This window comes from Enterobacter vonholyi (genome assembly GCF_008364555.1).
Taxonomy (GTDB): Bacteria; Pseudomonadota; Gammaproteobacteria; order Enterobacterales; family Enterobacteriaceae; genus Enterobacter; species Enterobacter vonholyi.
In genome coordinates this window covers 1-40,466 of the sequence record NZ_VTUC01000017.1, presented here as the reverse complement: position 1 = coordinate 40,466, position 40,466 = coordinate 1, and the positions used below count along the sequence as shown (strand labels likewise).

The 40,466-nt window shown below is 50.3% G+C and carries 46 protein-coding genes and 3 pseudogenes; 14 read left to right on the top strand and 35 right to left on the bottom strand.

The genetic code is table 11. The features are described 5' to 3' along the window. Positions 1-229 precede the first annotated feature (229 nt). The 7 genes from F0319_RS18240 to F0319_RS18215 form a co-directional block, all read right to left on the bottom strand. A complete protein-coding gene (locus F0319_RS18240) occupies positions 230-1,543 on the bottom strand; it encodes a coiled-coil domain-containing protein (protein WP_240168118.1) in 1,314 nt (437 codons plus the stop codon). A 125-nt stretch (positions 1,544-1,668) separates the two neighbouring features. After that, positions 1,669-2,412, bottom strand: a complete 744-nt coding sequence (locus F0319_RS22435; protein ID WP_240168117.1) for a hypothetical protein — start codon at positions 2,410-2,412, stop codon at positions 1,669-1,671. Positions 2,413-2,659: 247 nt separating this feature from the next. After that, positions 2,660-4,357, bottom strand: a complete 1,698-nt coding sequence (locus F0319_RS22430) for a toprim domain-containing protein (RefSeq protein ID WP_240168116.1) — start codon at positions 4,355-4,357, stop codon at positions 2,660-2,662. After that, positions 4,354-4,590, bottom strand: a complete 237-nt coding sequence (locus F0319_RS22575; protein ID WP_149367506.1) for a ParE family toxin-like protein — start codon at positions 4,588-4,590, stop codon at positions 4,354-4,356. Before F0319_RS22575 ends, F0319_RS22430 begins: the two co-directional genes overlap by 4 nt. 17 nt (positions 4,591-4,607) lie before the next feature. Beyond that, positions 4,608-4,829 (bottom strand): hypothetical protein, encoded by a 222-nt coding sequence (locus F0319_RS18225; protein WP_149367505.1) that lies wholly within the window; start codon positions 4,827-4,829, stop codon positions 4,608-4,610. Beyond that, positions 4,823-5,065 (bottom strand): hypothetical protein, encoded by a 243-nt coding sequence (locus F0319_RS18220; RefSeq protein ID WP_149367504.1) that lies wholly within the window; start codon positions 5,063-5,065, stop codon positions 4,823-4,825. Before F0319_RS18220 ends, F0319_RS18225 begins: the two co-directional genes overlap by 7 nt. Before the next feature lie 298 nt (positions 5,066-5,363). Then, a complete protein-coding gene (locus tag F0319_RS18215; protein ID WP_149367503.1) occupies positions 5,364-5,633 on the bottom strand; it encodes a DNA-binding protein in 270 nt (89 codons plus the stop codon). Positions 5,634-5,754: 121 nt separating this feature from the next. On the opposite strand from F0319_RS18215, the gene F0319_RS18210 reads away from it, so the two are divergent. The 3 genes from F0319_RS18210 (at position 5,755) to F0319_RS18200 (ending at position 8,281) form a co-directional block, all read left to right on the top strand. Further along, positions 5,755-6,054, top strand: coding sequence for a helix-turn-helix domain-containing protein (locus F0319_RS18210; RefSeq protein ID WP_149367502.1), 300 nt, complete (start codon positions 5,755-5,757; stop codon positions 6,052-6,054). 173 nt (positions 6,055-6,227) lie between these two features. Beyond that, positions 6,228-7,205 carry a phage integrase gene (locus F0319_RS18205; protein ID WP_149367501.1) on the top strand — a complete coding sequence of 326 codons (978 nt, stop codon included), beginning with the start codon at positions 6,228-6,230 and terminating at the stop codon, positions 7,203-7,205. Between the two features lie 191 nt (positions 7,206-7,396). After that, positions 7,397-8,281 (top strand): D-hexose-6-phosphate mutarotase, encoded by an 885-nt coding sequence (locus F0319_RS18200; protein ID WP_115874792.1) that lies wholly within the window; start codon positions 7,397-7,399, stop codon positions 8,279-8,281. 78 nt (positions 8,282-8,359) lie between these two features. Here the strand turns inward: F0319_RS18200 and F0319_RS18195 are convergent, their stop codons facing one another. Next, positions 8,360-9,106, bottom strand: coding sequence for a MipA/OmpV family protein (locus tag F0319_RS18195; protein ID WP_115874791.1), 747 nt, complete (start codon positions 9,104-9,106; stop codon positions 8,360-8,362). 431 nt (positions 9,107-9,537) lie between these two features. On the opposite strand from F0319_RS18195, the gene yeaG reads away from it, so the two are divergent. The 3 genes from yeaG (at position 9,538) to F0319_RS18180 (ending at position 13,429) form a co-directional block, all read left to right on the top strand. Then, the gene (yeaG, locus tag F0319_RS18190) at positions 9,538-11,472 is read left to right on the top strand and encodes a protein kinase YeaG (RefSeq protein ID WP_008500713.1); all 1,935 of its coding nucleotides are present in this window, start codon (positions 9,538-9,540) and stop codon (positions 11,470-11,472) included. A 74-nt stretch (positions 11,473-11,546) separates the two neighbouring features. Further along, complete coding sequence (locus tag F0319_RS18185) at positions 11,547-12,830, top strand: YeaH/YhbH family protein (RefSeq protein ID WP_149367500.1); 1,284 nt, start codon at positions 11,547-11,549, stop codon at positions 12,828-12,830. 98 nt (positions 12,831-12,928) lie between these two features. Next, the gene (locus F0319_RS18180; protein WP_133294189.1) at positions 12,929-13,429 is read left to right on the top strand and encodes a YbaK/prolyl-tRNA synthetase associated domain-containing protein; all 501 of its coding nucleotides are present in this window, start codon (positions 12,929-12,931) and stop codon (positions 13,427-13,429) included. Between the two features lie 20 nt (positions 13,430-13,449). On the opposite strand, the gene yoaI is transcribed toward F0319_RS18180, so the two are convergent. Next, positions 13,450-13,554, bottom strand: coding sequence for a small membrane protein YoaI (gene yoaI / locus F0319_RS18175; protein WP_111965575.1), 105 nt, complete (start codon positions 13,552-13,554; stop codon positions 13,450-13,452). Positions 13,555-13,698: 144 nt separating this feature from the next. Here yoaI and F0319_RS18170 point away from each other — a divergent pair, with 144 nt between their 5' ends. After that, positions 13,699-14,145: a DUF441 domain-containing protein gene (locus F0319_RS18170; protein ID WP_024908579.1), complete on the top strand. Its 447-nt coding sequence runs from the start codon at positions 13,699-13,701 to the stop codon at positions 14,143-14,145. Here F0319_RS18170 and F0319_RS18165 read toward each other — a convergent pair. Beyond that, positions 14,129-14,920: an AraC family transcriptional regulator gene (locus tag F0319_RS18165; protein ID WP_149367499.1), complete on the bottom strand. Its 792-nt coding sequence runs from the start codon at positions 14,918-14,920 to the stop codon at positions 14,129-14,131. The two genes, F0319_RS18170 and F0319_RS18165, sit on opposite strands and share 17 nt — an antisense overlap. A 99-nt stretch (positions 14,921-15,019) precedes the next feature. Here F0319_RS18165 and F0319_RS18160 point away from each other — a divergent pair, with 99 nt between their 5' ends. Next, positions 15,020-16,207 carry a CynX/NimT family MFS transporter gene (locus F0319_RS18160; protein ID WP_115874788.1) on the top strand — a complete coding sequence of 396 codons (1,188 nt, stop codon included), beginning with the start codon at positions 15,020-15,022 and terminating at the stop codon, positions 16,205-16,207. 31 nt (positions 16,208-16,238) lie between these two features. Here F0319_RS18160 and F0319_RS18155 read toward each other — a convergent pair whose 3' ends face one another. Next, the gene (locus tag F0319_RS18155; protein ID WP_133294187.1) at positions 16,239-16,946 is read right to left on the bottom strand and encodes a CTP synthase C-terminal region-related (seleno)protein; all 708 of its coding nucleotides are present in this window, start codon (positions 16,944-16,946) and stop codon (positions 16,239-16,241) included. A 101-nt stretch (positions 16,947-17,047) separates the two neighbouring features. Here F0319_RS18155 and F0319_RS18150 point away from each other — a divergent pair, with 101 nt between their 5' ends. Next, positions 17,048-17,392 carry a DUF488 domain-containing protein gene (locus tag F0319_RS18150; protein WP_149367498.1) on the top strand — a complete coding sequence of 115 codons (345 nt, stop codon included), beginning with the start codon at positions 17,048-17,050 and terminating at the stop codon, positions 17,390-17,392. Here F0319_RS18150 and F0319_RS18145 read toward each other — a convergent pair whose 3' ends face one another. Together F0319_RS18145 and F0319_RS18140 are read right to left on the bottom strand one after the other, a co-directional pair. Further along, positions 17,393-17,698, bottom strand: a complete 306-nt coding sequence (locus tag F0319_RS18145) for a nuclear transport factor 2 family protein (protein WP_045401563.1) — start codon at positions 17,696-17,698, stop codon at positions 17,393-17,395. Positions 17,699-17,778: 80 nt separating this feature from the next. Continuing rightward, the gene (locus F0319_RS18140; protein WP_133294185.1) at positions 17,779-18,033 is read right to left on the bottom strand and encodes a putative hemolysin; all 255 of its coding nucleotides are present in this window, start codon (positions 18,031-18,033) and stop codon (positions 17,779-17,781) included. A 309-nt stretch (positions 18,034-18,342) separates the two neighbouring features. Here F0319_RS18140 and F0319_RS18135 point away from each other — a divergent pair, with 309 nt between their 5' ends. Both F0319_RS18135 and F0319_RS18130 read left to right on the top strand, forming a co-directional pair. Beyond that, the gene (locus F0319_RS18135; protein WP_149367497.1) at positions 18,343-19,371 is read left to right on the top strand and encodes a sensor domain-containing diguanylate cyclase; all 1,029 of its coding nucleotides are present in this window, start codon (positions 18,343-18,345) and stop codon (positions 19,369-19,371) included. Positions 19,372-19,416: 45 nt separating this feature from the next. After that, positions 19,417-19,515 (top strand): YoaK family small membrane protein, encoded by a 99-nt coding sequence (locus tag F0319_RS18130; RefSeq protein WP_029739841.1) that lies wholly within the window; start codon positions 19,417-19,419, stop codon positions 19,513-19,515. A 131-nt stretch (positions 19,516-19,646) separates the two neighbouring features. Here the strand turns inward: F0319_RS18130 and F0319_RS18125 are convergent, their stop codons facing one another. The 3 genes from F0319_RS18125 to F0319_RS18115 form a co-directional block, all read right to left on the bottom strand. Beyond that, positions 19,647-19,895, bottom strand: a complete 249-nt coding sequence (locus F0319_RS18125; protein WP_008500746.1) for a GlsB/YeaQ/YmgE family stress response membrane protein — start codon at positions 19,893-19,895, stop codon at positions 19,647-19,649. A 285-nt stretch (positions 19,896-20,180) separates the two neighbouring features. Beyond that, positions 20,181-21,665, bottom strand: coding sequence for a sensor domain-containing diguanylate cyclase (locus tag F0319_RS18120; RefSeq protein ID WP_420889909.1), 1,485 nt, complete (start codon positions 21,663-21,665; stop codon positions 20,181-20,183). A 113-nt stretch (positions 21,666-21,778) separates the two neighbouring features. Then, positions 21,779-23,275 (bottom strand): EAL domain-containing protein, encoded by a 1,497-nt coding sequence (locus tag F0319_RS18115; RefSeq protein ID WP_240168115.1) that lies wholly within the window; start codon positions 23,273-23,275, stop codon positions 21,779-21,781. Between the two features lie 259 nt (positions 23,276-23,534). On the opposite strand from F0319_RS18115, the gene F0319_RS18110 reads away from it, so the two are divergent. Continuing rightward, positions 23,535-25,034, top strand: a complete 1,500-nt coding sequence (locus F0319_RS18110) for an EAL domain-containing protein (protein WP_111965568.1) — start codon at positions 23,535-23,537, stop codon at positions 25,032-25,034. A 288-nt stretch (positions 25,035-25,322) separates the two neighbouring features. On the opposite strand, the gene F0319_RS18105 is transcribed toward F0319_RS18110, so the two are convergent. The 3 genes and pseudogenes from F0319_RS18105 to F0319_RS18095 all read right to left on the bottom strand — a co-directional run. Then, positions 25,323-25,568, bottom strand: a complete 246-nt coding sequence (locus F0319_RS18105; protein ID WP_149367495.1) for a DUF2543 family protein — start codon at positions 25,566-25,568, stop codon at positions 25,323-25,325. 74 nt (positions 25,569-25,642) lie between these two features. After that, complete coding sequence (locus F0319_RS18100) at positions 25,643-25,990, bottom strand: DUF1304 domain-containing protein (RefSeq protein WP_149367494.1); 348 nt, start codon at positions 25,988-25,990, stop codon at positions 25,643-25,645. Positions 25,991-26,067: 77 nt separating this feature from the next. Next, a pseudogene (locus tag F0319_RS18095) lies at positions 26,068-26,238 on the bottom strand (NADP-dependent isocitrate dehydrogenase); the annotation flags it as partial. 379 nt (positions 26,239-26,617) lie between these two features. On the opposite strand from F0319_RS18095, the gene F0319_RS18090 reads away from it, so the two are divergent. Next, positions 26,618-27,058: a hypothetical protein gene (locus tag F0319_RS18090; protein ID WP_065419809.1), complete on the top strand. Its 441-nt coding sequence runs from the start codon at positions 26,618-26,620 to the stop codon at positions 27,056-27,058. Between the two features lie 173 nt (positions 27,059-27,231). Here the strand turns inward: F0319_RS18090 and F0319_RS18085 are convergent, their stop codons facing one another. The 3 genes from F0319_RS18085 to F0319_RS22285 all read right to left on the bottom strand — a co-directional run bounded on the left by F0319_RS18085 (position 27,232) and on the right by F0319_RS22285 (position 28,450). Further along, a complete protein-coding gene (locus F0319_RS18085; protein WP_048979566.1) occupies positions 27,232-27,588 on the bottom strand; it encodes a hypothetical protein in 357 nt (118 codons plus the stop codon). A 79-nt stretch (positions 27,589-27,667) separates the two neighbouring features. After that, positions 27,668-28,225: a recombinase family protein gene (locus F0319_RS18080; RefSeq protein ID WP_149367508.1), complete on the bottom strand. Its 558-nt coding sequence runs from the start codon at positions 28,223-28,225 to the stop codon at positions 27,668-27,670. Between the two features lie 30 nt (positions 28,226-28,255). Then, positions 28,256-28,450, bottom strand: coding sequence for a hypothetical protein (locus F0319_RS22285; protein ID WP_188035111.1), 195 nt, complete (start codon positions 28,448-28,450; stop codon positions 28,256-28,258). Between the two features lie 58 nt (positions 28,451-28,508). Here F0319_RS22285 and F0319_RS18070 point away from each other — a divergent pair, with 58 nt between their 5' ends. Then, positions 28,509-29,012: a tail fiber domain-containing protein gene (locus tag F0319_RS18070; RefSeq protein ID WP_149367493.1), complete on the top strand. Its 504-nt coding sequence runs from the start codon at positions 28,509-28,511 to the stop codon at positions 29,010-29,012. Here F0319_RS18070 and F0319_RS18065 read toward each other — a convergent pair. The 13 genes and pseudogenes from F0319_RS18065 to F0319_RS18005 all read right to left on the bottom strand — a co-directional run bounded on the left by F0319_RS18065 (position 29,009) and on the right by F0319_RS18005 (position 39,433). Further along, positions 29,009-30,232: a tail fiber domain-containing protein gene (locus F0319_RS18065; protein WP_149367492.1), complete on the bottom strand. Its 1,224-nt coding sequence runs from the start codon at positions 30,230-30,232 to the stop codon at positions 29,009-29,011. The two genes, F0319_RS18070 and F0319_RS18065, sit on opposite strands and share 4 nt — an antisense overlap. A 57-nt stretch (positions 30,233-30,289) precedes the next feature. Next, positions 30,290-30,529, bottom strand: a complete 240-nt coding sequence (gene cor, locus F0319_RS22425; protein ID WP_072052383.1) for a phage exclusion lipoprotein Cor — start codon at positions 30,527-30,529, stop codon at positions 30,290-30,292. A gap of 108 nt (positions 30,530-30,637) precedes the next feature. Next, positions 30,638-31,315, bottom strand: coding sequence for a hypothetical protein (locus F0319_RS18055; protein ID WP_149367491.1), 678 nt, complete (start codon positions 31,313-31,315; stop codon positions 30,638-30,640). After that, positions 31,315-31,617, bottom strand: a complete 303-nt coding sequence (locus F0319_RS18050; RefSeq protein ID WP_149323862.1) for a hypothetical protein — start codon at positions 31,615-31,617, stop codon at positions 31,315-31,317. The genes F0319_RS18055 and F0319_RS18050 overlap by 1 nt, the downstream gene beginning before the upstream one ends. Beyond that, entirely contained in the window at positions 31,617-33,674 is a 2,058-nt protein-coding gene (locus tag F0319_RS18045; RefSeq protein WP_338070413.1) for a TipJ family phage tail tip protein, read from the bottom strand. Before F0319_RS18045 ends, F0319_RS18050 begins: the two co-directional genes overlap by 1 nt. Beyond that, positions 33,634-33,789 (bottom strand): hypothetical protein, encoded by a 156-nt coding sequence (locus tag F0319_RS22420; protein ID WP_240168114.1) that lies wholly within the window; start codon positions 33,787-33,789, stop codon positions 33,634-33,636. Before F0319_RS22420 ends, F0319_RS18045 begins: the two co-directional genes overlap by 41 nt. An 82-nt stretch (positions 33,790-33,871) precedes the next feature. Next, positions 33,872-35,563, bottom strand: a pseudogene (locus F0319_RS18035) (ClpP-like prohead protease/major capsid protein fusion protein); the annotation flags it as partial. Positions 35,564-35,789: 226 nt separating this feature from the next. After that, positions 35,790-36,794 (bottom strand): annotated as a pseudogene (locus tag F0319_RS18030) (phage terminase large subunit family protein); the annotation flags it as partial. Next, entirely contained in the window at positions 36,794-37,282 is a 489-nt protein-coding gene (locus tag F0319_RS18025; RefSeq protein WP_115876052.1) for a DUF1441 family protein, read from the bottom strand. The gene F0319_RS18025 and the pseudogene F0319_RS18030, both read right to left, overlap by 1 nt. A gap of 387 nt (positions 37,283-37,669) precedes the next feature. Then, a complete protein-coding gene (locus F0319_RS18020; protein ID WP_149367490.1) occupies positions 37,670-38,032 on the bottom strand; it encodes a hypothetical protein in 363 nt (120 codons plus the stop codon). Between the two features lie 113 nt (positions 38,033-38,145). Continuing rightward, positions 38,146-38,685 (bottom strand): hypothetical protein, encoded by a 540-nt coding sequence (locus F0319_RS18015; protein ID WP_149367489.1) that lies wholly within the window; start codon positions 38,683-38,685, stop codon positions 38,146-38,148. Continuing rightward, entirely contained in the window at positions 38,682-39,218 is a 537-nt protein-coding gene (locus F0319_RS18010; RefSeq protein WP_149367488.1) for a lysozyme, read from the bottom strand. The genes F0319_RS18015 and F0319_RS18010 overlap by 4 nt, the downstream gene beginning before the upstream one ends. Next, complete coding sequence (locus tag F0319_RS18005) at positions 39,218-39,433, bottom strand: class II holin family protein (protein ID WP_149367487.1); 216 nt, start codon at positions 39,431-39,433, stop codon at positions 39,218-39,220. The genes F0319_RS18010 and F0319_RS18005 overlap by 1 nt, the downstream gene beginning before the upstream one ends. Between the last annotated feature and the right edge of the window lie 1,033 nt (positions 39,434-40,466).

Sequence of the window (40,466 nt, the reverse complement as noted above, 5' to 3'; positions counted from 1 at the left end):
CGCTTACCGCTCATGGGCACCTCTCTTTAAGTCATCTTAAATGACTCTGAGGTGTCTGTTAAACCCGTGGCGATTCAATCTGACGTTCTCACACACCCTCAGCCCCAGCTCGATGGCAACGGACAGACTGGTAAAAGAGCTTGTTGGCCAACTAAGCCCTGAACAGCGACAATTTGCCCTCGACTTACTACTAACAACATAAAAAAATCCCCGCAGATGCGGGGATTAATTATGCGTCTACTTTTTCTTTTTCAAGAGGAATAAGATCGTCATTGCTAGCCAATGCTACAGGCTGGCTTTTTTTGCTTATAAGCCCTTTAACGAAATTGATATTATCTACTGATGCATCAAGAAATTTATGGAATGATTTAGAATTAAGCATTTCAGTCCATGGTGTTGTATAGTCATCATCTTTAACAAACCTCAGTGGAGCCTCTTCAAGACGACTCAATGCTGAATCAAAAAGACGCTTTTCAAATTCACCATCTGAAACTTTACATGCCTCATTTTTATATCCTTCATAAGCCTTTGCCACTGAGGATTTGTATGCATAGTCTTCTGCAAGTTTAAACCTTTGATTTATTTGCTTTGTAGACATCCAAGCAAACCAAAGAGGCGCTCCAATGCTAAATACTGATAATAATAATTGTGTGAAAATCACAACAGCATTGGGATTCTGATTATTTAACACCCCTGATAATACTTTCAATCTTTCATATCCAACAAATCCGCCAACGCCTAGTGCGGTAGCCAATCCCGCCACCCAGAGTTGAATACTTCGATTGAGTTTATCAGCTTTTATTTCAAATGCCCCAGCCAATCCTTTTGAAGTTGATGCTCTTATAGCTTCCTCACAAAGTGCCAAATATCTTTCAGCTTCATTATTTTTCTTCGTTAACTCATCCAGAATTTTTTGAGCCTTTTCTTCTTGAGCTTCCAGCCCAAAATGTACCTTGGTTATTTTTTCTTTTAAATCTGATGCCTCTCTGTTGTATTCACGAAGTTCATTTAAATCAACAGGGATATTTTCCGCAGCTACGTGCGCATCATTGATGGTTTTAATTTTATCTTCAAGTAAATTTATCTCAGGATCCAATTTATTGAATCTAGCCTCCATGCTTCTAATTTTTCTACTTAAATTTCTTGGAAGCAAATTGGCGTTATCAAGTCTTTGCCATGTGAGTGACTCATCTATAAAATGGTCAATATAAGTCAAGGTTAACATATAAGATGCGATAGCTTTTGCTGAGTCTGAGCCATCAAACTCTGGGACATGAACCTTTGCAAGCCCGTCTATCTTTTCCGGGAGTGATTCATATGCCTTGATTTCTTTTTCGGTTAAATCAATATCACCATATACCTTCAACTTATTAATAATGCAAACAATTTGGTCAACCAAATCGTCTGATTTAATGGCAGGCAATTCCACACCCTCAGAGTCGGACAGCAAGCCTTTCGTCATTGAAATATTGCTAACGACTTCCTGTAGCCGCAAAAGCGCCTCATAAGTTCCTTTAAAACCTGTGTGCATATTTTTATCCATAAATTAAGGTAAAGTTTCAGCAGGTAGCTACTTACCTGTTTCGGCTTGTGTGGGTATAGTTCCAACTTTACCCCTTAAGCAAACAAGATTCCACCATGCCCTTCATATCAAAATATACCATGTGATTAACTTCGCTTAAAAATCCAACAGTAAAAAAATTCAGGCTTGCGCATCTCTTTTGATTTGCCGGTGTTGTATCTGTCGCTCACCGAGCTGCGCACTGAGGCGGTGCGGATAAACTCACGTTCACGGCCACTTTTGAGCAGCTTTTTAATCTCTGACAAAGTGAACGGCAGCCGCTGCCGGTATGTGTTTGCGATCTCCTCAAAATGGTTGAAATTAACCGCTATCTCCTCAGCCTTGTCTACTGGCGCATGGTTAATGCCATGCTGTTCTTGTGCATCGAGATAGTCGAATAACTCCCAGAACTCCTGCACCAGTGGATGATCGAGGCTGAGTGCGCGCTGGCGCTCTGCGGCGAGCCTGAAAATAAAATTACGTGTCAGCTCTATTTGAGATGGGTGAACCGGTACTACGTGCGCCAGAGCCATCAGAAAGCCGATAATTTGCGAATGGGTTTTAATGACACGCCGGTGTCTTATGTCGCCATGTTTGGCCATATCGGCCATCGCTTTGCGGTAGTGGTGATCGTACTCCTGCAGGACTGCTACCTCTCTTTGCGTGGCCGCAATGAAAAAGCCCGAGACGTCGCTCATTGGGATCTGCTCGAGTCGCTCAGCAGCAGCCTGGGTTGCGTCGGTCTGATTTGATTTATCAGTAAACATGCTCACGATACGCGACAAGGTAGCCTCTGAGGCGTCAACAGCAGCATTCTGAGCCAGAAGTATTGCCCCCGAAAGGTGGCTCATAAGTCTCGTTATTGTTGGTTTTAATCCCCAAAGAGCGCGACGCACGGCCGTTATAGAGAGACTTAAGCTCGTCATAGTCAAAGGCGCGAAGTTTCGATGGCTTATCACTTGAATTAGTGCGATCGCCCTCAATCAGTACCACCGGCAAATTTGCAACCTGAGAAAAGTTACGGCCGCGAGCTGCAGGCGTGGAATTGCTCGGATCAAACCCTTCATATTCCTCACGGCCGCAGAGCTTCCAGAGAAACTAGATAAGCGTACTTTTACCGGTGCCTGGCTCGCCGTGTATCTCAAGGAACGGGAAAGATTTATGCATTTCACGCGTCTGCTCTGCGAACAGCGAGCCGAGCCAGAACGCCAGAGCGGTGTAACCTTTAACGCCGAACGCTGACCATATATCGTTGAGCCAGCTGGTCGTAAACTGGCTCAGGTCGGTATTGATAACGAGTGAAGGGGTTAAGCTCAGGCTTTTGACGCTGGCCTTTTGGATCTCGAAATAGTCCTCATCATTGAGGTGAAAAACCCGGCCGCCGCTAACAGCTGCGCCATTCATAATCCACGCGCGAAACTCTTTGTTGTAACCGATGAAATTCTGCGTTTTAACTTCTTTTATCATCTGCAGTGAGCGCAGCAGGGTGTCCAGCTGCTTGGTGCTGCCGGTATAAGTGCCGCCCTTAGCAATATGCAGGAGGCGTTTTTTAAACTCGGCAGAGCTGGCCAGCTGGTTGGCAGTGAAAGTGCCTTTAATGGCTGGCGCGTGGGGCATGTTGACGCGCAGATAATACCAGGATTCATCCGTGGGCTCTGATCGCTGGAAATAAAGCGGCGTAAATTCGCAGTTTGATATCTCCTCGATCATGCCGGTTTCTTTGATGGCCTTGCGCTTGGCATCCTCCTCACTTGTGCACTCTCGATCAAAGTCGAGTATGCGGTCAAAGGCGCTCATGTACTTATTGAAATCAAGCTGAAACCAGTACGTACGGAACCCATAATTGAAATGAAACGATGTGCGCTCGGTATGCTCATAAATCAAAAGCGCCTTTGCACTTGGTGAGTCAGCCAGTAACAAGCGGCCATGATGCCGGTATTGCTTCCAGTCTTTTGGTGTCAGCTTGTCGCGCTGCAGTAAGTCATTCCAGTCAAGGTGGCCGCCGTTCTCCGTATGCAGCGCCGCGCTAACTTCCCAGCCATCTTCTGCAGCTCGCTTTGCAAACTTAACGATATGACTGCGGCCAGCCCGGTCGTCGTCAAAAGCCCAGATAAGCCGAGGGCGCTTTTTTGAGTCCGGGATTGCTTCGGCCAGCATGCTGAGCAGCATTGACGGGTAATTATTGCTGCTGAGCGTCGCGACGGCATAGAGCCCGGCTTGCACCAGGCTCATGGCATTAAAAATGCCCTCAGTGATAAATATCTTGTCAGCCTTACGCAGATCCATTCCTGGCGACTCCCACCAGTAGCCAGCATAAGACCCGATGAAATTGGCTTTCTGCTCAAATCGCTCAGGCTCATCAATGATGCGCTCCCATTTTTTGCCATTGGCCAGCGTAAACCTCACCGTGGCGCTGCCCATGCCATCACGCGCGAATGATTCCTGGGTGTAACAGCCTTTAAAGCGGGTAATGTCCAGGCCTCTGGCATCGCGTAGATAAGCATCTGCAGCTGCGTGGGGGTTTTGTGGGGTTGACTCGAAACGGCGCGACCAGTTTTCAAAGAGATCGGGGTAAAGGCTGCGCACGGTTATCTCTTTGCCGCACTTATTTTCACGGCCGCACTTAATTAGATAAGGGCGCTCCGTGCTTATGTACATTTCACGCTTATTGCAGTAAGGGCATAAGCCCTGCTGCAGATACTTCTCGCGTTCTTTAAAGTCAAAATCCTGCACCAGACGCCGCAGAGCCTCAGCTCTAACTTGCTCATTCATTGGTGCTAACGGGTTGCCGGTCATAATTTTGACTCCTTGTTATATGTTTCATGCGTCATTAGCTGCCAGTGGCGGCCATTGTCCTTGCTCAGAATGCGCCAGCGCCTGCCTAAGCGAATAACGAGATAATGGTGCGGTTTAATTCTTGAGTGGTTTTTGCGACCACGTATAAACGCGCTGAGCTCAATGCTGGCGCTTTTCCATATGCGGGCTGGCGCCGTGCAACCTGAAAGTGTGGGTAAACTAAAATCAGACATAAACCGCCCTTATTTATTTACAAAACCAGATTCCAGAAATAAAGCGCTGAATAGTAAGACCAGCCAGCAGCGAGAATAAAAGCATCAACCAACACCACAAAAACCACTGCAGAATATCCAGAGCATATGATTGAATCCTTAAGCGCCCCGCCATATCTGAAACGATGATAAATAAACAACGTAATAAATAAGCCGGCGAATAAGGCAAAATTTAATGATGTGATTTGTACGATTAACATGCGCACTCCGTCAGGTCGATGGGTAGCGGCACCTCTCCATCTATCACCTGCATAAGTATTGGCTTGAGTGCTGCCGTGGCCTCATCATCACCTGAGCAGAACGCCGTGCCATAGACGTGATGAATGCCATTTTGCAAGACATTGAAAGAAAGCGAGCGGCTACTGCTTTCAAACTCATTATTAAAATAAAAGTCCTCAAGCAGTTTATTAACCTGCTCGGCGTAAATCCTTTTCATGGCTTAATCTCTATTGCAATATTGAGTCAGGTTTAATTCCAGTTTGCTTCCAGTAATCAGCAGCAGACTTTATTACTTCTGCCTCTTTTTCATGTCCTGCGTAGGCCGCAGCACCTGAAATGCTATAAAGTTGATGGCAGCACCATTCAATTTCTGCCATTGAGTGATGGTTGATTTTTTTTCTCTGCTACCTTTTGGCGCAATGAATACATACTTAAAACTTCATTGGCTGAGTTAACAAATGGGATTAAATGATTAATCATAACTATCTCCAGAGTATTAAATGACAGTATGAAAATTAATTCATCATTTCCGTATAGCGCTCGCCCTTGTAACGCGCATTCATATAGATAGCGTAGAGATTTACCTCGCGTTTTTTACCTGGCCCAGGCTGAATGATTGGTATCGTTCCGCGATCAGCGCGATTGCGCATCGCCCCAACTGATACACCCATACGCTTTGCATAGTCTGCAATTGACTCAGAAACACGATCTCCAAATGGGTAATCGTGGGGCAGCTTGCTGCTCGATGATGCTGAATCTAGTGAGTTTTCCAATTTTTTAGTCATTAATGCTATCCTCTTGGATCCTTGCGCCCTGATGCTGCTTGATGCAGTTTGCGGGGTTATTAATGTCTTAAGGTGCACATTTGTGAACCTTAAACGCAAATTTAGAGCACAAAGAGGAACCATGTCAAGAGAACTTGGGGAAAAGATAAAGGCTATCCGTGAGGCTGAGGGTCTTACTCAATCAGCATTTTCTGAGGTGACAGGAATTTCGTTGAGCACTATCAAAAAATATGAGACCGGCGTGCGCGATCCAGGTGGTTCGACGCTGGTTAAGATCACAAGTCATAACCTCTTCAAAAAATACACAATGTGGCTAATGAGCGATGAGACCAATGAGGTGGCCGGACAGATTAGTCCGGCTCTCTCCCCTAATGGGCAAAACAGCACATCCGACCACCAAAACGGCAAAAAGGCTGGCTAGTAGCTAGACGAATAATGGAATTATGGTCAACTGGTGGAATATGAAGCTACAAAACAAACCTTTTAGAAGATTAATCCACTAGTTAATCAGACGTTTATTCTGAGACTTATACTCACTTATGGGTAGGAATATTCTCAGTTAAAAACACTTAGCCAATTTCAGGGGGTTGCCGGATGACAGTTTCTAAGCTACCGGACGGGAAATACCTCGTAGATTTGCGCCCACAAGGCCGCGAGGGTAAGCGCATACGGAAACGCTTTCCGACTAAGTCAGAGGCTCAGCAATATGAGCGCTGGGCTATTAGCCATTACCACAACAAAGAATGGAAAGAACGACCTGCTGACCGCAGAAAGCTCTCTGAGCTCATTGAACTCTGGTACCAAGTGAAGGGGCAGATGATGAAATCTGCCACTAGCACGCATAATAAAGTAAAGGCTATCGACAAACGCCTCGGGTATCCGCGCGCGGATCAGATTAATAAAAAAATGATTGCTGACTACCGCGCCAGAAGATTCGAATCGGGGGTAAGCCCAAACACTATTAATCGTGACATCACGGCCATATCAGCTGTTTTCACAACTCTGATTGATACGGGCAATTTCCACGATAAAAACCCATTCTCCGGCGCAAAAAAATTTAAAGTAGCTACTCCTGAAATGGGCTTTCTCTCGTTATCAGAAATTGCCGCCCTGCTCGCCGAATTGCCAGAAGATGAGAGCCTCGCTGCAGAGCTTTCTCTTTCAACCGGTGCACGTTGGGGGGAGGTTAAGAGATTGGCCAGCACGCGAGTGGCTCATGGTCGTGTCACCTTTATTGATACTAAAAACGGAAAGGATCGCACCGTACCAATTAGCCAAAAGCTTGAGGCGGCACTTAAAGCCCGGGGGCGCGGTCTGCTCTTTCCTCATATTGATTATGACCTGGTGCGCGATGCGCTTAAGAAGGTTGCACCAGAACTGCCGAAAGGCCAGGCGGTACACGCCCTGCGCCATACTTTTGCCTCTCACTTTGTGATGAACGGGGGAAATATCCTCGTACTGCAGAAGATACTCGGACACGCCAAGATCCAACAAACGATGGTTTACGCACATTTAGCCCCTGACTACCTGCAGGACGCCGTCAGATTTAATCCGATGGAGAAAGCTATATGATTTTGCCCGGCGCTTGCCGGGCTTTTCTTAAAGTGTCCACATATTGCCCCAAACACTGATGTAAGATGGGGTTTTGTGTTGTAGAATGATGTAACCATTTTACTGTTAAATCAGTAAGTTACTGAATTCGCTGAATGGAAAGGAGTCCACTTCGGTCGCCTTTTTTTATTTATAAGACAGAGGATTGCTTAATGATTAATAAAATTTTTGCACTTCCGGTAGTCGAACAGCTTACCCCTGTGCTATCCCGCCGTCAGATTGACGGTGCTGATATCATCGTCGTTGACCATCCGCGTGTTAAAGCGTCCGTGGCGCTGAACGGCGCTCACCTGCTCTCCTGGAAACCGGAAGGCGAAGCCGAAGGTTTGTGGCTGAGCGATGCGACCTCCTTCAAAAAAGGGGCAGCGATCCGCGGTGGCGTGCCTATCTGCTGGCCGTGGTTCGGCCCGTCCGCCCAGCAGGGTTTGCCTTCTCACGGTTTTGCCCGTAACCAGCAGTGGACCCTGAAAGCGCACAACGAAGACGATAACGGCGCCGTGCTGACCTTTGAGCTGCAGGCTAATGATGAAACCCGCGCCCTGTGGCCGCACGATTTCACCCTGTATGCCCGCTTCAAGCTGGGTAAAACCTGCGAAATCGAACTGGAAGCTCACGGCGAGTTCGAAACCACCTCTGCCCTGCACACCTATTTCAACGTGGGTGATATCAGCGCAGTGAAGGTGAGCGGCCTGGGCGATACCTATATCGATAAAGTCGATAACGCGAAAGAAGGCAAACTGAGCGACGGCGTTCAGGCATTCCCTGACCGTACCGACCGCGTCTACCTGCACCCGGAAGCGTGTAGCGTGATCCACGACGGCGCCCTGAACCGCGGCATTGAAGTGGTCCATCATCATCACAGCGATGTGGTGGGCTGGAACCCGGGTCCTGCGCTGTCCGTCAGCATGGCCGACATGACGGATGAGGGTTATAAAACGTTTGTCTGCGTGGAAACGGCTCGCGTGACCAACCCGCAGAAAGCGAGTGAAGAAAAACCGTCTCGTTTAGGGCAGACGATTCGCATTGTGAAGCGATAATTTCTCTGCACCACGCTAAAGCAAACGGGGCGCAAGCGCCCCGTTTTGATGCATAGATTGCACTAAATTAATGCACAATCAGAACTTGTAGCTCACACCCACAGAGAAGATACCTGCCCAGGACTTATCGACCATCGGGCTATCCTTCACTTCGTCGCTCAGACGCTCGTAGCGGCCGGTACCGTACACGCTCCAGTCGCCAAGGAAGTTGTAGCTCGCTGTCAGCTCCAGGTAAGGATCCCAGCCGTCATCTGCACTATAACTTTTCAGACCACTGCGGCGGGACTCATTTTTAGAGACGCCGTAGTAATAGTCGTTGTAGTTCTCGCTGTTGTACTGCACACCGATACCCGGCGTCAGGGTCAGCCCACCGTTGGTATAGCGGTACAGCCACGCCAGGTCCCAGATAAAGCCGTTGCTGTTATCCAGCGTGTCACCCGCCAGGGCCGTACGCAGGAAGCCATACTGGGTGTTATGCACGTATGAGAGGCCGGCCATCATCGAGCTTTTACGCTTGTCGAGCTGGCGAAGCGCGTGGCTGTCACTGTCACCCGGCTTGAAGTGCGTTGGATCGTAGTAGGCCATTATGGAGAGCTTATCGGCCTTGTCGTTCCAGAGATAGTAGCCGCCGCCGAGCCCGCGGAACCAGACGTTATCCCCTTCATAGGTGATAACCGGAACAGGATACACATCACGGTCATACTGTTTGTACGGGCTGTTAATGACGCCAACACCCGCGCCAAGCGTCCACTGACTTTCCGCCTGTGCGGTGCTTACTGCGGTCGCGGCAAGGATGCCTAATGCCAGAAGTTTGAGTTTGGTCACAATCCATTCTTTCCTGTAGTCAAATAATCAGCGGGTGAAGTGTAACCGCCATTCCCGTACATCCCAAAATTTTTTGCCTGCTAATCAGTCTGATTAACCCGTTATTTTTAACTTTTCAGATGACAACACGCTTTCATTTATATGACCGCTGAATGAAAAACGTGCATTTGTCTTATAACGACAGTGGAAATTTTTGGATGAGTTATTGATATGTCATTGAAAGTAGATTTTGTGGGCATGCAAGTTTTGCAAATGCCATCTACGCTTTAATTTAAGAAGAGTTTTCCTGAACACCCTGCGGTTCTTAGCGTCTGACCTGGCACACAGGTTGCTGCTCTGGCAGTGAGGTGCGAGAGATTCTCTTCCGGGAGCCTCCACTACTCATACGAACGGCTCTTATCCTGTGCTAAAAAACGAAAGGACGGCATGCCATGAATATATTCGATCACTATCGCCAGCGCTATGAAGCTGCCAAGGACGAAGAGTTCACACTGCAGGAGTTTCTTACCATCTGTCGGCAAGATCGCAGTGCCTATGCCAATGCGGCAGAACGGCTATTGATGGCTATTGGTGAGCCAAACATGGTTGACACTGCCCTGGAGCCTCGGCTTTCCCGTCTCTTTTCGAATCGGGTGGTCGCCCGATATCCGGCGTTTGAAGAGTTCTATGGTATGGAAGATGCCATCGAACAGATTGTCTCCTATCTGAAGCATGCCGCTCAGGGTCTGGAAGAGAAGAAACAGATCCTCTATTTACTCGGCCCGGTGGGCGGCGGTAAATCCTCGCTGGCGGAACGCCTGAAGTCGCTGATGCAGCGCGTGCCTATCTATGTGCTGAGCGCCAACGGCGAGCGCAGCCCGGTGAATGACCATCCGCTGTGCCTGTTCAATCCGCAGGAAGATGCGCAGATTCTGGACAAAGAGTATGGCATCCCGCGTCGCTATCTCGGCACCATCATGTCGCCGTGGGCGGCAAAACGCCTCCACGAGTTTGGTGGCGACATAACCAAATTCCGCGTGGTGAAGGTCTGGCCATCTATCCTTGAACAGATCGCCATCGCCAAAACTGAACCCGGCGATGAGAACAACCAGGACATCTCGGCGCTGGTGGGTAAAGTTGACATCCGTAAGCTGGAAAACTTCGCGCAAAACGACCCGGATGCCTACGGTTACTCAGGCGCGCTCTGCCGGGCTAACCAAGGGATTATGGAATTCGTCGAGATGTTTAAAGCACCGATTAAAGTGCTGCATCCGCTGCTGACGGCGACCCAGGAAGGCAACTACAACGGGACGGAAGGTATCTCCGCTCTGCCGTTTAACGGGATTATTCTCGCCCACTCGAACGAATCTGAATGGGTGACCTTCCGTAATAACAAAAACAATGAGGCCTTCCTTGACCGCGTGTACATCGTCAAGGTGCCTTACTGCCTGCGGATCTCCGAAGAGATCAAAATTTACGAGAAACTGCTTAACCACAGTGAGCTGGTGCATGCACCCTGCGCGCCCGGCACGCTGGAAACGCTGTCACGCTTCTCCATCCTTTCGCGCCTGAAAGAGCCGGAAAACTCCAGCATCTACTCGAAAATGCGCGTGTATGACGGTGAGAGCCTGAAGGATACCGATCCGAAAGCGAAATCGTATCAGGAATATCGTGACTATGCCGGGGTTGATGAGGGGATGAACGGTCTGTCCACGCGTTTCGCGTTTAAGATCCTCTCCCGCGTATTTAACTTCGACCATGCGGAAGTGGCGGCCAACCCGGTTCATCTGTTCTACGTGCTGGAACAGCAAATCGAACGCGAACAGTTCCCACAGGAGCAGGCTGAACGCTATCTTGAGTTCCTGAAAGGTTACCTGATCCCGAAATACGCCGAGTTCATTGGCAAAGAGATCCAGACGGCCTACCTGGAATCCTATTCAGAGTACGGGCAGAACATTTTTGACCGTTACGTCACCTACGCTGACTTCTGGATCCAGGATCAGGAGTACCGCGACCCGGATACCGGCCAGCTGTTTGACCGTGAATCCCTGAACGCGGAGCTGGAAAAAATCGAGAAGCCTGCCGGGATCAGCAACCCGAAAGACTTCCGTAATGAGATTGTGAACTTCGTCCTGCGCGCCAGAGCGCATAACAACGGGCGCAATCCGAACTGGACCAGCTACGAGAAGCTGCGCACGGTCATTGAGAAGAAAATGTTCTCCAATACCGAAGAGCTGCTGCCGGTGATCTCGTTTAACGCCAAAACCTCAACCGATGAACAGAAAAAACACGACGATTTTGTCGACCGTATGATGGAAAAAGGCTACACCCGCAAACAGGTGCGCCTGCTCTGCGAATGGTACCTGCGCGTGCGTAAATCGTCTTAAAACAAGTGCCCGGCGGCGCTTAGAGCCTGCCGGGCCTACAAAATGCAAGTTGGCAAATGCAGTACGGGGGGTATATGACCTGGTTTATTGACCGGCGTCTTAACGGCAAAAACAAGAGCACGGTGAACCGCCAGCGCTTCTTGCGTCGTTATAAAGCGCAAATTAAACAGTCTATCTCCGAGGCCATCAACAAACGCTCGGTGACCGACGTCGACAGCGGCGAGTCTGTCTCCATCCCCACTGATGACATCAGCGAACCGATGTTTCATCAGGGGCGAGGCGGCCTGCGCCATCGCGTACACCCAGGTAATGACCACTTCATTCAGAACGACAGAATTGAGCGCCCTCAGGGCGGCGGAGGTGGTTCAGGAAGCGGTCAGGGACAGGCCAGCCAGGACGGTGAAGGTCAGGACGAATTTGTCTTCCAGATTTCAAAAGATGAATATCTCGACCTGCTGTTCGAAGACCTGGCGCTGCCGAATCTGAAGAAGAATCAGCATCGTCAGCTTAATGAATATAAAACCCACCGCGCGGGCTACACCGCCAACGGCGTACCCGCCAACATCAGCGTCGTACGTTCGCTGCAGAATTCGCTGGCGCGACGCACGGCCATGACGGCAGGAAAACGGCGCGAGCTGCGCGAGCTGGAGAGCAGCCTGAAGGTGGTGGAAAACACGGAACCGGCGCAACTGCTGGAAGAGGAGCGCCTGCGTAAAGAGATTGCAGAGCTGAGGGCGAAGATCGAACGGGTACCGTTTATCGACACCTTTGACCTGCGCTACAAGAACTACGAAAAACGCCCTGAGCCCTCCAGCCAGGCGGTGATGTTCTGTCTGATGGACGTGTCCGGCTCGATGGACCAGGCAACCAAGGATATGGCGAAGCGTTTTTATATTTTGCTCTACCTTTTCCTGAGCAGAACCTATAAGAACGTGGAGGTGGTCTATATCCGCCACCACACCCAGGCGAAGGAGGTGGATGAACATGAGTTCTTCTACTCTCAGGAAACCGGGGGGACCATCGTCTCGAGCGCGCTGAAGCTGATGGATGAAGTGGTCAAAGAGCGCTACGACCCGGCGCAGTGGAATATTTATGCTGCGCAGGCGTCGGACGGCGATAACTGGGCCGACGACTCACCGCTGTGTCACGAGATTCTGGCGAAGAAAATTCTGCCTGTGGTGCGTTACTACAGCTATATCGAAATCACCCGCCGCGCGCACCAGACCCTGTGGCGAGAATATGAGCATCTGCAGGCGATGTTCGACAATTTTGCCATGCAGCATATCCGTGACCAGGATGATATTTATCCGGTGTTCAGGGAGCTGTTCCACAAGCAGTCTGCTACCAGCAACGCATAACCCAACAGCCAGCGAGCCCGCTGGCTGTTTTCTTTCGACCCCGCTCATCCCGTGCTAATGTAGAACGCTGCATACTGGATTATCACCGGGAAATCGTTATGACTGACGACGTTATTGAGGCAGGAACCCACCAGCAACTGATTACCTTACTCACCGAGCAGGGCGCGCGGTTTCGCGTCATGGAGCACGAGGCGGTCGGGAAATGTGAAGCGGTAAGTGAAATTCGCGGGACCGATCTGCGGCAAGGCGCAAAAGCCCTGGTCTGCAAGGTGAAGGGAAACGGCGTAAAAAAACACGTTCTGGCGATCCTCGCCGCCGACCTGCAGGCTGACCTGAGCCAGCTTGCCAGCCATTTTGGCGGGCTAAAAGCCTCCCTCGCCAGCCCGGCGGAAGTCGATGCCCTGACCGCCTGCGTTTTCGGCGCTATCCCGCCCTTTAGCTTCCATCCTGACCTGGCGCTGGTTGCCGACCCGCTGCTGTTCGAGCGTTTTGACGAAATCGCGTTTAACGCCGGCCTGCTGGAGAAATCCGTGATTATGGATACCCAGGATTACCTGCGCATCGCCCGTCCTGAGCTTGTCACCTTCCATAAAGCGTAACTGCGATGGCTGACGCCCTGTCAGCCTTTTCGTTCCAGAAACAGCACGGAGGCAACGAGAATAGCGGCAATAGCGAAAAACGATGAGGAGATAATCAGCGTTTCAACAAACATGTGATCGTTCATGATGGCGACCCTTTTGCGATATCTGCTTTCGTTTTAATCCGCGTAAATGACAAGGTAATGACAACGATAAAATCTTTTTAAAACTGTTCTCTGCCGCGTTTGCGCGTACAGTAAACAGAACAATTTTTCTGGCAAGGATTCCTTATGTTTGACCCTACTCTGCTCATACTTCTGGCACTGGCCGCGCTCGGCTTTGTCAGCCATAACACCACCGTCGCCATCTCGATTCTGGTGCTGATTATTGTGCGCGTGACCCCGTTAAATACCTTTTTCCCGTGGATAGAAAAACAAGGCCTCACCATCGGGATCATCATCTTAACCATCGGGGTAATGGCGCCCATCGCCAGCGGTACGCTTCCTGCATCAACCCTGCTGCACTCGTTCGTAAACTGGAAATCGCTGGTGGCGATCGCGGTGGGGATTTTTGTTTCGTGGCTGGGGGGACGCGGCGTTACGCTGATGAGCAGCCAGCCCTCGCTGGTGGCGGGTCTGCTGGTGGGCACCGTGCTGGGCGTGGCGCTCTTTCGTGGCGTACCGGTCGGCCCGCTGATTGCGGCAGGCCTTGTCTCTCTGTTTATCGGGAAGTCGTAGTCAGGCTGGCCATATAACGCGCCGGCGTCTGTCCCAGTCCCTTTCTGAACATGGTGATAAACGCGGTGGTAGAGTCATAGCCCAGTGACTGGGCCACCTGCTGTACCGATTTCCCGCCGATCAGGTGCTGTAATGCCACAATTAGCTGCAGCTGGTGACGCCAGCGGCGAAAGCTTAAGCCGGTCTCTTTCACCACCAGCCGCGCCAGGCTGCGCTCGCTCATGGCGAAGTGGCTCGCCCATTGCGCCAGCGTCTGCCAGGCGGCGGGCTCTTCCGCCATTTTCTCGCTCATCAGCCTAATTTTGGGATGGGGCGAGACGGGCAGCTGCAGATGCTCCTGACGCTGGAGCGGCAGCTCATCAAACAGGACGTCCACCAGACGCGAGGTGGCCGCGAGCTGCAGCTGTTCACGAGATTTTTCCGCGAGCGATAAAATCAGCTCCCGCACCAGGGGGGAGATTTTCAGGGTACAGCAGCGCTCGGGCAGGCTGACGGCCCCCGGCTCAATAAACAAAAAGCAGAGCTGCGCGCCCGGCGTGGCCCTGTTGCTATGCGGCATTTGCCCGGGGATCCAGACGGCGTATTGAGGCGGCACCATCAGCATCGCATTTTCCACTTCACAGGTGATTGCGCCGCCGAGGGCCAGAATCAGCTGCCCCTTACGGTGATGATGTCGGGGAATATACTGTTCCTCCGCCACCACGCGGATGCGAAATGCGACGGCCGCATCGTACTGGCTATCTGGATCGTAGCCTTCCAGTCCCAGACCAATCATCAGTTTGTCCGATATTAGCGATAAACTGTCATTTTAGCCTGATTTCAACCGCTGATAAAATGGTTATTGTGTGCGCTCGCTTGAACGTATGAGAACATAATGACTACTGCTATTCGCACCTCAGGAAAACACGGCGCGCTGTTGGTTGCAGGCATCCTGATGATTGCCACTACGCTTCGCGTCACCTTTACCGGCGCAGCGCCGCTGCTCGATACAATTCGTCTTGATTATGGCTTAAGTACGGCGCAAACCGGTCTGCTGACCACCCTGCCCCTGCTGGCTTTCGCCATTGTCTCGCCGCTCGCCGCGGGCGTTGCCCGGCGTATCGGCATGGAGCGCAGCCTGTTTATCGCCCTGCTGCTGATTTGCGTCGGGATTGCCGTTCGCTCCCTGCCTTCCGCCGCTTTGCTTTTCACCGGAACGGCGATCGTCGGCTGCGGTATTGCGCTCGGGAACGTGCTGTTACCCGGATTAATTAAGCGTGATTTTCCCGGCCAGGTGGCGAAGCTCACCGGCGCCTATTCCCTGACGATGGGCGTCTCGGCGGCGTTCGGTTCGGCAATGATCGTTCCCCTGGCACAGGGTAGCGCCGGCTGGCATGGCGCGCTGCTGATGCTGATGGCGTTTCCGCTGGTCGCGCTGCTGCTCTGGCTGCCCCAGTGGCGTCAGAAACACGTCGCAACGGTAACGGCCGCAGGCGCGCTGCATAACCGCGCGATCTGGCGCTCGGCCCTCGCCTGGCAGGTCACGCTCTTTTTGGGGATAAACTCGCTGATTTACTACGTCATCATCGGCTGGCTGCCGGCGATACTGCTGAGCCACGGCTACAGTGAAGCGCAGGCTGGCTCGGTGCACGGTCTGTTGCAGCTGGCTACGGCCGTGCCGGGACTCGCCGTTCCGCTGATCCTCCACCGTCTGAAAGACCAGCGGGCGATCGCAGGCGCGGTGGCGCTGATGTGCGCGATAAGCGCGGCGGGATTATGGTTTATGCCGGGCATGGCCGTGATGTGGACGCTGGTGTTTGGCTTTGGCACAGGGGCAACGATGATCCTCGGCCTGACGTTCATCGGTCTGCGCGCCAGTTCTGCACACCAGGCGGCGGCGTTGTCCGGCATGGCGCAGTCGATTGGCTATCTGCTCGCCGCCTGCGGTCCCCCGCTGATGGGAAAAATTCACGATAGCGCGGGAGACTGGCAAATCCCGCTTCTGGGCTGCGCCCTGGCCGCCGTGATAATGGCCCTCTGCGGCATCTTAGCCGGGCGAGACCGGGAGATCGCGCCCCGTTAAACAGTGTGGCAGACCCTCGGGTCTGCCTTTTTTACCCCCGAGCGGCGCGCAGCATCGCCTGCACCAGCACGACCGGACGCCCTTCGAGCGCGGCACGCTCGTGCTGGAATAAGGTGATCACGAAGAACGGGTGCGTAACCAGCTCCGCGGCGCGAATTTCCCCCTGATCGTCCCAGCCCGTAACATGCATATCACCGCTTTCCAGCGCCTGTGCAAACGCCGGCGACACGCCATAGTTACAGTGATACCCCTCTTCAATTTCCGGCTTGCCGTATGCTTTGGCGATCAGCGTATTTTTGCGCAGTTCAATCGCATCGGTTTTTTCCACCAGCGAGCAGGTCAGCGGCGCAATCACCATGGTGCCTTCGGTATCCGTCTCTGCGTGTGCCGCATCGGCCCAGCCCAGCACGTTTCGGGCATACTCAATCAGCGCGTGCTGGAACCCGCCGCAGGTGCCCAGGAACGGGATGCTGTTTTCACGGGCGTAGCGCGCGGCGATAAAAGCGGCCTCGGTGTTTTTGTAGGGGCTGGCAGGAACCAGCCAGATGGCATCGTAGCCCACCAGATCTTCAGGGCTAGTCAGCTCCGTGGTGGCCAGCCAGTCGTAATCGGCGGTGAGGTCAAGGACTGCTGCAGCGTCGTCAATGGCCAACGGGATCGCCTGATGCGCAATAACATTGGGATTGTAATCGCCAACCAGCGCAATGCGCAGCGTCGTTTTAACCGGGAGGTGTTCCATGAAAGGTTCCTTATGCCAGAGTATTATCAGATAACATAAGGAACCTCAGACTACCGATCTTTTGCAATTATCACAATACCTTAAATTGGGAGGGTGAAATCATGATTCAGTGCAAACGCGTTTACGAACAGGCAGTTCCGGACGACGGCTATCGGGTGCTGGTGGACAGGCTCTGGCCTCGCGGGGTTAAAAAAACGGACCTCGTTTATGACGAATGGTGTAAAGCGCTCACGCCCTCGAATGAACTACGCAAGGCCTTTCATAGCGAAACCATTGATTTCACCGCCTTCAGTAAGGCCTATCGGGAAGAGCTTGCGCAGCATGCTAACGAGGGAGTGCGTCTGGCGACGCTGGCGCGCAGGCAGACCGTCACCCTGCTCTTTGCTGCCAAAAACACGGAGCAAAATCACGCCCTGATCTTAGTCGACTGGCTGCGTCATCTGTGATCAGCCGATCGTCAGTTCATCCAGAATTTGCGGCGCTTCATCCGGGGTGAGCGGCATCAGATGTTCGGCGCGTACAAACGCAAAGCCGTGCTGGTTGTCAAAGGCGTAGACATCACCCGTCACCAGCCAAAGCGCGCGATCTGCGGTGGCCGGTAATTGCGTCATCACGCCGTTGACCGGGTTAACAAAACGCAGACCAGGCTGGCAGAGGCCAAATAGCTCAACAGATTTACCAATATTGCGACGGCCTGACGCCGTGCGGGCACCCACGATCATCGCCATGCTGCCCGGTTTTAGCTGAAACATACTTCTCTCGCGGAAACGAATGCCAGAAACTGGCTAAGATTAATCCTAAAGAGAAGTGTATCGCAGGCGGTATCCGTCTGTCACCTGGTGGGTTGCGGACGATCGCGACGATAGAGCGTCCATTCATCGATCACTTCCCCGCCCGGTAATTTGCACTCGGTGCGAACGCCCTGCGGGCTTTGAATCGGGATCTGTTCCCCGCCTTTCTCCAGGCAGTAGACGGAGGCCGGGTTCGCCATACCAATAGCGTGCGGCGGTTTCGGCGCATCGGGTGGCGTGGGTTTTGCGGTACAGGCGGTCAGGGGAAGCGCCAGCGCCAGAAGCAGAAATCTCATCTCATTGATCCTTTTGACGTCATTACACCCTAAGGGTAACGGGTCATCGCCGCGTTCTCCATGATTTCTCCATTTTAACTGCACTTTTCAGCACTATAGTGTGGCATGTTCTCGATTTGACCAGAGAACATCATTCCGTAATCAAGATGTCTTTGCCCCGGTCTCAACAACGGGGCTTTTTTTCTCGCCTGCTCCCCGCTTCCTGCATATATTAAATTTTCTGTATTCATGTTTTACTATGCCTGAAGCCTAAAAACTCAGCATAACATGCAGATGCAGACGTCTTCTGCCAGGGAGTCATTCTACGTCATGTCGGATCTTATCCTCGCTCGCGTTTCAGAAACCCTTGCCACCGAGCAGTCCCTTGAAAGCCTCGTTCGCCAGCTGCTGGAGATGCTGGAGATTGTCACCGACATGGAGTCGACCTACCTGACGAAGGTCGATATCGAGGCGCGGCTGCAGCACATCCTCTACGCCCGCAACAGCAAGCAGATGACGATCCCGGAGGGTCTGAGCGTCCCATGGGACGAGACGCTGTGCAAGCGTGCGCTGGACAGTGACACGTTATTCAGCAATGACGTACCCGAACGTTGGCCCGAGTGTGAAGCCGCAAAAGCGCTTGGCATTACGACCTACATGAGTATACCTGTCCATCTTGCGGATGGTTCACTCTACGGTACGCTCTGCGCCACCAGCACGGCCAGAAAGCCGCTTAGCGAGCGCGGGGAACAGGTTCTGAAGCTCTTCGCCGGGCTGATCGCCCAGTCCATTCAGAAAGAGTCGCTGGTAACCCAGCTTCGCGAAGCCAATGCGGCCCTCATCGCGCACTCCTACACGGATGCCCTTACCGGTTTACCCAACCGTCGCGCCATTTTTGAAGATCTGACCACGCTGTTTTCTCTGGCCCGGCACCTTAAGCGTAACGCCATCATCGCGTTCATCGATCTGAATGATTTCAAACTGATTAACGATCGTTACGGCCATGAGGCTGGCGACCAGTTCCTGATAGAAGTGGGCAAGCGTTTGAAGGAAGAGAAACAGCAGGACGATATTATCGGTCGACTGGGTGGTGATGAATTTCTGGTCGCATCGCTGAGCCAGCTCCACGAGGACGGAGATAACGCGCAGGTTACGCTGCTCAAAACGCGCCTCAGCGCCTGCATCGCAGGCGAATACTGGCTGGGCAGCGTTCATATTATTTATCCGGGCGCCAGCCTCGGCGTTATCGAAGTGGACCCTGCCGCAACCGATCCTGACAGCGCATTACGCGACGCGGATGTCGCGATGTATCAGGATAAGAAAGGAAAAAGCAAAACACGCTTTCTCACTATGGATTAACCCCGTACACTCTACGGCGTTACAAAAACCGAAACAGGTGATGATATGAGAATAGGGATCCTCTTCCCGGTCGTTATTTTTATAACGGCGGTGATTTTTTTAGCGTGGTTTTTTGTCGGTGGTTACGCGGCGCCTGGGGCATAAATGAGAAAAACGACCCTCATTATGCTGATCGTTGCCATCGCGGCGTTTGCCGGCACCCAGCTTGGCTGGTGGTAAACGCCAATACGTAAAAAGGCCGCCATCTGGCAGCCTTTTTTCAACGCTTTTAAGCCTTAGCTTTTGATTTTTCTGTAGATAAACAGAACAACCAGCGCACCAATCACCGCGACGGCGAAACTGCCGAAGTTAAAGCCATCGACTTTGCCAAAACCGAACAGCGTACTGATCCAGCCGCCGACTACTGCGCCGACAATACCCAGTATTACGGTGACGATAAACCCACCGCCATCTTTGCCCGGCATGATCCACTTCGCCAGAATACCCGCAATAAGCCCAAAGATAATCCAGGATAAAATTCCCATAACTTTCCTCTCTGTATGGTTTTTGTCATTAAATCAACGACACAAAAAAGAATAGCACAGGATTTCAGAAAGGAAATTTGTGATAGGCGTCACAATGAGAGAGTGAGTGATTATTCATCAACAAAAAGAGCGTGCCACATAAACTGTGGGGTTGCATCTTTTGTTGAGAAAGATTATCTTTCTCAACACTGAATAGTTGAGCGAAATACTCAGGTATTCAGTACGACATTGCTCACATTGCTTCCAGTTTTTCTTGCCCACTCCTGAGTGGGCTTTTTTTTCTGCTCATACCCCAACAAACGCGTAACGGTTACGTCCTGCGCGCTTTGCCTGATAGAGGGCCTGGTCAGCGGCAATAATGATATTTTGCTGGCTGCCAGCGATGTCGACGGCACGTGCGGTAGAAATCCCGACGCTGACCGTTACCCGTCCGAAGGGGCTAAAAGCATGCGCAATTTGCAGGGAAAACACATTGCGAATAATCGTCTGGGCCAGTCGGAGCGCATCCTGGATATCCGTATCAGGCAATATCAGCGCAAACTCTTCTCCGCCGTATCGCGCCACAATCTGATTATCACGCGTAAGGCTCTCCCTGAGGCTGTTTCCGAGCATTGCCAGACACCGGTCCCCTTCCGGATGACCGTAGTTATCGTTGTATTTTTTGAAGTAGTCCACGTCCACGATCAGTATCGAAATCGGTGCGTCATGCTCAGCACACATAGTGATTTCCGAGAGGATTTTTTCATCAAAGAAGCGGCGGTTGTACAGCCCGGTCAACGCATCTTCTGAGGCAATAATCTTCAGCGCTTTGTTATCCCTTGTTTTTCGGGACAGGTCGGAATACAGGAAGTATGACGCCACGATGAGGATCGCCGTGAACACGAAAATGAGCACCGCCAGCTGAATGGCCTGTTTGCGCCAGGCTGCAAGGGCTTCATCAATGCTAACGGCCACGGTGGTGACCAGTCCGTAGCGTCTGTTTTTCTCGTAGGCATAAATGCGCTCGATTTTATCAAACCGTGAGATGGAGCTGGCTATCCCCGAATTTTGTACCTTGAGATATTTCCTGAATAGCGGTGAATCAGAAACAATCGTGCCGATATAAGTATTTTTAAAGGGATAACGGACCAGCAGCACGCCTGATTGCGTCGTTAAGCCGATGACGCCCGAGTGACCGATATTAATCTGCCCGTAGAGTGCCAGAAAATTTTCGATACCCAGCGTCACCACCACCACTCCGTTAAATGCCCCGCTCTCGGTTTCAAGGCGTCGACTGATGGTGATAACCCATTTGCCATTGGTTCTGCTTACCACCGGCTCCCCAATAAAAATCTGCTGAGTTTTATTTTCTTTGTGATAGATAAAAAACTCTCTGTCCGAGCCTTTGCGTGACCCGGTAAAACTTTCATGCAGTGCGGTGAAGATATCGCCCTGAGCGTTGTAAACAACCACATTATTAATCTGGGTAAGAAGGTTATCCTGATTATTGATCATGTGCTGAATATTGGTCGCCTGCTGCGGGGTCATACCATAAATTTCGATTATGTCGGAAACGGTAGTAATTAACATTTCACTCTGGCGCATGATCCCCTCGGTGTAGACATCAAGGGTATGGCTCAGGTTAGCAACGCTGGTATTAATTTGCTGGATTGACTGCTGTCTGGACGTGGCTATTTGGACGGCGAGCGACAGCGAGAGGATCAATGAAACAATGATGACGGTAATGGTTGTTGTGTAAAAAGTATTTTTCACATGCACGAGCTTTTCCACCTTATCACGCCTGACATCCCTGGCTGACAACTCTTGTCACTGTAACAAAGCTCAGGATAAGAGGAAAATGAATTGCACTTAAGCAGACAACGGAAGCTTGCCTTTATTTTGATTTACAAACTTACGATCTCCCTGGGTTTAGATAAAATGACTTTAATAAAATCGATATAGGAGACGGGCTTACCAAAATAATATCCCTGTAACAGGGTAATCTCATTACGGTTGAGATACTCCAGCTGCTCTTTTGTTTCTACTCCTTCAGCTACAATGCGCAATGAGAGTTTTTTCGCCAGATCAATGACGCAGTCCAGCAGGATCGTTGAGTCCTTTTCCTCTGAAACCCGGTTCACAAAGCTTTTATCAATTTTAATATAATCAATGGCAAGCGCATTAAGACATGACAGCCCGGAATAACCCGTACCAAAATCATCAAGGGCAATAACAAAACCGGCGTTATGCAGCATGTTGAGGTTTTCCACCAGGTGAGGATTATCGATCAGCGGTTCACGCTCGGTCACCTCGAGAACCAGTTTGACCTCTTTACCCTGAAACCCCTTCCCGAAGAGGCGACAGTCCCCGATAAAGGAAGGTGCATTGATGTGTCTGGCGCTGATGTTCACCCCGATATGAAACCCGTCCGGTAGCTTAGGCAACAGTGGTTTAAGCTGTGCGACCACTTTCGCCATCAACCCTTTGGTTAACGGGATAATTAAACCGCTACGTTCGGCAATCGGAATAAAGACATCCGGCGGGATAAAGCCTGACTTTGGATGTTTCCATCTCGCCAGGACCTCAACGCCGTACAACCCGCCGGTATCCCCGTTCACGATCGGCTGATAATAAGGCTCGATCTCCCCCTGCAAAATGGCTTTGCGCAAATCGTCTTCGAATGAGGTGCTTTTCCCCTTGTAACGACGGATCAAAATGCCCACCGCCACGGATAATGCAAGAATAAGCAGTATCAGGCTCCATCCCTGGTGCAGTAGCCGCGTCAGGCTAAAAAAGGCAGGAGGCTGCCAGGCCAGGCTAAAGGGGAAGTGCGAAGAGGTCGTCAGTGACCCCGCCCACGAGGCCGCTTTCCAGCCGGTCACATCACCGCTGCGGGTAAACATTCTTTCGCCGACAACCAGTCCCAGGCCAACGCTATTTGATGCGCTCGTAATGGCATCCTGCAAATGCGCGTCGCTGATGCTGACCATGACGCGCCCTCCCGCAACGGGCATCTGAAAGACAAGCACCGGCATGCCGTTCACCAGCCGATTGCCGGGTAGCAGCATCAACTTTTCGGCAGGTAAGGTCTCAGGGTGAATAATCAATACGCCATTCCCGGGAAGGGAAGTACAGATGATTCTGCCCTGCTGCTGGATCATGATGGCGCGCAGATGCGGTTTTAGCGCGGCTTCCGTCCCCAGCGCCAGCTGTCCGCTACTGGTACATCCCTGCTCCGCAACGCGCTTCGCCGTGTTGGCCGCACTGACTGCTTCAGCCAGAATACTTTCTATTTTTTGGGTGCCTGCCATCGCGGCATGACTATTACTCAGCTTCGCCATCTGCCATAGCTGCCAGTTAATAATCAGAATGCCGCTCAGAAAAAGAAACAGGGCACTCATAATAGGGATCATCACGTTGCGCACGATTTTTTCCTTAATAGAAAAAACAAGCATGGATGTTCTGGAAGAAAAGCCTGTGCTAATCCGGCGTTGCTTATGGCAATGAAAATAGCTTAGCTGAGAATTGTCTTAAAAAACTGATGCTTTCGTATGAGTTCACCTGCCCGAATTTGCTCACATGACGTGACTATCAGGCTTGTTCCTTGCCCAGGCTGTGTTAAGCTTTGTGAAATCAGGGAGCGGACTGGATATCTGGAAAATGAAAAAGCTCATTGCCGTTGCTATCGTTTCAACGCTTCTGGTCTTCCTGTCTCTTTATGCCGTCAATGCTGTCATCACAGGACAGCAGAAGAGCAAACAGCTCGAAATATCCCGAACCCTTTTACATTATTCAGAAGACCTGTCCCAAAACGTTGCGCTGGGCCTAAAAAGCATAACGACGCAGGGATGTGATAAAGCCAGCCTTGATAGCTACAGACAAATCAAGCTTAATAATCTTTATTTTGGCGATATAGGTTTTATCGAAAAGGGAAAAATAGTCTGTACCGCTTTTTGGGGGAAACTCGCAACGCCCGTTGCACTTCCTGCAGAACTGCATAAAACGCCGAGAGGCTTTCTCCTGGCCCAGTTTTCGCGAAAAGACTTTTTCACGGGCAACGCGGCAATTTATAACAATATTATTATCTTCACCTCCCGCTATGCTTACGATAAATTCAGCCCGGTTACCGCAAGTTATTCGCTAAGTGCTACCACGAAAGACTTCGGCAGAGTCTTTTTTTCGGCCGCTCCGGAGCTAAATCAGCAGAGCTGGCTGCATTCGACGTTGTTTACCCTGACCCTGACGCAGTGCAGCGCCTTCTGGGACCTGTGCGTCATCGTGAAGCATCATGACGCTGGGCTGGCCTCGTTACCTCCGTTTATCTTTGCGCTTCTTGCGGTCATTCTCTGTTTGATCTGGATCGCGATTACGTTGTTTATCTTCCGAATCTATGAAGATCGTTTTTCTCTGGAACGCACGCTGATCAAAGCCGTCATCACGAATACCATCTGCGTTAACTATCAGCCCATTATCCGTATTCGCGATCAAAAAATCGTGGGCGTCGAAGTTCTGTCGAGATGGCGCGATCAAAAGCACGGGGACGTCTCTCCGGAGCTTTTTATTCCATTAATTAAGAAGATTGGTCTGTATAAAAAATATTATAGTAATATTATCGAAAAATCCCTTTCCGAAATTGCCCCACTGGCAATAAAACACCAGCTGATAGTATCAATAAACGTTGGGCGGAAGGAAATTGAAGATGGACAGTTCATTACCATTTTGCGTCGTGCGTGTTTTGCCAATCACCTTCCCCTTTCCCTGATGAAGGTCGAACTCTCTGAGAAAGCCGTTTCCACGGCAGATATCCTGGAGGGATTCTGTCGGGAGCTCAAATCGCTCGGCGTTAAAATATCAATAGATGATTTTGGCGTGCAAAACTCGAACCTCGCACGCCTGTCGCTGCTTGAATATGATGAAATCAAAATTGATAAGTCGCTGGTGGACGGCATCAGCGAGCATTATAAACAAAACATCTTCGCTATCTTCAGCGATGCTCTTGCAAGATTGAATAAAACGCTTGTATTCGAGGGCGTGGAAAATGAAATTCAATATCGCTTTATTGCGGACAGATATCCCGATGCCCTGATCCAGGGATGGTATTTTTCAAAAGCACTCACCCGCAGCGAACTGGCGAAGCAACTCACCGGCGTCACACCGTAATCCAAAACTGGCGTGCCCGTTTTTTCCCGTCGGGCATTTCAATTTTTTACGCAAAAACATATAGTCGTCACAATCAGACGGTAGATTACCCTGAAGCACACTCATATTTTGGTTAAAAACGTGAAATTATCCTTACTATTCCCAGTGGTACTCTTTTGCCTGACCGTTATTTTCGCGCTGTTTATCGACGCCCCCGCTTCGCATATTCTGCGGAAAAAGTGCATGTGGTCCGATAGCGTGATGCTGAGCTGTATCGCAAAGCATCAGCATAACGGTTTTTGAAGCAGGCTATTCATTTCCCCACTGATTGAGGAAGTTCGCAATATCATCAATGCGCCCCGCACGGATCCCGGCCTCTGCGGCCATCTCCTGCTGGGCTTTCTCGCTAATCTCCTCGTTATTCGATAAACGGGTAAGCAGCAGCTGGAAATAATGCGCAAGCGCGTCGAGCTCTGACTCAGCGACGGACTCTGCGGCTTCCGTCGCGTACTCATCGGCAATGTCATAATATTTCAGTGGGATATCGTTGTTCATAACTGTCTCGTAGCAAACCTGTAAGGGTGAAGCCATCAGTATATCGGACGCCTTATCTCAACCAAAGCATTGCGTCAGATGAGCAACGCAAGCAGCGCCGCGAGAGCGGGTACGGCCTGTACATACAAAATTTTCCGGCTGGCGGTGGCTGCGCCAAACAGTCCGGCGATCAGTACACAGGTCAGGAAGAAGATGGCTACCTGGATCCCCTTTTCGCCGAGCCAGAGGCTCCAGAGCAGACCTGCCGCCAGAAAACCGTTATAGAGCCCCTGATTCGCGGCCAGTACGCGGGTATCGCGCGCAAAATCAGGACGCAGATTAAAGGCCTTGTGCCCTGTTTTGGTATTCCACAGGAACATTTCCAGCACAAGAATGTAGAGATGGATGAGTGCAACGACAGCGATAAGAATAGTAGCTAGCATCGTGTTGTCTCCCGCAGGCAGAGGCAAAAAAAACGGGAACCCTCAGGCCCCCGCTCTTGTTTAACCCAGAATCTGGATTACATGTTCGCGATAATCGCGTCGCCAAACTCTGAGCATTTCAGCAGCTTAGCGCCTTCCATCAGACGTTCGAAATCGTAAGTTACGGTTTTCGCGTTGATCGCGCCTTCCATACCTTTAACGATCAGGTCTGCGGCTTCGAACCATTCCATATGACGCAGCAGTATTTCATGAATTCAATCATGATGCATTGATTTTTAAGTAAAAACATCAGAAATGATGCTCTCGTCACACATTTTTAGCCGCAGGCTAACCAGTTGATTGTATTTAATTATTTTTGGGTTTTGATAACCATTTTTCAGTTGAAGAAATTATCTTCCTCTTGAGTACGCTAAATCAAAGGTGTTTTTAAATCACTCATGTTATCCATAATAATCAAATGCATACATTAATTTTTCGCCACTAAACCGTAATTTTCACATAAAATTAATCAATGACTTACGGTTATCGAAAGGTCACAATGGCGAAGGTTTTAGCGAAGATACCATTCATTTTACGTAGAAGATGATCTATAAATACTTAATATTTATTCATATCGAGTGATAAGTTATGGGTTTGTTCCATAAAGATTTTTTTGATAAGGCTTTTGATGACGAATTTGCTTTCCTCGGAAAATCCAGCGGCCAGCTTTTGACCGAAAGTACAAACGGAGAGCTTCTTGTCGATGGAACAGAGACTTACAACTTAGCTCAAACACATAAAAATGATTTGCACACGATGATGCGTTGCTGCGAATCCGAGCTAAAAAAAATGGATTTAGTTGGCTTAGTGGCTGCCCCATTTTACTTTGAGAGAGTAGCAATTTTAGCTAGGAAGGACAAAAACTATTCTTTAGAAATAGAAATTATTGAGAAATACATTAGCTCGATTAGAAAGTTCTATAATGAAAATGGGCTTCAATTGGGTGAAGGGGTGATGGCTGGCACGAGATATAAAGCCATCGAAGGAAGGTTATCTAAAGCTCATGAACTACTACTGAAAAATCCATAGTTATCCGTCATGGGGGGGGCGGAGGTTCAAACCCTCTCGTGCCGACCAAAAAAAACATTGAAAACCAGCCTCTTACGGCTGGTTTTCAATGTTTAAAATTTATACGGGGAATCATTAGGGAAAAATGGGGGAATAACCCCCGACAACGATAAAATCGTATAGGCCCATAATAATTATACGCCCTTTGACTTCCAAGTATTTATCTCAAATAAGACAGCACAATCCCCTTCATCATTCCAAACCGCCGAATTTAACCCCCAATAGAAGGTGAATTTTTTCCCACCTTTTTCTCTAACTGGTATCAGATTTTTACCTGACCGAGTATTAATAATTATTTCATCACCTTTTTTCGCATCATAAGAAGGCAACCAATAAGAATGCCTCAGTTTTGAAGAAATATTACCGTTATTCGTGTAGGTAGTATCTTGCAACATGTAATATTGTAATTTGCAGTCTTCATTCACATCTAAAACAACGTATTCCTCTTTCGCATCCCCATGATTATGGATACTTCTTATGCTTACTTTCATTTTAACACCTCGCTTTTTAATCAATCTTAGAGAGGTATTAGCCCTGAAACAACAAGGTTTTATGTGACAGTTGTCACGACTAAGTAGTTTGATCAGCTGGAAACTTCTTATAAAGAGTGCATACCGCTACATCATAAATAATTGCCACCTGCTTCCGATCCACTCCATTTGCGATCAATCTGCCAGCCTGAGCCCATTGCTCTTCGGTCAACTTTGGGCGTCGCCCACCTATTCGCCCTTTTTCTCTTGCCGCAGCCAATCCCGCCCGGGTTCGTTCCACAATCAACTCTCTTTCCATTTCCGCAAGTGCTGACATGATGTGAAATATAAAACGCCCCATTGGGCTGGATGTATCAATGCTGTCAGTGAGGCTCTTAAAGTGGATACCACGCTGACGGAGTTCATCCACCAGCAGTACCAAATTACGCATGCTACGACCAAGACGATCTAGCTTCCAGACCACAAGCGTATCGCCCTCATTCAGCGTTCTCAGAAGCTTTTTAAGCGCCGGCCGGTTCGCCACAGTACCGCTCATTTTTTCTTCGAAAATGTGTTCACATCCTGAGCGTTCGAGTGCCTGTCGCTGAAGATCCGTGTTTTGGTCATTTGTTGACACCCTTACGTAGCCAATTTGCATATTTTTCACCCAGTTATTTCTGCAAAAAAATCAGGTGAAGTTATCGGCCAGGCCGCTCGAGAGCAATCTATAAAACGTCGGTTTAGGAAACAGCGCAATCAGGGACGTCGGCGCAGCGGCGGGATCGGTCGCAGCCGGCGATGATTCACGGCTGGGTACGGTGAACGGAAAATCAGGAGGCACGATTTCATCTGCTTTAAATGCCACTGGTTCAATAAATGTCATTACTCAGTCCAGCAGTTTCGGAGTGTTTGCGTTCAAGTATCCGGGCTCTCTGGATAGTATGTCCTACTCCTTCTGCGAAAATTATGGTGATCTGGTATTTGTCACAACCCAGGCAGCCAAACCCGGCACAGAAAAATATTTCGCAATGCGGGGAGATAGATTTATTACCCCTGGAAATATCACCTGCGCATCACTGACACAGACTTCAGATGCGGATAAAAAAGACGATGTCAAAGCCATCGAGAACGCACTCGACAAAGTAATGAGCTTAAGTGGAGTGACATTCAACTGGAAGGATAGCGGTCTTCCATCTGCTGGGGTTATTGCCCAGGAACTCATCAAAGTTCTGCCGGAGGCTGTCGGGTCAGTATTTGAAGATCATGATCAGTATGAGTCAGTTGAAGAATTTAATGAGGCTGGTGAGGTGACATTCACCCAGCAACTGACAAGAAAAAGAGATGACAGTAAGCGCAGCTATACGGTGGAATATGCAGGTGTTATCGCCCTTTGCCTCCAGGCCATTAAAGAACTTAACGACAAAATCGAAGGCAGGTCGCGTTAAGATATTCCTAGTTGACGCTCAAGGTTTTCAACTTTCACCATTAAAGCAAGGATCGCCTCATGGTGAAGAGCCGCGGCAACACCAAACGTATCAACAGATTTTACATCCTCAATCTCTGTTCCATTTCGTAAGGTTGTTTTCCCATAAGATTTCACAGCGTCAGGAAAAGCCTTCTCAACTTCCTGAGCTATGAAGCCATACCCATGCGCAGGAGTGTCGAGGCGGTCCCATTCAACGCCTCGAAGCTGCTGCATTTTCATAAGTGGATCAGCGATTACCGTTACATTTTCTTTGATACGCTCATCAGATGCCGTTACCCAATTGCCTGTGGCAGCGCCATTGGAATGGAAAACCCAGGTGACCATCCCTTCCTGATTAGACCCTTTCAGGTTTAGTGTGACATTATCAAAATTAGCCCCGCCACCACGGGCTCCCCCGAAAGACCATTCTCCTGTATACCAGGTACCTTTGATGAGGTTGACGTAATTACCTGTATTTGGGTTATAGCCACTGGCCACGACCAGGCTGATGCCATTATTCATCAATCCACCGCCACCATTATCCCCAGAATTGACGGAAAAACCGGGGTTACCGTTAATCCCTGGCTGGACTGTAATTGGGCTCGTAATTTTCCCTCCCGCTTTCTGATCGACAGTATTTAAGCGCGAATCATCGCCGGCTGCGACCGATCCCGCCGCTGCGCCGACGTCCCTGATTGCGCTGTTTCCTAAACCGAGGTTTGTGCGAGCGCCTGATTCAGTTGTCGAACCGGTGCCGCCCTGGTTAACAGGTACGGCCCCGCCGCTCTTCGTTGCCATATTGTCAGACAGATATTTCCATGAAGGGCCGTTGAAGGTAGTGCCGTCTGGCAGCTTCACTGTGATGTTTCCAGCGGCGCAGTAAACCTGCTGCCAGTTCTGTTTGTCGTAATTCAGTCCACGCAGCGCTTCAGCACTTTGCGCCACCAGCGCGGCAGTTACCATGTTCAGCGCCACGCGGGGGACGGCTGACCATGCAGCGCCGGATTGCGTTGGCCCGGTGAAGTTACTGACAAGCGTGAGCTGCGTGTCACTATCGACTGTTTTCACTGGCAGCGTATACGGAACTCCGCCCACAGTAGAAACAATGAAGTCACCTGCGGTGAGTTCTGTTGCGAATGAGGTTCCAGAACCGCCAACAATAGCGGACCCGTTTGTCAGGGTGATGGTACCTGCCGACATAAAGGACTCCTGAATTCAGATAATAAAAAAACCCGTCGGAGCGGGTTTTCGTGTTGTTCATTTTAAACAGGTTGACCTGGTGAAGTTGTTTTTACTTATCCACCGCCAGCTGAAAGGATATCCAGCTTTGTATTCAACCTGGTTTGCTACTTGTCGCACACCATATATCTGTACGGTTTGTTCCTGCCCACCTAAAAGGGTTACAGCCTCACACACAGGAAGCTGCTTCTCAAAGATGTTTGCTGAGCAAGCAGAAAGAAGACAGACAATTAGCAAACTACCGAGTATTTTTTTCATTTTTTATCCCTGAGGTAATTCGTACTTTGAAACTTAACCTGACGGGAAAATTAATGAAAATAGATTGAGCAGATCAATATCGATTAATTGATCGTTTTAAACGATCAATTAATCGAATGCAGTCGTGTTGATTGCCGTCAAAGCTATTCCAGTCGTAGTCCCACCCGCAGCAGAACCGGTAGCCGTTGTCGAAGGCGCCGCATTAATCCTGGTTGATGAACCATTAAACCGACATCCTGAGTAGGCAGTGATATTCACAATAGTGGGTGGTTTAGTGTTATTGTTCTGGATGATCTGGGAGCCAAGAATAGCGGGTGCCACCGCATAACTACCAGGCAGAGTGACGTCAATATTAATTCCACCTGTCGTAGCTCCTGGCGTCCCAACAGTCACAAGGTCACTCAGTATCCGACTCTCGTTTGTCAGAACCAGCTTCCCGGTGGCATCCCAGATAGCAAATCCCCATTTGGGCAATGTCTGAGGATAAATAGCAAAGATGTAAGCCGTTAAGGTATGTGACTGTGCATAGGCATTGCTCGATCCAACAAGAATATTTCCTCCTGATCTGGCTGCAGTAACCATAGTAGGCTGAGCAGTATCACTCGTTTTGCAAAAAACCATTGCCGGATAAGAAACATCCAGAGCTATTGTTGCAGATGCACCGTGATATGCCCCGCTTGCTACTGAGTCAACCACTACCTTCCTGTAGAGACAAAATGGTGTGGACTGTGGCGTAATAAAGGGATTTCCATTATCCAGAGTTATCAGTGCGCCATAATCTGCCATTATGCCTTCTCCACAAAAACTACGAGCTCACATTCAGAGGCTGGATAGTTTCCAATCCCAACGCTGTTTGCCGCGCCAAGAGTTATCGTATTTCCGCTGGCGACGATACGGCGCCCCACCGAGACCGCTCCCCTATCCAGAGAAACGACAAACCCGACCTTCATTCCTGCCGGAATTGTAAACGACCAGCTTCCGGAGTTTTGCCCCTCAGAAAGTTGAATACGTCCGACCACAGATACTGGCTTAATACCGTAATTATTCGGGTTACCATTGGCATCCCATGTCTGAATGCCCCACGTCATTAAAATACCCCTGTAAGTTTACCAATCTGTACGCGGAGGACGCCGTTCGCATCCCTGATGCTGTCAGTAACGTTCGTGGTCTTTCTTGCGCCCTGCCCGTCACTGCCGTAGTTTTCCCAGGAACCCCCTTTGTCCAGTTTCCATCCGGCCTGTCCTGGGACGTAATTGTTGGACTGGATAAAGTTGCCGATTTTGGCATTGGTGATAGTCCCATCCTGAATAAAACCTGAACTGATAAAGACCTGGCCATTAACCACCGCGAACGGTGAATATTGCGTATTACTACTGCCACTCATCAGCACGAACTGATTAGCGTTAAAACCAACACGGGTAACTACCGGCTTCCCGGCCTCAGCAAGCACGGCAATCGACATCCCGGCGTTGTACATCATCCCGTTTATCCTCACGCCTGTTTTGAGGGTGTAGATTGCAGAAGCACCGGAGGCATCGACGACGGCTGTAAGTTTGTCTTCCAGTGAAGCAGTGACGTCCTCTATCCGCGCCTGTACCTGCGTTGATAGCTCGGCCATTGCCTTATCCACCTCTGCAATAGTCGTTTTCACAACCAGGATATCGGCACGTACCTCTCCGTATTGCGCCCATTGATGTTCAAAGGTTCCATGGTTGGCCAGCGCGTTCTGCATTGCAGCTTCAAGACTGGTATCAATATCGCTGGTCAGGCGGTCACCGTCGGCCGAGGTAAGGAAATCGTCTGCAATATCACCCAGATAATCATCGGCGTTATCGTTAGACATCCCCCTGATCCAGTCGGTATACCCGGACTCGTTACCCGTTCTGTCAACCAGCTGCGCGCGGTACCAGAATTCCTGCCCTGCTTTAAGGCCGAGCTGGGTGTATTCCGCAGATGGATAAGGCACATCTGAGAGCAAGAGTGGATTTGAAAAGTCACTGTTGGCCGTGTACTGGATTTCTGTTTTGAGGGTATCGCCGGTGTTTGCCGGAAAACCCCAGTTCAGACGGATCCCCCAGTTAATGCCCGTGGCCGTGAATCCTACTGGCTTAGGCGGATTACCTACTTTGCCGGTCAGGATCTTCTCTTCTGAATATCCCCATCCTGAGGAAATTTCAGCGGCATTAATTGCGCGCACGCGCACCAGGTAGCGACCGGAATAAATCCCCGGGACGTCAAATGACGTGGTGGAGCTGCGCGGCATGTTCACCCAGTTTCCATCATTGCGGCGCCACTGCCCCTCATAGGCGATAGCATTCTGCGCCTGGTCCCAGCTGACGCGCATCGTTTCGACGCTGATATTCTGCTGAACCACAGAAAACGAGCTGATCACGATGTTAGCTGGCGGTGACTGATTACCAGGAGGTATTACACTTATTGGCCGCTGGTCGATAATTGCGCCAGTATCGATACGGGCATATTTATCCGGATCGTGCCATGCAGCGGTGATCGAGAAGGTGCCATTATCGTTATCGCTTACGCTGACAACGCGGTACTGCTGAGCGTAAAGCTCGTCAGATTCCACCACCCAAACAGCTTCGGCCTGTGGCGTCTCACTGTATGCCGTGGTGACTGTGACTGATTCACCGTTCACGGCCTGAATGGTCCTGCTCTGCGACGCTCCGGAAGGTAGGTTGAGAATAAGGCGATCACCTGCCGCCGCATCTGCCACGCGGTCAAGTTTGATAACGCGACCGTTAACGGCGCTGATGCGGCCGCCCATAACCTTTCCGGAAAGCAGTTCGTCTGCCACGGCGATGATGTAGCCCGGCTGTGGTATGTTTCCATCCAGGCCGACATCGAACGAAACAACACGGTCTTTATTGTTGGTGAGGATGCCCCAGCGGCCTTTTCGGTTTGCTTCTGATTGCCGGGTGCATCCGATAGCCGTGATCTCCAGTTGATTAAAGCCGTAACGTGCCACCAGCGCCTGCTCAAATACGGGCTCCATCGCGTCAGCGTAGGCGTTATCCGGATCGGACCAGGATACCAGCGCTGTGGTGTATCGGGTTTTCGTGGTGCTGCTCGAATAGCTGAAGCGACCGTCAATAACGTTCGCGCGCGTATATGCGGGCAACCTGCTCACTAAACGTGGCGCTGTCGACGTCAAGGTTGATGACCAGATCGCCGCTGTGAACATCGGTTGCACCACTGTTTACCAGAGGGATCGTTTTCCCGTCCTGCGCATAGTTCTTAGCCATAACTTCTCCATTCAGCCCCTTGCGGGGCCGGTTTCAGGTATAAAAAAAGCCCTTACGGGCGTCTGTTTGTCAGGACTGTTTTTTACTGACCAGAGGATTTGGTCATGCCGCGATAGTCCAGCGGCGCCACACCGGCATCAATACGCACTTTCGTGGCGATACCATCAGTGGTGAAGCCTTCCTGCTGATCGATGTACGGCGTGTCGACGCCGTTGAGATAAGCGACCTCAATGGTGTCGGTGCCCTTCGCGGCAGCCAGATACCAGGCTTTCGCATCAGCTTCATCCAGGCGTGGTTCGGCAATGACTTCTGCAAAGTTCTGGATAGGGTTAACGATCCCGGCATTGATGTCTGCACCTTTAACACTGGCCGACTTGATGGTCTGATTTGCCAGAGTTTCCAGGGCGACGGGCACCAGCATGTAGGCCGGACGGATATTCAGGGTTCGCTCCCCTTCCTTCTGCAGACGCATCAGCTTGCGCGATTCGTCCAGGCTGGCCACAGAAATTGCGCCCGCGCTCAGGTTCTTGTGATCGGCATGGAACAGCGCCTTTCCGTCTGAGAGTTTCGGGTTTTTGGTCAGGATGGCGTAAACCAGATCGCCAATCGTTGCTTTCGCCGCGCGCCCCATCTTCATCGGTACGTCGGTAAGCTGGTTCAGATCGTCGTTAATGATCGCCTGGCGAGTTACTGAGAAGATTTCACCATAAGTGGCAAGCGCGATAGTTTCGCCTTTGTCACTGGTAGTGATGTACTTGTACTCAGCCCCTTCGCGAACCTGTCGCAGAGAAGGAAAACCACCCATACCGACACGATGCGCCGTTTTGAAGTCTGACAGCTGGCCTTTTTTGGTCCACTGCTCAAAGGTTTCCTGCGCCTCGTCCCAGCCCTGAATCAGCGCTTTGTTCGCAACATCGAGCAGAATGTTGCCAAAGTCAGAGGTGCTGTGGGTCAGCGCCAGGCCAACCATCTGCATCGGGTTGTAGCTGGCCACACCAATACCTTTTTCTGTCAGGGCCATACGCGCATACTCGCGCAGCGTCATACCGTTATAAACGTTATCCTGCTCCTGACCTGCGAATCCCGCACGCGCCATCAGTGCCTGGCGAATACCATCCGCGACGAAGTTACCGTTGCCCGCATGAATATGCGGCTGGGTGGTTTTATTGGACGGCGTGGCCGTTTTACCGAGTTCTGCCAGCAGCAAATCTTTCGCCTTATCGACGGAACAATCAGGGTCGGCCACACACTGATTCTGCAGTTCCATGTGCTTATTGCCGAACATGGCAAAGAGATCGCCGATAGCGTTAACACGGGCTTTCTGCTCAGCCATCACCTGCGCGCGGATCGCATTTTCATCCGGTGGTGCAGGGTCTGTTTTTGCCTGCGGTGCCTGAGGCTGGGTAATAACCGGGTCACGCTGGGTAGTGTTGCGCGGCGGGGTGATCATGTTGCGAATGCTTTTTGGCATTTTTTCAAATTCCTCAATACGTTTTGAATGAATACAGGCCATAGCCTGAAGGGATGGTGTCACCTGGTCGGCAAAACCCAGTTCAAGGCACTCGCTGCCGTTCATCCAGGTTTCGTCCTCCAGCATTGCCGCAATTTCTTCGGTGGATTTTCCGGTTTTCTGCGCATAAGCCGGGATAAGAACGGATTCAACCTTGTCGAGAAGATCCGCATAGTCGCGCATATCGCTCGCATCACCACCAGCAAACCCCCAGGGCTTATGGATCATCATCATCGTGTTTTCAGGCATGATGACCGGATTCAGTAGCAGCACCGCCGCGGATCTGCGTTTTCCAGGCATTCGCTTCTTTAACGGGATCAATCCACGGCATAACGGGCCCCGAATAAACCGCGTTATAAAGCGAGTCCATATCGATGCCTCTCGGCAGCTTGATTTCTCCGACAGCAATAGCCATCTTCAGCCAGGCCCGGTACATGGGCCGGGTCACTGAACCGATGAACCAGTCCTGAAGAATCAGATATCCGTCGGTTGCCGGACCTTCCATCCAGAAGGAGGCAATACGGGAACGACGGCCATCACCGCTAACCTGGCCTTTACTGTCGATGGTTTGCCCGTCCCGGAGCCAGACACATTTCATGTTCAGCGCACGCTTCATGTCCGGCGTTATCCTGCCTTTACAGGCAGGGCACTGAAGAAACGCCGCTTCGCTGGCAAGCACAGGATCGCTGCTGTCGCGGTATCCGGTCATATTGTCCATTTCCGGCTGGAAATATTCGCCGCAATGCGGGCATGGCCAGTAAAGACGACGGCGGTCACCACGGTTATAGAGCGATAAAATTCCGGTGGTCGGAGGGGCTTCATGGGGCGTGGAGCGCCGCCATTTTGTGTCTCTGATATCCCTCCCGGGCGAGCTTTCAACCAGCGTCATCCCGGAGGACATAAATGTCGTGGTACGTTTCGATGCCAGTGAAAAAGCATCCCCCTCCCCGTCGATATCTTCCGGAAAGCGGTCATAATCCGTCAGCGCTACACTCTTATAGTCCGAGGACGACATGATATTGACGGATGGCCAGCCCAGCTTCAGATAGTTACCGGCGCGGAATGTACGGTCGTAGACGTTGTTATCGTTACGTCTTGGGCTTAGCCGGGTTTTAACTTCAGGGCTACAGCGAAAAGTACGGTCCAGGCGTTTTTTGGAATGCTCGCGCGCTTTTTCCTCAGATACCTGAATTACAAGCATATCTGCCGGATCGCAGACAATGTTATAAACAATCCAGCCGTCAATCAGCCCGATGGTTTTACCCGTTCGCGCCGGGCCCACAAACACCACCGCATCGTATTCACGCGATGCCAGGCAGTTCATCGGCTCAATCACATAGGGTGCCAGATCCGGATCCCACGGAACTGAGTTTCCCGCCCCCATTGGCACGCGCATATAAGTACTGACCGCATCGGCCACCGGCATACGACGCGGGGCTCGTAAAATACCGGAAACATCGCGGCGGATGTCCCTGGCGGATGCCCGCTTTGCCATCAGTCCTCCTCAGGCTCTTCCTCCTCTTTTTCAGCGTACTGCACCCTCTCCGCCATCTGGTCGCGCAGATCATCGATAACGCTTTGCACACGAACTACCGCAGCAGGCGTTAAAGCACAGTCGCGCTCGAGCACATCCGGGAGGGTTTCAAGTACCATGACGACGGCTTTCGCCATCAATGAGAATTCTCGCGCCACTTCATCTGCGGGTATTAACTGCCCCGTATCCTGTTCGTACTTCAGCCTCTCATTCTCTGCTTTCCAGTGGGATAGCCTGTCTGATGGGGGCATATCATCGATATTGGCCGAAACGGTAGGGATCATCAGTTCGGTCAGAATGTCGGTCACCAGATAGAGCTTTAACTTGCTGTTGCTGCCCGGAGCAGGTTCGACATTTTTCAGTCTCGCGGCAACCGTCTGACGGTGTACGCCGGTTATCCCTGCCAACTGGTTGATATTGAGTTTTAAAGTGGCAATTTCCTGGTCCATGATGGTGAACACTTTTTGAACGATTCGACATCTTGCGAAAATGGCCTCTAATGAAATCAGAGACCTGCGCACATGATGATGATGACCCTGGATCCGAAAAACTAGCCGTTTCCCGCGAGCGCGCCGCCCCGTGGCAGGCAACCACACCAGGAGGACCCATAAAAAAATGAAGGCTTGGTAGCCTCTCCCCCAAATGTTCTGATATCAACGCGCATTGCTGAAGAGTAGACCGTTCGTTTGAATCCATCTGAGGTGAAGACCGCCAAAAGTAAACGCTTGGCTCCATTTCGCAGTTGGCGATCTATACATAGAACGTGTGAATACACAGAAAAAAGCCATCAGCTTATGCCGATGGCTTGAAAGAAATTACCTTTTTTTAAAAAAGAGTTATTTGGTTTCTTCAAATTTCAGGATGGCCGTAGATGTGTAAGAACGGCCTACATGAATGAGTATTTCATTTTTCACTTTATGTCCCTTAAAGAAGTCAACCATCAAATCTTTGATTTCATTAGCTATTTCCTTAGAGGCATCTTTGATTGATCCAGATTTATAGCAATTGTCATCTTCTTCAACTTTATGAGATTTGTAACCTAAATAGACATTTTCGGGGAAAACATGTCCTTGATTACTTTCTTTAACAAAGCCATGCTCAGCCAACATTTCGGAAACCTGTCTGTAAACATCAGTTTTCCCATTCGCTGTGATGTCAAATGTCACAACTACACTGAATTTCATATCTACCAGAGCCATTTTTTTCTCTCAAATTATTTAGTTATGAGAAATGTAAATGGTATCTCTAGTTAGCTAAATCAAGGGCAAAAGCCCTACCAAATATGGTGATATCTGCATGAAGTAAACAGCAACTATGGCTGTTTTTGGCCGTTTGGTAAAAACCTTGTTTCCTCTAAATTCCTTATCCCATTCAATTGATTATTTGCTTTTTCTATAGTGGCGATTAGCGGCTGAATCCAGAGAACGGCCTGGCAGTACGTCATTGAGCTGGAGGCAGCGGCACGATCATTGGTTTCATCAGGTCTGCCGGTATCGGAGTGCATGGCGCTGGCACGTAAACGGTACGCGTATTCGAGCAGCCCACCAGCAATGTCAGTAGGAACAGGCAGATCGCAGGTCTTTTCACGGCGGAGAATCTCTCGATATTCGATTATGGTTTCTTCGGTGCTGGTGTCTATTAGGGAGTTAAGCCTGTTGGTATGTTCTGTAACCTGATTGAATCGATTGAAGTTGAATGCCTGGGTGGTGATTACCAGCCCCTGCAAAGAGTTGTCACTTCGCAGAACGTCGTTATCGCTCTGAAGACTACTGGCGTTTGAACAACTCTTAACGAGAGCGACCGAAAGGCCAGCAATAATGACAACGCCGATAAGACCCGGATTAATTTTCATTGGTCCAGCTCCCAGCATGTCAGCGCACTTTCCTGATCGCGCCGTTCGACCTGTCCATAACAGCCATTCTTCTGGCCTTTAGTCAGACGGCAATCTCGTCCACCGTCCTTAATCCACCAGTGGATTGCTTCGCATGCCCCTCTACGGTCACCAGCATTGATCCGCTTATAGAAGGTCGATGGGAAGCATTTACCGGGACCGATGTTGTACGGGCAGAAGGATGCGATGCCCACCTTCTGCGGCTCTGTCAGAGGCACTTTGATATTGTGATCAACCCAGGCCAATGCCCTATCGCGTTCAATAGCGTTAACCTTCCGGCATTGTTCCTCTGTGGCCCTCATACCTTGAACAACACGTTTGCCATCGATGACGGTCACGCCGTGACATAAAGACCAGACGCCACCCGGATCAACAACGGCCACAAGCGCATTACCTTCTTTCTCACTGATAAACTGGTCGAATATAAATGGCGCAGTTGCTCCGGACGCGATTAGCGCCAACATAGCTGCGCTGAGCTTTGACTTATTAGACATTATTCACCCCGTGTAGCTCTTCGACGGTCCGCTTTGATTTGGAAGTAGAGGTTTGTAAGAAAGGTGAGCAAGCCGAACAGTAAACTACCGATCACACCTATAGCGGCCCACTGCTCGGGGGAGTAGCCATCAAGAAGTCTTCTAAACCAGTAAATGGCACTACCTCCCGATGCGCCGTAGGAAATGCCAGTAGTTATTTTGTCCATTCGATACATGCTCTCACCTCGCTCTATGCGGGTGCTGTCGTGAGAATAAAAAAAGCCCGCTTTTGAAGGCGGGCTAATGAGTTGACTATTAGTAAGGTAGGTGTGAGAAAGACCTATGCTCAGGAGCGAAGCTGTATCGGCTGATTCACTATCGGTTATGAATAACCGTCAGGCATTCAGTGACTTCCCACAATTCTAAGCGTAGCAGCCGTTTGCAAAATCATAAAAAAGGCCTGCGTTTTATGGCAGGCTCTCAAGGAATTTGAAACTTGTATTATTGTTGTCATGGTGCATGGTGCCTCCCGGTGACTCTACCCCAGTCAGCAAAGCCGCGCGCATACCTGCAGATAGCAGTTGACTGGAACGCCCTTTCGCTTAGAAAGGATTCACCACACAAATAAAATACGTCTCATTCATTCCCACAGTCAATGATTGCCTGTCGCGAGACCTCTCAGAACAATGGGAAACAAAAAAGGCCGCGTAATGGCAGCCTTTTGAAAATAATTTTAGTCACTTACATCTGAACGCTTCAGGGATAGATGGGTTTTCCCCAGATCGGCAAGAAGGACACCACGATTGAACAATGTGCCTACCATCGCCCATATCCCTGTACCCAAAGTCCTCTGTTTTATAAAACACATGAACTCCAGCATCTGCTGAACACTTTGGACAAGACTTATAATCAATACCTTTATGCACAGCATCTTGCGAATCGTTTAGAGAACATCCACAGACAGCGCAACCTCCCATAGAACTACTCCTTCCTTTGGCTAAAGGATATCAATAGCAAAGAGCAACGGATATATCGTTGACATAGATCGATTTTTGGGAGGTGAAAGACATACCTAAGTAGGATGCTTAGAGACCACTCTTAACAGGTTACAATAGTTTTTGCGTACGCGTTACACTTTTCGTATCATTGAATCTGAATCGCCACGGATAATCTAGACACTTCTGAGCCGTTGATAATATAGGTTTTCATATTCAGCCGGTGGCATCTGCTCGCTCGAACCATGCCGACGCTTACTGTTATAAAACATTT

Coding starts and splice junctions, on each gene's coding strand:
- F0319_RS18240 (WP_240168118.1), bottom strand. CDS start 1,543: ATGGATAAAAATATGCACACAGGTTTTAAAGGAACTTATGAGGCGCTT.
- F0319_RS22435 (WP_240168117.1), bottom strand. CDS start 2,412: ATGAGCCACCTTTCGGGGGCAATACTTCTGGCTCAGAATGCTGCTGTT.
- F0319_RS22430 (WP_240168116.1), bottom strand. CDS start 4,357: ATGACCGGCAACCCGTTAGCACCAATGAATGAGCAAGTTAGAGCTGAG.
- F0319_RS22575 (WP_149367506.1), bottom strand. CDS start 4,590: ATGTCTGATTTTAGTTTACCCACACTTTCAGGTTGCACGGCGCCAGCC.
- F0319_RS18225 (WP_149367505.1), bottom strand. CDS start 4,829: ATGTTAATCGTACAAATCACATCATTAAATTTTGCCTTATTCGCCGGC.
- F0319_RS18220 (WP_149367504.1), bottom strand. CDS start 5,065: ATGAAAAGGATTTACGCCGAGCAGGTTAATAAACTGCTTGAGGACTTT.
- F0319_RS18215 (WP_149367503.1), bottom strand. CDS start 5,633: ATGACTAAAAAATTGGAAAACTCACTAGATTCAGCATCATCGAGCAGC.
- F0319_RS18210 (WP_149367502.1), top strand. CDS start 5,755: ATGTCAAGAGAACTTGGGGAAAAGATAAAGGCTATCCGTGAGGCTGAG.
- F0319_RS18205 (WP_149367501.1), top strand. CDS start 6,228: ATGACAGTTTCTAAGCTACCGGACGGGAAATACCTCGTAGATTTGCGC.
- F0319_RS18200 (WP_115874792.1), top strand. CDS start 7,397: ATGATTAATAAAATTTTTGCACTTCCGGTAGTCGAACAGCTTACCCCT.
- yeaG (WP_008500713.1), top strand. CDS start 9,538: ATGAATATATTCGATCACTATCGCCAGCGCTATGAAGCTGCCAAGGAC.
- F0319_RS18185 (WP_149367500.1), top strand. CDS start 11,547: ATGACCTGGTTTATTGACCGGCGTCTTAACGGCAAAAACAAGAGCACG.
- F0319_RS18180 (WP_133294189.1), top strand. CDS start 12,929: ATGACTGACGACGTTATTGAGGCAGGAACCCACCAGCAACTGATTACC.
- yoaI (WP_111965575.1), bottom strand. CDS start 13,554: ATGAACGATCACATGTTTGTTGAAACGCTGATTATCTCCTCATCGTTT.
- F0319_RS18170 (WP_024908579.1), top strand. CDS start 13,699: ATGTTTGACCCTACTCTGCTCATACTTCTGGCACTGGCCGCGCTCGGC.
- F0319_RS18165 (WP_149367499.1), bottom strand. CDS start 14,920: ATGATTGGTCTGGGACTGGAAGGCTACGATCCAGATAGCCAGTACGAT.
- F0319_RS18160 (WP_115874788.1), top strand. CDS start 15,020: ATGACTACTGCTATTCGCACCTCAGGAAAACACGGCGCGCTGTTGGTT.
- F0319_RS18155 (WP_133294187.1), bottom strand. CDS start 16,946: ATGGAACACCTCCCGGTTAAAACGACGCTGCGCATTGCGCTGGTTGGC.
- F0319_RS18150 (WP_149367498.1), top strand. CDS start 17,048: ATGATTCAGTGCAAACGCGTTTACGAACAGGCAGTTCCGGACGACGGC.
- F0319_RS18145 (WP_045401563.1), bottom strand. CDS start 17,698: ATGTTTCAGCTAAAACCGGGCAGCATGGCGATGATCGTGGGTGCCCGC.
- F0319_RS18140 (WP_133294185.1), bottom strand. CDS start 18,033: ATGAGATTTCTGCTTCTGGCGCTGGCGCTTCCCCTGACCGCCTGTACC.
- F0319_RS18135 (WP_149367497.1), top strand. CDS start 18,343: ATGTCGGATCTTATCCTCGCTCGCGTTTCAGAAACCCTTGCCACCGAG.
- F0319_RS18130 (WP_029739841.1), top strand. CDS start 19,417: ATGAGAATAGGGATCCTCTTCCCGGTCGTTATTTTTATAACGGCGGTG.
- F0319_RS18125 (WP_008500746.1), bottom strand. CDS start 19,895: ATGGGAATTTTATCCTGGATTATCTTTGGGCTTATTGCGGGTATTCTG.
- F0319_RS18115 (WP_240168115.1), bottom strand. CDS start 23,275: ATGAGTGCCCTGTTTCTTTTTCTGAGCGGCATTCTGATTATTAACTGG.
- F0319_RS18110 (WP_111965568.1), top strand. CDS start 23,535: ATGAAAAAGCTCATTGCCGTTGCTATCGTTTCAACGCTTCTGGTCTTC.
- F0319_RS18105 (WP_149367495.1), bottom strand. CDS start 25,568: ATGAACAACGATATCCCACTGAAATATTATGACATTGCCGATGAGTAC.
- F0319_RS18100 (WP_149367494.1), bottom strand. CDS start 25,990: ATGCTAGCTACTATTCTTATCGCTGTCGTTGCACTCATCCATCTCTAC.
- F0319_RS18090 (WP_065419809.1), top strand. CDS start 26,618: ATGGGTTTGTTCCATAAAGATTTTTTTGATAAGGCTTTTGATGACGAA.
- F0319_RS18085 (WP_048979566.1), bottom strand. CDS start 27,588: ATGAAAGTAAGCATAAGAAGTATCCATAATCATGGGGATGCGAAAGAG.
- F0319_RS18080 (WP_149367508.1), bottom strand. CDS start 28,225: ATGCAAATTGGCTACGTAAGGGTGTCAACAAATGACCAAAACACGGAT.
- F0319_RS22285 (WP_188035111.1), bottom strand. CDS start 28,450: ATGACATTTATTGAACCAGTGGCATTTAAAGCAGATGAAATCGTGCCT.
- F0319_RS18070 (WP_149367493.1), top strand. CDS start 28,509: ATGTCCTACTCCTTCTGCGAAAATTATGGTGATCTGGTATTTGTCACA.
- F0319_RS18065 (WP_149367492.1), bottom strand. CDS start 30,232: ATGTCGGCAGGTACCATCACCCTGACAAACGGGTCCGCTATTGTTGGC.
- cor (WP_072052383.1), bottom strand. CDS start 30,529: ATGAAAAAAATACTCGGTAGTTTGCTAATTGTCTGTCTTCTTTCTGCT.
- F0319_RS18055 (WP_149367491.1), bottom strand. CDS start 31,315: ATGGCAGATTATGGCGCACTGATAACTCTGGATAATGGAAATCCCTTT.
- F0319_RS18050 (WP_149323862.1), bottom strand. CDS start 31,617: ATGACGTGGGGCATTCAGACATGGGATGCCAATGGTAACCCGAATAAT.
- F0319_RS22420 (WP_240168114.1), bottom strand. CDS start 33,789: ATGGCTAAGAACTATGCGCAGGACGGGAAAACGATCCCTCTGGTAAAC.
- F0319_RS18025 (WP_115876052.1), bottom strand. CDS start 37,282: ATGGACCAGGAAATTGCCACTTTAAAACTCAATATCAACCAGTTGGCA.
- F0319_RS18020 (WP_149367490.1), bottom strand. CDS start 38,032: ATGGCTCTGGTAGATATGAAATTCAGTGTAGTTGTGACATTTGACATC.
- F0319_RS18015 (WP_149367489.1), bottom strand. CDS start 38,685: ATGAAAATTAATCCGGGTCTTATCGGCGTTGTCATTATTGCTGGCCTT.
- F0319_RS18010 (WP_149367488.1), bottom strand. CDS start 39,218: ATGTCTAATAAGTCAAAGCTCAGCGCAGCTATGTTGGCGCTAATCGCG.
- F0319_RS18005 (WP_149367487.1), bottom strand. CDS start 39,433: ATGTATCGAATGGACAAAATAACTACTGGCATTTCCTACGGCGCATCG.